The 57671-nt window shown below is 64.5% G+C and carries 52 protein-coding genes, 1 tRNA gene and 3 riboswitches (1 of these 56 cut by a window edge); of the genes, 29 read left to right on the top strand and 24 right to left on the bottom strand.

All coding sequences use genetic code 11. From position 1 onward, the window contains the following. The first annotated feature begins 83 nt into the window (after positions 1–83). On the top strand, positions 84–602 hold the full coding sequence (locus tag V9L17_RS03055) for an SRPBCC domain-containing protein (RefSeq protein WP_337350412.1): 519 nt from the start codon (positions 84–86) through the stop codon (positions 600–602). Here the strand turns inward: V9L17_RS03055 and V9L17_RS03050 are convergent. After that, entirely contained in the window at positions 594–1649 is a 1056-nt protein-coding gene (locus tag V9L17_RS03050) for a LacI family DNA-binding transcriptional regulator (RefSeq protein WP_337350411.1), read from the bottom strand. The two genes, V9L17_RS03055 and V9L17_RS03050, sit on opposite strands and share 9 nt — an antisense overlap. 5 nt (positions 1650–1654) lie before the next feature. After that, a complete protein-coding gene (locus V9L17_RS03045) occupies positions 1655–3382 on the bottom strand; it encodes a glycoside hydrolase family 13 protein (RefSeq protein WP_337350410.1) in 1728 nt (575 codons plus the stop codon). 201 nt (positions 3383–3583) lie between these two features. On the opposite strand from V9L17_RS03045, the gene V9L17_RS03040 reads away from it, so the two are divergent. Next, complete coding sequence (locus V9L17_RS03040; protein ID WP_337350409.1) at positions 3584–4954, top strand: FAD-binding oxidoreductase; 1371 nt, start codon at positions 3584–3586, stop codon at positions 4952–4954. A 120-nt stretch (positions 4955–5074) separates the two neighbouring features. Here the strand turns inward: V9L17_RS03040 and V9L17_RS03035 are convergent, their stop codons facing one another. From V9L17_RS03035 to otsA, 4 genes are all read right to left on the bottom strand, one after another. Beyond that, entirely contained in the window at positions 5075–6493 is a 1419-nt protein-coding gene (locus V9L17_RS03035) for a DUF4032 domain-containing protein (RefSeq protein ID WP_337346298.1), read from the bottom strand. A 172-nt stretch (positions 6494–6665) separates the two neighbouring features. Next, on the bottom strand, positions 6666–7748 hold the full coding sequence (locus tag V9L17_RS03030; protein ID WP_337346299.1) for an ABC transporter ATP-binding protein: 1083 nt from the start codon (positions 7746–7748) through the stop codon (positions 6666–6668). 219 nt (positions 7749–7967) lie between these two features. After that, positions 7968–8813: a trehalose-phosphatase gene (gene otsB, locus V9L17_RS03025; protein WP_337346300.1), complete on the bottom strand. Its 846-nt coding sequence runs from the start codon at positions 8811–8813 to the stop codon at positions 7968–7970. Then, on the bottom strand, positions 8803–10305 hold the full coding sequence (gene otsA, locus V9L17_RS03020; RefSeq protein WP_337350408.1) for an alpha,alpha-trehalose-phosphate synthase (UDP-forming): 1503 nt from the start codon (positions 10303–10305) through the stop codon (positions 8803–8805). Before otsA ends, otsB begins: the two co-directional genes overlap by 11 nt. Positions 10306–10484: 179 nt before the next feature. Here otsA and V9L17_RS03015 point away from each other — a divergent pair, with 179 nt between their 5' ends. Together V9L17_RS03015 and V9L17_RS03010 are read left to right on the top strand one after the other, a co-directional pair. Next, a complete protein-coding gene (locus V9L17_RS03015; RefSeq protein WP_337350407.1) occupies positions 10485–11372 on the top strand; it encodes a DsbA family protein in 888 nt (295 codons plus the stop codon). 152 nt (positions 11373–11524) lie between these two features. Further along, a tRNA-Thr gene (locus tag V9L17_RS03010) sits at positions 11525–11601 on the top strand. Between the two features lie 178 nt (positions 11602–11779). Here the strand turns inward: V9L17_RS03010 and V9L17_RS03005 are convergent. The 3 genes from V9L17_RS03005 to V9L17_RS02995 all read right to left on the bottom strand — a co-directional run bounded on the left by V9L17_RS03005 (position 11780) and on the right by V9L17_RS02995 (position 14424). Continuing rightward, complete coding sequence (locus tag V9L17_RS03005) at positions 11780–12739, bottom strand: 2-hydroxyacid dehydrogenase (RefSeq protein ID WP_337350406.1); 960 nt, start codon at positions 12737–12739, stop codon at positions 11780–11782. Then, positions 12736–13935 (bottom strand): pyridoxal phosphate-dependent aminotransferase, encoded by a 1200-nt coding sequence (locus tag V9L17_RS03000; RefSeq protein ID WP_337350405.1) that lies wholly within the window; start codon positions 13933–13935, stop codon positions 12736–12738. The genes V9L17_RS03005 and V9L17_RS03000 overlap by 4 nt, the downstream gene beginning before the upstream one ends. Positions 13936–14076: 141 nt before the next feature. After that, a complete protein-coding gene (locus V9L17_RS02995; protein ID WP_337346305.1) occupies positions 14077–14424 on the bottom strand; it encodes a hypothetical protein in 348 nt (115 codons plus the stop codon). 165 nt (positions 14425–14589) lie between these two features. Here V9L17_RS02995 and V9L17_RS02990 point away from each other — a divergent pair, with 165 nt between their 5' ends. The 3 genes from V9L17_RS02990 (at position 14590) to V9L17_RS02980 (ending at position 16042) form a co-directional block, all read left to right on the top strand. Continuing rightward, on the top strand, positions 14590–14787 hold the full coding sequence (locus tag V9L17_RS02990; RefSeq protein ID WP_337350404.1) for a hypothetical protein: 198 nt from the start codon (positions 14590–14592) through the stop codon (positions 14785–14787). A gap of 108 nt (positions 14788–14895) precedes the next feature. Further along, on the top strand, positions 14896–15198 hold the full coding sequence (locus tag V9L17_RS02985; protein WP_337346533.1) for a DUF4193 domain-containing protein: 303 nt from the start codon (positions 14896–14898) through the stop codon (positions 15196–15198). Positions 15199–15490: 292 nt separating this feature from the next. After that, positions 15491–16042 carry an AMIN-like domain-containing (lipo)protein gene (locus V9L17_RS02980; protein WP_337346307.1) on the top strand — a complete coding sequence of 184 codons (552 nt, stop codon included), beginning with the start codon at positions 15491–15493 and terminating at the stop codon, positions 16040–16042. 139 nt (positions 16043–16181) lie between these two features. Here the strand turns inward: V9L17_RS02980 and V9L17_RS02975 are convergent, their stop codons facing one another. From V9L17_RS02975 to V9L17_RS02965, 3 genes are read right to left on the bottom strand one after another with little or no spacing between them, the layout of a single operon-like run. Then, a complete protein-coding gene (locus V9L17_RS02975; RefSeq protein WP_337350403.1) occupies positions 16182–17744 on the bottom strand; it encodes an APC family permease in 1563 nt (520 codons plus the stop codon). Between the two features lie 13 nt (positions 17745–17757). Next, positions 17758–18783 carry an agmatine deiminase family protein gene (locus V9L17_RS02970; RefSeq protein WP_337350402.1) on the bottom strand — a complete coding sequence of 342 codons (1026 nt, stop codon included), beginning with the start codon at positions 18781–18783 and terminating at the stop codon, positions 17758–17760. After that, positions 18780–19829, bottom strand: a complete 1050-nt coding sequence (locus tag V9L17_RS02965) for a nitrilase-related carbon-nitrogen hydrolase (RefSeq protein WP_337346310.1) — start codon at positions 19827–19829, stop codon at positions 18780–18782. The genes V9L17_RS02970 and V9L17_RS02965 overlap by 4 nt, the downstream gene beginning before the upstream one ends. Positions 19830–20034: 205 nt before the next feature. Between V9L17_RS02965 and V9L17_RS02960 the strand changes: the two genes are divergently transcribed. Then, a complete protein-coding gene (locus tag V9L17_RS02960; RefSeq protein WP_337346311.1) occupies positions 20035–20514 on the top strand; it encodes a Dps family protein in 480 nt (159 codons plus the stop codon). Positions 20515–20620: 106 nt separating this feature from the next. Here V9L17_RS02960 and V9L17_RS02955 read toward each other — a convergent pair whose 3' ends face one another. Further along, positions 20621–22201 carry an MFS transporter gene (locus tag V9L17_RS02955; protein ID WP_337350401.1) on the bottom strand — a complete coding sequence of 527 codons (1581 nt, stop codon included), beginning with the start codon at positions 22199–22201 and terminating at the stop codon, positions 20621–20623. Between the two features lie 69 nt (positions 22202–22270). Here V9L17_RS02955 and V9L17_RS02950 point away from each other — a divergent pair, with 69 nt between their 5' ends. From V9L17_RS02950 to V9L17_RS02925, 6 genes are all read left to right on the top strand, one after another. Beyond that, positions 22271–22810 (top strand): TetR/AcrR family transcriptional regulator, encoded by a 540-nt coding sequence (locus V9L17_RS02950; RefSeq protein WP_337346313.1) that lies wholly within the window; start codon positions 22271–22273, stop codon positions 22808–22810. Between the two features lie 118 nt (positions 22811–22928). Then, a riboswitch (glycine riboswitch) is annotated at positions 22929–23027 on the top strand. A 186-nt stretch (positions 23028–23213) separates the two neighbouring features. Beyond that, positions 23214–26114, top strand: a complete 2901-nt coding sequence (gene gcvP, locus V9L17_RS02945; protein ID WP_337350400.1) for an aminomethyl-transferring glycine dehydrogenase — start codon at positions 23214–23216, stop codon at positions 26112–26114. Between the two features lie 10 nt (positions 26115–26124). After that, on the top strand, positions 26125–27273 hold the full coding sequence (gene gcvT / locus V9L17_RS02940) for a glycine cleavage system aminomethyltransferase GcvT (RefSeq protein WP_337350399.1): 1149 nt from the start codon (positions 26125–26127) through the stop codon (positions 27271–27273). Positions 27274–27329: 56 nt separating this feature from the next. Continuing rightward, entirely contained in the window at positions 27330–27713 is a 384-nt protein-coding gene (gcvH, locus tag V9L17_RS02935; RefSeq protein WP_337346316.1) for a glycine cleavage system protein GcvH, read from the top strand. Then, a complete protein-coding gene (gene glyA / locus V9L17_RS02930) occupies positions 27710–29035 on the top strand; it encodes a serine hydroxymethyltransferase (RefSeq protein WP_337350398.1) in 1326 nt (441 codons plus the stop codon). Before gcvH ends, glyA begins: the two co-directional genes overlap by 4 nt. A gap of 174 nt (positions 29036–29209) precedes the next feature. After that, positions 29210–30637: an L-serine ammonia-lyase gene (locus tag V9L17_RS02925; protein ID WP_337350397.1), complete on the top strand. Its 1428-nt coding sequence runs from the start codon at positions 29210–29212 to the stop codon at positions 30635–30637. On the opposite strand, the gene V9L17_RS02920 is transcribed toward V9L17_RS02925, so the two are convergent. Further along, positions 30634–31179: a TspO/MBR family protein gene (locus tag V9L17_RS02920; RefSeq protein ID WP_337350396.1), complete on the bottom strand. Its 546-nt coding sequence runs from the start codon at positions 31177–31179 to the stop codon at positions 30634–30636. The two genes, V9L17_RS02925 and V9L17_RS02920, sit on opposite strands and share 4 nt — an antisense overlap. A gap of 155 nt (positions 31180–31334) precedes the next feature. Between V9L17_RS02920 and V9L17_RS02915 the strand changes: the two genes are divergently transcribed. From V9L17_RS02915 to V9L17_RS02905, 3 genes are all read left to right on the top strand, one after another. Continuing rightward, the gene (locus V9L17_RS02915; protein ID WP_337350395.1) at positions 31335–32408 is read left to right on the top strand and encodes a lipid II:glycine glycyltransferase FemX; all 1074 of its coding nucleotides are present in this window, start codon (positions 31335–31337) and stop codon (positions 32406–32408) included. Positions 32409–32488: 80 nt separating this feature from the next. Then, positions 32489–33841, top strand: a complete 1353-nt coding sequence (locus V9L17_RS02910) for a peptidoglycan bridge formation glycyltransferase FemA/FemB family protein (protein ID WP_337350394.1) — start codon at positions 32489–32491, stop codon at positions 33839–33841. A 34-nt stretch (positions 33842–33875) separates the two neighbouring features. Further along, positions 33876–35363, top strand: a complete 1488-nt coding sequence (locus V9L17_RS02905; protein WP_337346322.1) for a threonine/serine ThrE exporter family protein — start codon at positions 33876–33878, stop codon at positions 35361–35363. A 5-nt stretch (positions 35364–35368) separates the two neighbouring features. On the opposite strand, the gene V9L17_RS02900 is transcribed toward V9L17_RS02905, so the two are convergent. Together V9L17_RS02900 and V9L17_RS02895 are read right to left on the bottom strand one after the other, a co-directional pair. Further along, on the bottom strand, positions 35369–36211 hold the full coding sequence (locus tag V9L17_RS02900; protein ID WP_337350393.1) for a siderophore-interacting protein: 843 nt from the start codon (positions 36209–36211) through the stop codon (positions 35369–35371). Between the two features lie 14 nt (positions 36212–36225). Beyond that, positions 36226–36996: a uracil-DNA glycosylase gene (locus V9L17_RS02895; protein WP_337350392.1), complete on the bottom strand. Its 771-nt coding sequence runs from the start codon at positions 36994–36996 to the stop codon at positions 36226–36228. Between the two features lie 124 nt (positions 36997–37120). On the opposite strand from V9L17_RS02895, the gene V9L17_RS02890 reads away from it, so the two are divergent. The 5 genes from V9L17_RS02890 (at position 37121) to groL (ending at position 41677) form a co-directional block, all read left to right on the top strand. Beyond that, the gene (locus V9L17_RS02890; RefSeq protein ID WP_337346325.1) at positions 37121–37450 is read left to right on the top strand and encodes a DUF3263 domain-containing protein; all 330 of its coding nucleotides are present in this window, start codon (positions 37121–37123) and stop codon (positions 37448–37450) included. Between the two features lie 51 nt (positions 37451–37501). Beyond that, positions 37502–38134, top strand: a complete 633-nt coding sequence (locus tag V9L17_RS02885) for a LytR C-terminal domain-containing protein (protein ID WP_337350391.1) — start codon at positions 37502–37504, stop codon at positions 38132–38134. Positions 38135–38287: 153 nt separating this feature from the next. Beyond that, on the top strand, positions 38288–38494 hold the full coding sequence (locus tag V9L17_RS02880) for a cold-shock protein (protein WP_337346327.1): 207 nt from the start codon (positions 38288–38290) through the stop codon (positions 38492–38494). A 23-nt stretch (positions 38495–38517) separates the two neighbouring features. Beyond that, a complete protein-coding gene (locus tag V9L17_RS02875) occupies positions 38518–39756 on the top strand; it encodes an ABC transporter substrate-binding protein (RefSeq protein ID WP_337350390.1) in 1239 nt (412 codons plus the stop codon). A 292-nt stretch (positions 39757–40048) separates the two neighbouring features. After that, the gene (gene groL / locus V9L17_RS02870; protein ID WP_337346328.1) at positions 40049–41677 is read left to right on the top strand and encodes a chaperonin GroEL; all 1629 of its coding nucleotides are present in this window, start codon (positions 40049–40051) and stop codon (positions 41675–41677) included. Between the two features lie 106 nt (positions 41678–41783). Here groL and V9L17_RS02865 read toward each other — a convergent pair whose 3' ends face one another. Then, a complete protein-coding gene (locus V9L17_RS02865; protein WP_337350389.1) occupies positions 41784–43094 on the bottom strand; it encodes an ABC transporter substrate-binding protein in 1311 nt (436 codons plus the stop codon). A gap of 207 nt (positions 43095–43301) precedes the next feature. Between V9L17_RS02865 and V9L17_RS02860 the strand changes: the two genes are divergently transcribed. After that, a complete protein-coding gene (locus V9L17_RS02860; RefSeq protein ID WP_337350388.1) occupies positions 43302–44282 on the top strand; it encodes a ribonuclease HI family protein in 981 nt (326 codons plus the stop codon). A gap of 70 nt (positions 44283–44352) precedes the next feature. Here the strand turns inward: V9L17_RS02860 and V9L17_RS02855 are convergent, their stop codons facing one another. From V9L17_RS02855 to V9L17_RS02830, 6 genes are all read right to left on the bottom strand, one after another. Further along, positions 44353–44640: a WXG100 family type VII secretion target gene (locus V9L17_RS02855; RefSeq protein ID WP_337350387.1), complete on the bottom strand. Its 288-nt coding sequence runs from the start codon at positions 44638–44640 to the stop codon at positions 44353–44355. A 106-nt stretch (positions 44641–44746) separates the two neighbouring features. Continuing rightward, positions 44747–46291: a sensor histidine kinase gene (locus V9L17_RS02850; protein WP_337350386.1), complete on the bottom strand. Its 1545-nt coding sequence runs from the start codon at positions 46289–46291 to the stop codon at positions 44747–44749. A 2-nt stretch (positions 46292–46293) separates the two neighbouring features. Further along, on the bottom strand, positions 46294–47004 hold the full coding sequence (locus V9L17_RS02845; protein WP_337350385.1) for a response regulator transcription factor: 711 nt from the start codon (positions 47002–47004) through the stop codon (positions 46294–46296). A gap of 131 nt (positions 47005–47135) precedes the next feature. Then, positions 47136–48782: a DNA repair helicase XPB gene (locus V9L17_RS02840; protein WP_337346334.1), complete on the bottom strand. Its 1647-nt coding sequence runs from the start codon at positions 48780–48782 to the stop codon at positions 47136–47138. 13 nt (positions 48783–48795) lie between these two features. Then, positions 48796–51342 (bottom strand): helicase-associated domain-containing protein, encoded by a 2547-nt coding sequence (locus V9L17_RS02835; RefSeq protein ID WP_337350384.1) that lies wholly within the window; start codon positions 51340–51342, stop codon positions 48796–48798. Positions 51343–51352: 10 nt separating this feature from the next. Then, positions 51353–51586, bottom strand: a complete 234-nt coding sequence (locus V9L17_RS02830) for a hypothetical protein (RefSeq protein WP_337346336.1) — start codon at positions 51584–51586, stop codon at positions 51353–51355. Between the two features lie 193 nt (positions 51587–51779). Here V9L17_RS02830 and V9L17_RS02825 point away from each other — a divergent pair, with 193 nt between their 5' ends. Together V9L17_RS02825 and V9L17_RS02820 are read left to right on the top strand one after the other, a co-directional pair. Beyond that, a complete protein-coding gene (locus V9L17_RS02825; protein WP_214962901.1) occupies positions 51780–52163 on the top strand; it encodes a cold-shock protein in 384 nt (127 codons plus the stop codon). A gap of 8 nt (positions 52164–52171) precedes the next feature. After that, the gene (locus tag V9L17_RS02820; protein ID WP_337350383.1) at positions 52172–52828 is read left to right on the top strand and encodes a DUF3027 domain-containing protein; all 657 of its coding nucleotides are present in this window, start codon (positions 52172–52174) and stop codon (positions 52826–52828) included. Between the two features lie 197 nt (positions 52829–53025). On the opposite strand, the gene serC is transcribed toward V9L17_RS02820, so the two are convergent. Next, complete coding sequence (gene serC, locus V9L17_RS02815) at positions 53026–54156, bottom strand: phosphoserine transaminase (RefSeq protein WP_337346338.1); 1131 nt, start codon at positions 54154–54156, stop codon at positions 53026–53028. A gap of 278 nt (positions 54157–54434) precedes the next feature. On the opposite strand from serC, the gene V9L17_RS02810 reads away from it, so the two are divergent. From V9L17_RS02810 to V9L17_RS02795, 4 genes are all read left to right on the top strand, one after another. Continuing rightward, entirely contained in the window at positions 54435–55130 is a 696-nt protein-coding gene (locus tag V9L17_RS02810) for a metal-dependent transcriptional regulator (protein ID WP_337346339.1), read from the top strand. A gap of 161 nt (positions 55131–55291) precedes the next feature. Then, positions 55292–55504: riboswitch (cyclic di-AMP (ydaO/yuaA leader) on the top strand. A 10-nt stretch (positions 55505–55514) separates the two neighbouring features. Next, positions 55515–56333, top strand: a complete 819-nt coding sequence (locus V9L17_RS02805) for a M23 family metallopeptidase (RefSeq protein WP_337350430.1) — start codon at positions 55515–55517, stop codon at positions 56331–56333. Between the two features lie 148 nt (positions 56334–56481). After that, a riboswitch (cyclic di-AMP (ydaO/yuaA leader) is annotated at positions 56482–56645 on the top strand. 70 nt (positions 56646–56715) lie between these two features. After that, positions 56716–57375: a C40 family peptidase gene (locus tag V9L17_RS02800; RefSeq protein WP_337346535.1), complete on the top strand. Its 660-nt coding sequence runs from the start codon at positions 56716–56718 to the stop codon at positions 57373–57375. Between the two features lie 132 nt (positions 57376–57507). Continuing rightward, positions 57508–57671, top strand: the 5' end (the start) of a protein-coding gene (locus V9L17_RS02795; protein ID WP_337350382.1) for an NlpC/P60 family protein. 592 nt of this gene lie beyond the right edge of the window; 164 of the gene's 756 nt are visible here — the first part of the coding sequence; it begins with the start codon at positions 57508–57510; its stop codon lies off the right edge, out of view.

Genomic DNA, 57671 nt, shown 5'->3' with positions numbered 1-57671 from the left:
CCGTTTGGGCCAGCCTCACCCGAAGATTCGCCACGACTGCGGTCCTCGGGGTGATTGATTGGGCGCGGGTAAAGTTGCTGTCCATGGATAACCTCTTCAGCCATGCCGGTGGCCCCTCCCCGGATCCTGCCGACGCTCCGGACGCTCTGGACCCCCTCATCCTTACTGTGACTGTCCCCTGCCACGTTGCCCAGGCCTTTGCCGGCTTTACGGACCACACTCACCTCTGGTGGCCGCTGGAATCCCATGGCGTCTATGGGGCTGGGTCGTACGTGGAATTCGAAGAGAACCTGATCCTGGAAACGGCTGACGACGGCAGGACATCCATATGGGGGACGATCGACGACTGGCAGCCACCGCTGTCTTTCCATGCGACCTGGCACCCCGGGACCACGGCGTTGTGGTCCACGGAGCTGCGTGTCGCCTTCAGGGCCGTTCCTGAGGGGACCGAGGTCCGCCTGGTCCACGACGGCTGGGAGGGCGCTGAGGATCCGGCACGTGCGCGCGCTGAGTACGCCGCAGGTTGGCCCGTGGTGCTTGAGCGCTATGTGCGCTTTATGGGCGGCACTCCGGATGAAGGCGATGAAGGCGAACTAGGATAGCGCCGAGGGCGGTACGGCCGTACTCGTCCGGATGATCAGCTCCGTGGGGTACTCCCGGTCGGTTGCAGCGGGGGGAGCGGCCGTGCGGGCGGCGCGGCCATCACCGGGGATCCCGGCGTCGAGCGTTTCGAGCAGCAGCCGGGCTGCGAGGGCACCTTGGCCGCGGGCGTCCTGGTCGATGGTGGTTAGGCCAAAGACGTCGCCCAGTTCGTGGCCGTCCATGCCTATGACGGACAGGTCCTCCGGAACCCGCAGGCCGAAGTCCCGGGCAGCGAGGATAGTGCCTATGGCCATCTCGTCCGAGGCCGCGAAGACCGCCGTCGGCCGTTCCGTCCCCAGTCCCAGCAGCTTTCGTGCACTCGCGTAGGCGCCCTGGATAGTGAAGTCTGCTGAGATCTGCCACTCCGGCTGGACGGGCAAGCCGGCATCCTTCATGGCAGCCACAAATCCGGCCTGGCGGATTCCAGGCAGCTTGAACTCCTGATTCAATGCGGGATCACCGGTCATGTGGGCGATGCGTGTGTGGCCCAGCTGGATCAGGTGGTTGGTCGCCAGGCGGGAGAGGCCGGAATCATTGATTCGAAGTGTAGAGGCTCCCGCCAGCGCTCCGCCGATGCCCACAATGGGACGATGGACGGCCAGGAGTTGCTGGATCTCGTCGTCGGTGAGCACCAACGCCACGGCGATCACTGCGTCGAGCCGTTTTCGGAGCAAGAAGTCCTTCAGGACGCTCTGGCGCCGCGCCGGCTGGTCGCCCACGTTGTACAGCGTGAGGTCATAGCCGGCGTCCAGCAAAGTCTCGGAGACTCCCTCCAGCACGGATGAGAAGTACCAGCGGTGCACGGACGGCAGAACGAGGCCAACATTGTGGTTGCGTCCCGACGCCAGGCTCGACGCATGGTATGACGGGACAAAGCCAAGTTCCTCGGCAGCTGCCTTTGCTAGTTTGCGGCTCTTAGCCGAGACGTTCGCCTTCCCGCTCAGTGCCCGCGACACTGTAGCAATGGACAGGCCGGCGCGGTCGGCAACATCTTTGATGCCTGCCATAAGTACTACTCCGTGTCGCCGTGCACCAACTGCAGCCAGACGGTTTCACCGGAGGCCAAGAAGTGGCCGGAGTCCGGATCGGCACTGCGGAGAAGGACGTTGCCTGCAGGCATTTCCAGCGGCTCGTGGTTAAGGTTCATAAGCACCAGCGTAGTGCCGTTGACATAAGCGAGGGAGGAACCGGTGCACCATTCCTCAGCCCACGCCAAGGAACCACGGCCCAGGCCCAGCTCCCGCCGCAGCGCCAGGGTGCGGCGGTACAGGTTCAGGTGCGACGACGGCGATGCGGCCTGGACATCCCGCGCCAGCTCGTTAAACGCGGCCGGCAGCGGGAGCCACGGCTGCTCCCCGGAGCCAAAGCCCAGGTGGAGTTCAGCAGCCTTCCAAGGAAGGGGAACCCTGCACCCATCGCGCCCCAGCCGTTCCCCGCCGGTCCTCGCGAACGTGGGGTCCTGCCGCATGCCTTCAGGGATGTCGATCCCATCCGGCAATCCGAGCTCTTCACCCTGGTAGAGGTAAGCCGCGCCGGGAAGGCCAAGCATAAAGAGCGAAGCCGCGGCAGCACGCCTTCGGCCCAGTGCGGTGTCGGGCTGCGGGTCCGCAGGACCGATGCCGTCACCGTCGCGGGGGCCGAAGCCGTTGTAACCAAAGCGGCTGGCGTGCCGCACGACGTCGTGGTTGGAAAGCACCCAGGTGCTGGGGGCACCCACGGAGTCCAGGACTGTCAGCGAGTCCGTGATGACGCCCCGCAGCCGGTAAACGTCCAGGCCAGCGTGCAGGTACGGGAAGTTGAAGGCCTGGTGCATTTCATCGGGCCGGACCCAATCCGCGAGGCGGTGGAGATCAACGCTTGCTTCAGCGCAAAGAATCCTGTCCGGACCGTATTCGTCCAGGATCCGGCGCCAGGCGCGGTAGATGTCATGGATGGCCGGCTGACCAAACATGGGAGCCTCGTGGCCGGGGAAGCCATCCGAGCTGCCGCCGTCGGCCCGTCCACCCCAAGCCGGAAGGCCTGGAGCCTTGACCAGCGCGTGCGCCACGTCCACGCGGAAGCCGGACACACCGCGGTCCAGCCAGAAGCGGAGAACACGTTCAAACTCCGTATGGACGGCAGGGTTGTCCCAGTTGAAGTCAGGCTGTGATGAATCGAAGAGGTGCAGGTACCACTGCTCCGGTCGGCCATCGGGTCCAGTGACGCGCGTCCACGCCGGTCCACCGAAGTGGGACTGCCAGTTATTGGGAGGCTCTTGTCCTTCATGGCCGCTGCCGTCGCGGAAAATGAACATGTCGCGCTCGGGGCTTCCGGCCGGTGCGGCCAATGCGGCCTGGAAAGCCGTGTGCTGGTCCGAGCAGTGATTGGGGACCAGGTCAACGATGACGCGCAGGCCCAAGCGGTTGGCCTCGGACATCATGATGTCAAAATCGCCCAACGTGCCGAAGAGCGGGTCCACGTCGCAGTAGTCGCTGACGTCATACCCGGCGTCCCGCTGGGGAGAGCGGTAGAACGGGGACAGCCAGACAGCGTCCACATCAAGCTCAGCAAGTTGCGGCAGCTCCGCCGTGATACCGGCGATGTCGCCGATGCCGTCCCCGTTGAGGTCGCGGAAGGACCGGGGGTACACCTGGTAAATGACCGCTGAGCGCCACCAGCCCGGGGCTTTGTCGGCGTCGTGGATGAGGGTCAGCGGACCGGCCAGTGGTGCGGTGGCAGTGATCACGGAATCAACAGACATGCGGAAAAGCATATCCGGACAGCGCAACAAATGGAAACGCTTCCATCTATGTGAACACAAGCCTGCTTACGGTTTTAGTGCTTGTACTCGACCTTGGCTGGAAGCGTTTGCAGGTGGCTTGTTGAGCATCATTGCTGGTCAGGTCGCCAGCAGGCCCGCCCTAGACTGGAGGAAAACAGCGACGACGAAACTGGAGGCTGCGTGGGCAGCATCGTAACGGAACTCGAAAGTGTCCTTGGGCCGGGTCAGGTCGATGCCGACGAGGTCACACTCGCCCGGTACGCGGTGGATCAGGCTCCGGTGGTGGACTTCCACTTGCCGCTGGCGGTGGTGTTCGCCCAGTCAGTCGAGGATGTCCAGGCGGCCGTGCGGTGTTGCGCCAGCAGGGGGATCGCGCTGGTGGCCCGCGGCGCGGGGACCGGGGTTTCCGGAGGCGCCCACGCCAGCAGGAATTCGGTTGTTTTGTCCCTGGAACGGATGGACCGCATCCTGGACCTTAACCCCGACGACGAGACCGCCGTCGTCGAACCCGGCGTCATTAACGCTGTCTTGAACCAAGCTGCTGCCGTCCACGGCCTGATGTACGCGCCTGATCCGGCGAGCTTCCGCACCTCCACGATCGGTGGCAACGTTGCCACCAACGCCGGTGGCCTGCGGTGCGCGAAGTATGGGGTCACGCGGGACTCTGTGCTGGCACTGGACGTGGTACTCGCAGACGGATCCCTGATCCACACCGGGCACCAAACGTTCAAAGGTGTTGCCGGGTACGACCTCACCGGACTCTTCGTGGGCTCCGAGGGGACGCTGGGCATCGTGGTTGGCATTACCGTCCGGCTGAAGTATCTGCCGCGGGACGTGCAGACCATCGCGGCGTTCTATCCGGACTTCAGGCTGGCCGCCGCCGGTGTCCTGGCCGTGGGCAGGGCCCGTGTCCAGCCGGCCATCATGGAACTGCTCGACGGCGGTACGCTGGCCCAGCTGGACAGCATCCACGGCTCGGACCTCAGCGCGCGCGGACGCTCCTTGCTGCTCATCCAGACCGATGGTTTCGGTGCGGTGGCGGAGGCAGAAGTTGTCCGCAGGGTGCTGGCGGACGGCGGAGCCTTGGTCACCACCGAGTCCACCGCCGAGGCCGAGCAGTTGGTGGAGTTGCGGCGCAACAGCCGCGGTGTGGAGGTCGACGACGAATACCGGGTGGGGGAGGACGTTGCCGTTCCCCGCTCACGCCTGGTGGATTACGTGGCGGCGCTGGAGGGCATCGCTGTTGCCCACGAGGTCAGCCTCAAGGTGGTGGCACACGCCGGTGACGGCAACCTGCACCCGACGTTCTGGGTGGACCGCCTGGACAATGCGGTGGATGAGGGCGCCATGGAACGCCTGAACCTGGCCTTGGATGATTCCATCGACGCAGCACTGGAGATGGGCGGCACTATCACCGGCGAACACGGCATCGGACAATACAAGTTGCGCTGGCTGGGACTGGAGCAACCGGAACCGGTCCGGGAGCTGCAGCGCCGGATCAAGGAACTCTTTGACCCGGCAGGCATCCTGAATCCGGGCAAGGCCATCTAAGCCCGCTGCCCCCGGTCCCAACTAGGTAGCAGGTGATGTCGTTATGAGCGCTCAAAACGACATCTGCTGCTACCTAGTTGGGGTATTAACACAGCCGTGCTGCCACGCTATGGAAGATGGTCAGTCGTCGACGTCCGGGTATTCGTCGATGCTTTCATCGGCGCCGTACCTGGACTCCTCAGTTTCCACTTCGAGGATCTTCAGCATCTCGGTGTCCGGGTTCAGCATGATGGCTGCCTCATCCCGGCGGTGCCGAAGGATGGAGTCGATGTAGGACTGCACCGCTTCCGCCAGGGGAATGTGCCGTTCCTGCTTCTCTGACATATACCAGCGGTGCTCCAGTACTTCGTGGACCGCTTCGGCGGGCTCAAGCTTGCGGGAAAGGTCCCGCGGGATGGACCGGACGATGGGCTCAAAGACCTGGCTGACCCAGAGGTGGGCACTGTATTCCTCGTCCATCTCCGGGTTGTTGTCCGCCCGGAACGAGTCCATGTCGTTGAGCAGTCGCCGTGCCTGGTTCTCCTGCGCATCCAATCCCGTCAGGCGCAGCAGCCGGCGCATATGGTGCCCGGCGTCCACCACCTTGGGCTGCAACTGGATCGTGGAACCGTTCTGCGTGGTTTTGATGGCATATTCTTCGACGTCGAAACCCAGCTCGTTGAGTCGGCGGATGCGGGCGCCCACGCGCCAGCGTTCGCCGAGTTCGAAGGATTCCTTTTCTGTCAGCTCGGTCCAGAGGCGCCGGTAGCTGTCCATAATGAGTTCGCTGGTGGCAACGGGATCCACCTTCTCCTCAATCAGGCCGCCGTCCAGGAGGTCCATCAGCTCACCTGCGATGTTGACCCGGGCGATTTCGAGGTCGTACTCTCGCTGCCCGGTGGACAGGTCCGGATACAGCTCGCCGGTCTCCGCGTCCACGAGGTAGGCCGCGAAGGCGCCGGCGTCACGGCGGAACAGGGTGTTGGAGAGCGAGACGTCGCCCCAGTAGAAGCCGATGAGGTGAAGACGGACCATCAGGAGGGCCTGGGCGTCAATGAGGCGGGTGAGGGTGTCCTTGCGCAGCATCTGGGAGAACAACGCGCGGTACGGCATCGAGAACTTCAGGTGGCGGGTGACGAGCACCGGATTCAGGGGCCGGCCGTCCAGCGTGGTCCGGCCCGTGATCACGGCTACGGGTTCAACGCAGGGCACGTCCAGCCGGGCGAGTTTCCGCAGCATGTGGTACTCGTGGCGGGCCACATGTTCGGATGTTTCCTTGATGGCGATGACAGAGCCGCCCAGATGGGCGAAGCGCACGATGTGCCGGGAGATGCCGCGGGGGAGAGCGGCCAGGTTTTCGGCGGGCCAGTCCTCAAGGGCGATGTGCCACGGGAGGTCCAGGAGCTCCGGATCCGCGGCGGCCGCCGTGATGTTCAACGAGCTGGAGACCGCGGAGAGTTTGTCGTCATTGGCGCTTGCCGCCTCAAACCGTGGCAGTTTACCGATCTGCGCGTAGTCGGTGGGTTCGTCGTGCCACTGGGCGCTGTTTTCCTCGGTCATGGGGTCAATTCTTCCGTACATAGGGCGGCGGGGCCTAAACATTGGACTTAACGCCGACGGCGGCCCGTCCAGAAAGGAGGGCCGCCGTCGGTTGGTTAGCGCGCTGGTGGATGTGCCCACGCAGGCAGGGTTCCCTGGCCGAAGCGAAGCGAGGCTAGGGTGCCGGTGGGGATTAGTCGCCCAGGCGCAGGCCGGTCTTGGTGTCGAACAGGTGCACGTGGCCGGACTGCGGACGAACGTAGATGGCCTCGCCCTTCATCGGAGGACGGCGACCGTCGACGCGTGCCACGATGTCGTGGTCCTTGCCGTCGAGCGTGGTGTGGCCATAGACGTAAGCGTCGGCACCGAGCTCTTCAACAACGTCAACCTCGACCTTGAGGCCTTCACCCTGCGGTGCGGTCTCAAGGTCTTCCGGGCGGGAGCCCAGCGTGACGGTGCTGCCGTGGGCTTCTTCGAGGACATCGCGCGGCACGGGGTAAACCGTTCCGCCGAACTGGACGCCGCCGTCGACGACGGGCAGTTCCAGCAGGTTCATCGCGGGGGAGCCGATGAAGCCGGCAACGAAGACGTTCTTGGGCTTGTCGTAAAGGTTGCGCGGGGTGTCAACCTGCATGAGCAGGCCGTCCTTCAGCACAGCCACGCGGTCACCCATGGTCATGGCTTCGACCTGGTCGTGGGTCACGTAGACGGTGGTGACGCCCAGGCGGCGGGTCAGGGACGCGATCTGCGTACGGGTCTGGACACGGAGCTTGGCGTCCAGGTTGGAAAGCGGCTCATCCATGAGGAAGACCTGCGGGTTACGCACAATGGCGCGGCCCATGGCAACACGCTGGCGCTGACCGCCGGAGAGTGCCTTCGGCTTGCGGTCCAGGTACGGCTCGAGGTCAAGAAGCTTTGCTGCTTCGCGGACACGCTCGGCGCGCTCTTCCTTGCTGACGCCGGCAATCTTCAGCGCGAAGCCCATGTTGTCTGCAACCGTCATGTGCGGGTACAGCGCGTAGTTCTGGAAAACCATGGCGATGTCGCGGTCCTTCGGCGGAACGTCGGTGACATCGCGGTCGCCAATGAGGATACGGCCGGCGTTGACGTCCTCAAGGCCTGCGAGCATGCGCAGGGAGGTGGACTTACCGCAACCGGAGGGTCCAACGAGGACCAGGAATTCGCCATCGGCGATGTCGATGTTGAGCTTATCGACGGCGGGCTTTTCTGTGCCCGGGTACAGACGCGTAGCGTTATCAAAAGTAACTGTAGCCACAGTTATCAATCCCTTCACCGGCAGGTACGTGCCGGACGATCCGTTGTGAATGGTTCATGTTTGTTCAGTTGTTCACGGTTTTCAGCCGCGTACTCCCCGGCCGAGGCCGAGGAGTATCGAGTGACGCCGCACGGTTCTTGTGCGCCACATCACAAGCAAGAGTATGTCAGATCAAACCCGAATTGGACTAAATGTTACGGACGTCACACGTGAGGTTCGCTACTGGCCGCGTCCACTGAAGTTCTCGGGTTCCTCTTCAGCCACCGCCAGGCTGCGCTCCTGCAACAGGGTTTCCAGCAGTTCCGCGACGTGCACGGGGGCTTCCACCCTGAACTGTGCCTGCGTGAAGTCCAGCCCGACTTTCACGCCAACGTCGCCTGATTCCAGCCGGGCCAGGGCGTCCTCGTCCGTGGTGTCATCTCCCGCGAACAGGACGGCAGTAGCCCCGGTGATCTGACGCAGGAAGGTCACGCCCTCACCCTTGGAGGCATTAACGACGGAGGTTTCCAGCACCTGCTTCCCGGTCTTGAGGAACACGCCGTGGCGGTCCTGCAGTACGGCACGCGCGGCCGACACTGCGTCCTCCGCAACATCCGGGGTGGCCAGCCGGGTGTGGAGGACAACGCCGGCAGGTTTGTCCTCAAGGAGGGTGCCGGGTGCCTGTTCCACGATCTCCTCCAGGATGCCACGCACTTCCGCGAGCAGCGCGCGCTGGTCCTCGTCCAGGGTCAGCTCCGTGGAACCGGGGCCAAGCCAGGCTTCGGCGCCGTGGCTGCCGATCAGGAGGGTGTCCACCGGGGGAGAAGCAACCGCGCGCAGGCTGGCGAGGGCGCGCCCGGAGATGAGTGCCGTCGTCGTACGCGGCAGGGCGGCGAGCCCGGCAAACGCCGCGGCGGAGCGCGGAAGCGGGCGGGCGTCGCCGGCGTGGTCCACAATCGGCGAGATGGTGCCGTCAAAGTCCATGGCCACCAGCAAGTGTTCGGTCTGCGCGATGCGCCGGAGGGCGTCGCGAAGTTCCGGGGAGAGCGTCAGTGGGCCCTTGGCGGGGCGGGCATCACGAGTCATCTCGGACCACCTTTTCGTTGAGCGCCTGGAGGAAGTCCGCGGACCAGTGGTCCACATCGTGTTCCAGGATCTGCTTGCGCATGGACCGCATCCGGCGGGCGGAGTCCTTGGGTGACATGTTAACGGCCCGCATGATGGTGTCCTTCAGGCCGTCGATGTCGTGCGGATTCATCAGGAGCGCCTGCTTCAGCTGGTCCGCCGCGCCGGCGAACTCGCTGAGGACCAGGGCGCCGTCGTTCTGCGTGCGGGCAGTCACGTATTCCTTGGCCACGAGGTTCATGCCGTCCCGCAGGGCAGTGACCAGCATGACGTCGGCGGCAAGGTAGAGCGCCACCATTTCCTCCACCGGGTAGCTGTGGTGCAGGTAGCGCACGGCTGTGTTCTGGATGGTGTCGTAGGTTCCGTTGATGTGGCCCACGGTGCCCTCGATCTCCTCGCGCAGGAGCCGGTACTGCTCCACCCGCTCCCGGCTGGGGCTGGCCACCTGGATAAGGGTGGCGTCTCCGACGGTCAGCTTTCCTTCGTTCAGGAGCTCTTCGAAGGCCTTGAGCCGGTGGCGGATGCCCTTGGTGTAGTCCAGCCGGTCCACGCCCAGGAGGATGGTTTTGGGGTTGCCCAGGTCCTGGCGAATCTGGCGGGCGCGCTCGATGATCTCCGGTTTGTTGGCCAGTTCGGTGATCTGCGCAACGTCGATGGAGATGGGGAAGGCCTGGGCCCGGGCGATGTGCGTGATTTCGCCGTCGTGGCCCTTCACGTGCACCTGCTGCTGCTTGACGCTGGCGCCCAGGAACCGCCGCGCGGAGCGCATGAAGTTGCCGGCATCACTGGGGCGCTGGAATCCGACCAGGTCCGCACCCATGAGGCCGTCGATGATGGCCTGCCGCCACGGCAGCTGGGCGAAGATCTCCGGGGGCGGGAACGGGATGTGGTTGAAGAACCCGATCCGAAGGTCGGGCCGCGCTTCGCGCAGCATCCGGGGAACCAGCTGCAGCTGGTAGTCCTGGATCCACACGGTGGCGCCGTGGTCGGCATGGCGTACGACGGCGTCCGCGAACCTTCTGTTGACCCTGCGGTAGGCGTCCCACCAGGTCCGGTGGAACTCCGGGGGTGCGATCACGTCGTGGTACAGGGGCCACAGGGTGGCATTGGAGAAGCCTTCGTAATACAGCTCGACGTCGTCGGTGCTGAGCTGGACCGGGACGAGATCCATCCCGCCGTGGCTGAACGGTTTGACCGTTTCATCCGGGGCGCCATGCCAACCCACCCACGCGCCGTCGGTCTTTGTCATCATCGGGGCCAGGGCAGTTACCAGACCGCCGGGCGAGCGCCTCCATCCGGAGCCGTCGTCGCCGCTCTCGCCGGCATTGCAACGGTCTACTGGCAGCCTGTTGGACACCACCATGAAATCGTATTTTGTGCTCTCGCCATGGACGTCTCCGGCGGGGCCGGAGTCAGTCGCGGCGATAGGTTTTTCCTGGACAGGTGTTTGCATTGCGGCCCCCTGGGGTTGCTTGTGCCTCTAAACCCACCCTAACGGGGCGGAATCTTCCGTGCTATTCGTCCGTTGGTCAAGGGGAGGAATAGTTGAAAGCGCAAGCTCTCAGGTTTCTCCCCTAAAATGATGGAGTTGCCACTGAGTGGTCCCCCCACGTCGATCGACCCAAGGAACACATGAGCCCCGCAAATGAAGTACGTAAGTCCAAGGCTGAGCGAACCGCGGAGGCGCGCGAGAAGGCGCGCCTGATCCGTGAGGCGCAGCTTAAGAAGGACAAGCGAAACAAGCTGCTGATCGGCTGGGGCATTGTGGTGGCAGTGGTTGCCATCCTGGCGGTAGTGGCACTGGTGGTAACCACCACCATGCGGCAAAACGCCCCGATCGCCGACCAAGGACCGACGCCGGCAAATGGCAACGTGCACGGCGGCATCACGTTGCTGGCCAACACCGAAGTGGCCAAGCTGGATGCGTCCACTGTGGATGCTGCATCTGTAGGGAGCCCTCCGGAAACGGCTCCGGCGGAAGTGATCGCCCCCGGTGCCGAGGCTGAGGCCGGCAAGCCGGTGAAGGTTGTCCTCTATGTCGACTTCATCTGCCCCGTCTGCAAGAACTTCGAAGCCCAGTACAACGAGCAGCTGACTGCCCTGCGCAACGAAGGCAAGATTACGGTGGAATACCGCGCGCTCGGCTTCCTGGACAACCGGTCCACCACGAACTACTCCTCGCGGGCAGCCAACGCCGCTGCGTGCGTAGTCAACCAGTCTCCCGAGAAGTACGCGGAGTTTGTGGACGCCCTGTTCGCTAACCAGCCTGCCGAAGGCGGCGCTGGACTCTCCGATGACAAGCTCAAGTCCATGGCCTCTGATATGGGTGTCAACATCGACAGTTGCGTCAATGACAAGACCTACCGGCCGTACGTTAAGTTCACCACCAAGGAAGCTGCGGCCATCGGCGTTACCGGTACGCCCACGGTATTCGTAGACGGCAAGCAGTGGGGCAAGGGAGAAAGCGCCCAGACCCAGTTCCCCGACTTCCTGCAGGCTGCCATCGACGCGAAGGCATAACCCACCCAAGGCTGTATGACCGAGGCCCGGTCCCGGGATGCTTCCGGGGCCGGGCTTTTCCATTGACCCTTGTCCGGTTCCAGCGTTTTTACCAGCGGGCGGACTTGGGCTAACCTTATCTAGCGCCGTTCAGGCGCAGCCCGCGAGGGCAGGCCTCCTTAGCTCAGTTGGCCAGAGCACCGCTCTTGTAAAGCGGGGGTCGTCGGTTCGAATCCGACAGGAGGCTCCAGTAACGCCTCCGTTCCGGCGATTTCGTCCCGAACAGAGGGGTTTTTATGTCGCGAAATTGGGCACCACACATTGGAGAGGGACTGGCGAGTCCCGACCAGGAACGAGTACGAGCCCCGTCCTTCCGGACGGGGCTCGTACTTTATTCACTCGGCTGGCACGCGAGCGCCCGACTTCCGCTAATTTAGCGGTGCGGGCGGTCGTTCGTCGTTGAGCACGGCGAGCACGTTCTCTGCTGCGAGCATCGCCATGGCGGTGCGCGTCTCGACAGTGGCGGAGCCGAGGTGCGGCACGAGCACCACGTTCTCGAGCTCCAGCAATCCGGGGTGCACGCTGGGCTCCTTCTCAAAAACGTCGAGCCCCGCGCCCGCAATCTGCCCCTCGCGAAGCGCCGATGCGAGCGCCGCTTCGTCAACGATCGGTCCGCGCGCGGTGTTGACGAGGTACGCCGAGGCCTTCATCGCGGCGAGTTGTTCCGCGCCGATCAGATGGTGCGTGGCAGGCCCGTAGGGGCAGTGCAGCGAGACGACGTCGGAGATGGCCAGCAGCTCGTCGAGCTCGACCCTCCGGGCGTCCAGTTCGGTTGCGACCGTGGGGTCGATTTCACTGCGTGACTGGTAGACGATGTCCATGCCGAAGGCCCTTGCCCGGCGTGCGGTCGCCTGGCCGATGCCGCCCATGCCGACGATGCCAAGGGTCTTGCCCTGCAGGCTGCTGCCGAGCAGGAAGAACATGCCCCACTTCCACTCCTGGCCGGAGCGGATGAGCCGTTCCCCCTCGCCGAGACGGCGGGTCGCAGAGAGGATGAGGCCGAGCGCGATGTCGGCGGTGGCCTCCGTGAGCACGCCGGGTGTGTTGGTGGCGACGATGCCCCGTTCGGTGCAGGCCGGCACGTCGATGTTGTCATAGCCGACGGCGACGTTCGCGACCACTTTGAGCTGCGGGCCGGCGGCGTCGAGCAGTTCGGCGTCGATGCGTTCGGTGAGCAGGCTTACCACGGCGTCGGCCCCGGCTACCCGGCGCAGCAGCTCCTCGCGGCCAATCGACTCCGGACCCGGCCAGGCATCGACTTCATGCTCGGCGCGGAGCTTCTCGAGTGCGGTTTCGGGTACCCGTCCCGTGACGACGACCCGGCTCATGCCGTCTCGATCCACTTGCGCAGGCGGCCGAGGCCATCGCGGATATCAGCGACGTCGATGCCCGAGTAGGCGAGCCGGATGTACTGCCGGTCCTCGCCTGGTTGGCGGCGCCCGAAGTGCTCGCGGGTGCAGAATGAGACGCCGGTTTCCTGCAGGGCTGCCGAGGCGAAATCGCCGACTGCCGTGTAACCCATGCATTCCATAGCATCAGTGACGTCGGGGAAAAGGTAGAACGTCGACTGCGGCACGGCGACGTGAACGCCGGAGATGTCGTTCACGAGTTCGCATGCGGCATCCCGGCGCTCGCGCAGGATGTCGAGCATCTGCTGAACGGGTTCCTGGGTGCCACGGAGCGCTTCGATGCCTGCCCATTGCACGTAGTGCGTGGTGCACGACTCATCGTTGGTATTGAGTGTGCTGAGAATCCTGGCGATCTCGATCGGGGCGACGGCGCACCCCAGGCGGGACCCGGTCATGGCGAACTTCTTGCTGAACGTGTAGAGGATCACGGTGCGCTCCGCCATGCCGGGAAGCGATGCGATCGAGCTTGAGACACCCTCATAGCGCGTCTCGAAGTACGCCTCATCGGAGAGCACCCAGAGGTCGTGCTCCTGCGCGAGCTGTGCGATTGCCTCACGCTCAGCCGCCGTCGACTCGGCGGAGATTGGGTTCTGAAGGTCGTTGTAGATGATTGCGACAGTATTCGGGGTGATAGATGCCCGCACCTGGTCGAGGTCGATCGCGAAGCCCTGGCTCGTGGGCAAGTAGCGGTACGGTACGGCCGTGCCACCAAGGTACTCGATCTGGGACTCGTAGATCGGGAAGCCCGGGTTGGGATAGAGCACTTCCTGGCCGGGGTTCATCACAGCCTGCAGGAACTTGGTGATGACGGGCTTGCCGCCGGTCATCACGACGACGTTGTCGGGGGAGAATGTGATGCCTCGCCGGGCTCCGAGATCGTCGGCGAGGGCCTCGCGCAGCTGCGGGATGCCGGGGCCGGGACAATAGCCCGTGTAGCCGTCGGCAATGGCCCGATTCATCGCTTCGACGATGTGCGGGGCTGTCGGAATGTTGATATCGCCGAGATGGAAGGGGTACACGAGGTTCCCCTTCGCCTTCCAGGTTGCCGCGGCTTGGGCGACGCTGAAGGCGGTTTCGGTGCCCAGGCGTTCGAGCCGGTGCGCAAGTTGCTGCATACTGTTCCACTCCTCATCGAGTTGACGATCGATCCTCTGCGGATTCAAGTCATGACTAATATATCAGACCACGAGATGTGATATCCGGGATATATCCAAAGAACAGTCGAACAGCCCAAGGACGCCCCCGGGCTGAAACGGTTACTCCGAATCGATCAGCTCCAGAAGCTTCTTTGCGGCGTCCTTGATGTCGTCATGCCCGTATTGGGCGGCCCGGCTCTCCAGCGAGATCACGGCGCAGCGGTGCACCTTCTTGAAATCGCCGAACGGAAAGCTCAAGCTGCCTTTGGTTTCGTCCGACTTTTCGTCGTCGCGTCCCAGGTGCCATTGGGCGAAGTCGTCAAAGCCATGCTTGTCGATAAAGGCGTTTTCGTCGTCGGCCGACGGCGCGTGCTCACTCCAGTCATCGCGGACATCGCGTTCCACCTTCCCGTCCCTGACGAGTTCACGGGCATGCGTCAGGGCTTTGCGGTTGAGTTTGACTGCCATGGTGGTGCCTCCTGGGTTCGCAAGGGAGAATGCTTGCATTTTTCAGCGTAGGACTGACTAGCGCGGGCCGCCACAACCCAGGCCGCTACACAAAGGCGTCAGGGCTTAACAGACGCGAGACGGCTACGAAATGAGCCCACAACATTCAGCCCGTACGTTCGGTTCATGACTCCTCCGTTGCTTGCTTCCGCCAGTTCATGGCTCGCCGATGTGTTCCTCTGCGATTCGGTTGACCAAGCGGCAGATGCGATGGCTGACGCCACTCGCTGGGGCTGGCTCCCGGCACTTAGCGGCATCGCTGTTGCAAGCGACCACGCCAGGGCCGCGCACGCTGCTGAGGCTTCGAAATCCAACAAACGGTAGCAATATGTCTGGTTCGGCACACTATTCTCCAAGTCGCGGCATAATGACCTAAACTGCTTCACTGAGGTGCCTGAAATGGCGCTGCGCAGCAACGAAAGTGAACCCGCTATGGCTACCGATTACGACGCTCCACGTAAGCAAGAAGAAGAGTCTCCCGCCGAGTCGCTGGAAGCCCTCCAGGCCTCCCGTTCAGGTGCCGCCCAGACCGCGGTTATCGACGTCGACGAGAACGACACCGCCGAAGGCATCGACCTTCCGGGAGCCGATCTCTCCAACGAAGAGCTGACCGTCATTGTTGTTCCCGAACAGTCTGATGAATTCACCTGCTCGTCCTGCTTCCTGGTCCGCCACCGATCCCAGGTCGCCCGCGAAAAGAACGGTATGAAGTACTGCCGGGACTGCGAAGGCTAGCTGCCCCACGCCCATGTGAAAGGCGCCGTCCACGCTTGTGGACGGCGCCTTTCTGCCCTCCGGCTCGGAACCTCGCAAAGCCGCGTGCCGGCGTCGTTATGATGCATAACGCTAGTGTCCAGAAACGGTGTTAATAGGGTTTCTTTTGCCCCCGCAGAGCCCCCATGATTACGCCCGCGTGACCGGAATCCGGCGCTTTTAACGGTTCCGTGCCGAAGCGGATACAACCCTTCTTAAGGGCTTTTGAGGCTCCTACGCTTGAGCTATCCAATCACTCGAAAGGTGGCCCACAATGAAAAAGATTCATACGTGGCTCGCAGTCATTTTGATGGCTGTCGGATTGGGTTTCCTGGCTCCGGGGCCCGCCTCGGCAACCACGTCCTATTGCGGACTTGTTTGGGGATCGCTGGAAAAGAGCAATCCAGCGATGAGTGCCGCATCAGTAACCAACGTGCGGACGGGGCAGCATTACTGCTTCGACCGGATGGTGGTTGATCTCAACGGCCCTGTGGCCGGCTACAACGTCCGCTACGTAGACTACGTGGCACAGGACGGCTCCGGACACCTGGTTCCCCTGCGGGGGCAGGCGTTCCTCAGCGTCACCGTGACCGCGCCGTCCTACGACGTCGAAACCGGCACCGCTACGTACAGCCCGGCCAACCAGGCCGAACTGACCAACGTGGCGGGCTACCAGACCTTCCGGCAGGTAGCTTGGGCAGGCAGCTTTGAAGGCTACACAACCATGGGCCTTGGCGTCCGCGCACGGCTCCCATTCCGGGTATTTACCCTGGACGGACCGGGCTCCGGATCACGGCTTGTGGTGGACGTAGCGCACTTCTGGTGACCATCGGTTCAATGGCGAACCGGCGTTGAGATAAGCACAGTAAACCCAAGAACGGCACCCTGTTCCGGAAATCCGGGCCAGGGTGCCGTTCTGTGCGCTCGCGGTCGGGCAACCGCGGAGGCCAGCCAGTGCGTGGCGCCTACTCGGGCACCACCAGTGCGGGGGTGTCGCGTCGGATGGTCTCACCGCGGAAGAACCCGGGGCGAAGGCGGGCCATGATCACCATGAACACTGCACCGAGCGCCAGGATCCCGATACCCAGGACAAACACCAGCCCCACGCCGAAGACCTCTGACCCGCTGCCGAATTCCGGAGCCCAACTGTCCACGGCCGTTTGCAGGAAGACCACAAACAAGCCGACGCCGCCCAGTACCGGGCACAGGAGCCGCAGTACGAAGTTGCGGACGCTGCTGAAAACGCTGTTCCGGAAGTACCAGGCGCAAGCGATCGCGGTGAGGCCGTAGTAGAAGCAGATCATCAGGCCGAGCGCCAGGATGGTGTCGTTCAGGACGTTCTCGCTGATCACATGCATCACCGCGTAGAAGCCGGCAGACAGGACGCCGGCGGCAATGATGGCGGTGCGCGGCGTCGAGAAGCGTTTGCTCAGGCGACTGAGCGGCTTGGGAAGCGCGCCGTAGTGGGCCATGGCGAGCAGGCTGCGTGAAGGTGACATGAACGTGGACTGCAGCGACGCCGCGGAACTGGAGAGCACGGCGAGGGACATCAGGATGGCGAATGGTCCCATGATGGGGGAAGCCAGGGCGATAAAGATATTCTCCTGGTTATCGGGGTTGCTGAGCCCGTTGCCGGTATCGCCGATCCCGGCGAACATCATTGTGGAGATGCTGATCATCAGGTAGATGCCCAGGACGATGACGGCGGTGAGGGTCCCTGCCAGTCCAGCCGTCTTCTTGCCGTTGGTGGTTTCCTCGTTCACGGTCAGGCATACATCCCAGCCCCAGTACACAAAGATGGACAGCGAGATGCCGGCCGCGATTTGGCCGAACGTCTCGATCCTGGTGACGTCAAACCATTCCCAGCTAAACGGGATGGCTGTTTCAGAGGTGGACCAGTTAGCGAAGGCCATGGCCACGAACAACCCCAGGACCAGCAGTTGGAACCCCACCAGGCCGTACTGCACCAGCTTGGTGGTGTGCATGCCGCGGTAGCTGATCCACACCGCCAAGGCCACGAAGACGAAGCAGGTCAGCACGTTCAGCGGCTTGTTGGCGGCGAGGTCCGCCAGCTCGGGTGAGCCCGTCAGCTGTGACAGGAAGAGGTAGAAGAAGTCCACTGCCACGGCGGCCAGGTTGGACAGCACGATGATGTTTGCCGCCAGCAGTCCCCAGCCGCCCATCCAGCCAACCCACGGACCGAAGGCTTTAGTGACCCAGGTGAACGTGGTGCCGCTGTCCGGGGAGTCGGCGTTGAGCTCCCGGTAGGCCAGTGACACCAGGATCATGGGGATAAACCCGATGAGGAAGATCACGGGCAGCTGGAGCCCTGCCTCGTTGATCGTCGGGCCCAGGGCACTGGTCAGCGTGTACGCCGGGGCGATGGTGGAGATGCCCAGGACCACAACGGCCAGCAGGCCCAGCTGGCCGCCCTTGAGGCCCTTGGCCGTAATGCCGTGTGCAGTGCCCGGCGCGTCAGCCCCAACGGGCTGGCCGGCGGGGGTGCTCTTGCGGATAGTTTGCGTCATTGTCCAGCGCTTTCTACGAGGCAGCAGGCTGCTGTTGGGTGATGCAATGAATGCCGCCGCCACGGGCGAAGAGCTCCCGGGCGTCGATGCCGACCACACGCCGGCCGGGGTAGGCCTCGGCCAGGATCTGCAGCGCCTTGTCATCGTTCGGGTCCGCGAACGTACACGCGATGACACCGCCGTTGACCACGACGTGGTTGATATAGCTGTAGTCCACAAAGCCCTCGTCATCCCACAGAGTTTCCGGGGCGGGGACTTCGATGATGTTCCATTCCCGTCCGGCCGCATCCCGGGTGGTGCGGAGGTGCTCGATGATGTCCCGGCTTACCTGGAAGTCCGGATGGCGGGGGTCCCGCTGGGAATGGACCAGGAGCGTGCCGGGGGAGGGGATGGCTGCCACGATGTCCACATGGCCGCGGGTGCCGAATCTCTCCGAGTCCCGAGCCAGTCCGCGGGGGAGCCAGATGGCGTGGGTTGCACCGATGGTCCGGGCGAGCTCCGCCTCGACGTCCGCACGGCTGAGTCCCGGGTTACGGCCCGGATCGAGCTGCACTGTTTCGGTAACCAGCACGGTTCCCTCGCCGTCCACCTGGATGCCACCGCCCTCATTGACCAGGGCGGAGAGAATGTGGCGGGCGCCTGAGCGGCCGGAGATTTCGCCGGCGACTAGTGCGTCCTTGTCCCAACGGGCCCAGTCCTGGGCGCCCCAACCATTAAAGACCCAGTCGACGGCGCCAAGGTGCCCGTCCTGGTCCAGCACAAAGGTGGGGCCGATGTCCCGCATCCACGCATCGTTGAGCGGGGCCGCGAGTACCTCGACGGCAGGGTGGAGATAGCGGGCGGCGATGCCGACGTCGTCGGGGTCCACCACCATGGTGACCGGTTCAAACTCGACGGCGGCATTGGCCACCGCCGCCCACGTCGACCGGGCAGTGTGGGCAGCTTCCTCCGTGTCGCCCAGCGTGTACCCTCCGGTGGGGAAGGCCATCCAGAGCCGCTCCTGGGGAGCGGTCTCGGCGGGCATGCGCCAGTAACTCATGCGCTCACCCCTTCGACTACGGCTGCTTCGCCGCCGAGCGGCAGGTCACGCCGCACGGGGTCTGTGAGGCGGCCGTAGGTGTCGGGGCGGCGGGTGGCCAGGAAGGGGAAAAGGGTGAGCCAGTCGCGCCTCTGGTCCAGGTCGAGGTCTGCCACCAGAACGGCGGAGGCGTCCCGCGGGGCCTGGGCCAGAATCCGGCCATAGGGATCGGAGATGAACGAGGAGCCGTAGAAGTTCAGGGTCCCCTCGCTGCCCCAGCGGTTGGGGGCGATCATAAAGAGCCCGTTGGCGATGCCGTTGCCCACGATGACCTGCTGCCACAGCGGCTGGGTGTCGAAGTCGGGGTGGTCCGGTTCCGAGCCGATCGCGGTGGGGTAGACCACGATTTCGGCGCCGCCGAGGGAGTACAGCCGGGCTACCTCGGGGAACCATTCGTCCCAGCAGGTGGGCATGCCCAGCCGGGCGCCGCCCAGTTCTGCCGGCGCGTGGACCTCGTAGGCATCGGCCGCTGCGGGCCCTTGGCGGAAGAACTTGTCTTCGTAGTAGCCGGCGGTGACCGGGATATGCAGCTTGTGCGTGCGGGCCAGCAGTTCACCTTCCGGGGAAACCAGGATGGCGGTGTTCAGGCCCAGCCCGTCATCGCTGCCGTCCGGGTTGTCTGCCTTCTGGTACAACGAGGCGTGGACGGAGACCCCGTGGCGGCGGGCTGAGTCCGCGGCGAAGCGGAATGTGGGTCCGGTGAGCAGGTCTTCCGCGGTGTCGGAGGGCCGGGGCCGGTCCGCCGGTGGCTGTACGGCTCCGGGCCGGGGAACGTCGTTCTCCGGGCGGGTGTCCGCGGGGTAGCGGGAAAGGGTGAGTTCGGGCAGGAATACTACAGTGGCACCGAGCCTGGCGGCACGGCCGATGCCCTCGTCGAGTTCGGCCTGCAGGACGGCAGTGTCCGCATGCCAGCGGTGCTGCACGACGCCGACCCGGAGGGCAGGGCGTTCGGACGGCGCTGTCCGGGCCAAGGAATCGGGCGAGTCGAGGCAGGAAATTTCAATCATGTGCTTACTTCCAGTGAGACGACCGTCACTAAATGAATGACGTTCATTTAGTATGGACGGCATCCTGCTTTCGCGCAAGGGGTTTATATGAATCCCGTTCTTTTATGTCGCCTCGTTCGGAATAGTAAGCTCACTGAGAAATTTTGCTCCGTAGGCTCAGTGCGGCTGATACGGTCAGGATCACTGGACCAATCGAGGAGGATTCATGAAAGCTTCACCGACCCTGACCAACAACCTCCAGGCCGTTCTCGCGGACCTGATCGAACTGCACATCCAGGGCAAGCAGGCCCACTGGAACATCGTTGGCACCAACTTCCGGGACCTCCACCTGCAGCTGGACGAAATCGTCGATGCCGCGCGCCAGTTCGCCGATGACATGGCCGAAAGGATGCGGGCCCTGCATGCCCTCCCGGACGGCCGCAGCGCCACGGTGGCCAAGAGCACCAGCCTGGCCACTTTCCCGGCGGGCCTCATCAACACCAAGGATGCCATTGAGCGGATCGTCGCCGCCCTTGAGGCCGCCGTTGGGACCATGCGCAAGGTTCACGACGAAGTGGATGAGGAAGACCCCACCACCGCAGACCTGCTGCATGAATTCATCGCCAAGCTGGAACAGTATGCGTGGATGGTGAATGCCGAGACCATGAAGGCCTCCGCCAGCGTCACCGCACCGGACGCAAAATAGCGAATAACGCGCAGTAAAGCGCCCGGCTCCGGAGCCATCTCCGGAGCCGGGCGCTTTCTTGTTGCGAATGACGCTGTGCCCTGCCGGCTTCGTGGAATGCGCTCGCCTAGTGCGCCTTGGGAACGCGGTGAAGCACGACGGCGGCAAGCACCGCAGCTCCTGCCAATAGGACCAGCGCGATCCCCGCGGTGATATGCACCCCGGAATCGAAAGCCGCACGCGCTGAGGCGCGGAGGGCTTCCGCGAGCGGTGCGGGCAATGTGCCCGCGAGCTCCATGGCGCCGGCCAGGGTCTCGCCCGCCTGGTGAGCGCCGGATCCCGATGTGGCCGCTGCGAGACCGGCGGGTACCAGCAGGTTGTGCTGGTACGAAGCAGTCAGGATTGAGCCCAGGACGGCCGTTCCCAGCAGCGATCCCACTTCGTAGCCCGTCTCGGAAATGGCGGCTGCGGCGCCTGACTTCTCGGCGGGAACAGCGCCCAGGATGAGGTCGTTCGAGATGGTCTCGGCCGTTCCCACCCCCAGTGCCAGGATGAGGAGTGCTCCCAGCAGGAGGGCCGGGCCGGCGCTGTGGTTGCCGAAGGCCACGAGCCCGTGGCCGGTTGCGCTCAGGGCCAGCCCACCGGCCACGACAAAGCCCGGACGGACCTTCCGCACCAGGGGTACTGCCACCAGTCCGGCCACCACCGTTGCCACGAGGGCCGGGATCATGGCCACGCCGGAGGCGGACGGCGTCATGCCCTCCAGTAACTGCAGATGCTGGGCGAGGAACAGGATAAAGCCGTTGAAAGAAAACAGCGCCAGGACGTTTGCCGTGATGGCCGTACTGAAAACCCTGTTGCGGAACAGGGACATGTCCAGGAGGGGGCTCGCCAGCCGCAGTTGCCGGCGGACAAAGGCGAATCCCATGGCAAGGCCAAACCCTATGACGAGCAGCGGAAGCGTCCCTATGCCTTCAGTGGCAAGTTCTTTGATGCCATAAACGACCGGCACCATGACCAACAGGGAAAGCAGGATGCTTGGCACGTCAACCCGCCCGGGGTGTGGGTCCTTGGACTCCGGGATGAAGGCGGGACCGAAGGCCAGGAGGGGCAGCATGATGGGTACGGCGACCAAAAGGATGGCGCCCCACCAGAACTGCTCCACCAGCCAGCCACCGAAGATCGGCCCCAGCGCGGCGCCGCCGGAAAAGCCGGCCGCCCAGATGGCCACGGCGAGCCGGCGCCGGTTGGGGTCCGGGAAGATATTGCGGATGAGGGACAGGGTGGACGGCATCAGCATGGCCCCGAAGAATCCCAACGCCGCCCTGCCGGCTATGAGCCACTCGGGGCTCGGGGCGAATGCTGTGGCCGCCGAGACTGCCGCGAAACCGACACTGCCGACCAGCAGCAGCCGCCGGCGTCCAATCCGGTCACCCAGGCTGCCCATGGCAACCAGCAGCCCGGCAAGCACGAGGGGATAGGCGTCCACAATCCACAGCAGCTGGATGCCTGAGGTCTTCAGGCTTCTCGCGATGGCAGGCAGCGCAAACGTCAGCGCCGTGTTGTCCACAGCGACCAGGAGTACCGGAAACATGAGCAGCCCCAGAGCGAGCCAGTCCCGCCACTGCCCGGAAGTGCCGACGGGTATTGATGCGGTGGTGGGTGGCGTGCTGCGGGTGTTCTGGCGGGAGGTTGCGGACGTGGTCATGTTAATAACTGTACCGTCTGGACGGTATAGTTAAGAAATGAGGGACCCTTAGGATGCATGATTGGACCCATGGCCAGAAAACCCGTCGCGCGAGATGCCGTCCTCGACGCCTTTGAAGAACTCCTCATCGACGTCGGGGAGCGTGCTGCCACCCTCGATGCAGTTGCCAAAAAGGCCGGGGTGTCCAAGGGCGGCCTGCTGTATCACTTTCCGAACAAGGAAACGCTGATCACCGCAACCCTTGAGCGCCTGGACCGCCTGGCCGGTGAGGACCTTACGGCCATGGCGGCAGCGCCTGAGGGTGCCGCGGCGTACTTCATCCGGTCCTCACTCTGGTCGGACACCCCCATGGACCGTTCGTTTGTTGCCGCCACCCGCCTGGCCGAGGTAGCCCACGAGGAGGCCCGCCGTCGTTTCGCCGCCATCCAGCAGCAGTGGCTGGAGTTGATCGGGGCGGACGTTGGCAAGGCGATGGCCAAGGCCGTGCTGTACATGGGGGACGGGTTGTACTTCAACGCCATGTGGGAGAGCGGGCCGTCCGGCAATGCAGACGGCAGGCAGGGTGACGTTGCCGAACTCCTCGCAGCGGTAGAGCGGCTGAGGGGCTGAGTGGCGCCAGGCCGGTCCAAGGTGGTGATGCGGTCACCATTTGCCCGAAAGCCTGCGGCATAGGACAATTGGTGATGGCTGTCACCGGCCAAATCTCAATCCCAAATGAATAAGCCTTTGATCTGCGGCGGGAGAGTTCTGCTAGTAGGTACAAGCAGGCGCCGTAGGAGCAAATCCTCCCCAGGAATCTCTCAGGCCCATGTACCGCCGCGGCGAGGCAACTCTGGAAAGTAGCAGGCTGTCCGCCTGAGGTGTCCCGGTTCGTTCCGGAACACCCGGACCGGTCTGCTCACCGACGGTGCAAGTGTTGTTCCGCAGCAGCGGAACCGCACGGAAACTCTCAGGTCCAATACAGAGCGGGGAGGAACCCGAATCGATGTGGCGTACCCTCGCCGCCTGAATTATGGAGTTCCTTGTGACCGTCTATCCGGCCTCCGCCGCCCCAGCTACCGCTACTTCAGCCTCTGCGCCCTTTGTTGACCGGCACATCGGTGCCCGCCGTGAGGCTGACGTCGACGCCATGCTTAAGGCCGTCGGCTACGACACCGTCGATGCGCTGGTAGACACCGCGGTTCCGAAGGACATCCGCCAGGACTCCGCGCTGGAACTCTCAGCAGCGTTGAGCGAGGTTGAGACGCTCGCCGAGCTGCGCAGGATCGCCGCCAAGAACAAGACCGCCGTGCAGATGATCGGCCAGGGCTACTACGACACCGTGACGCCTCCGGTGATCCGCCGCAATATCCTCGAGGGCCCGGCCTGGTACACCGCGTACACGCCCTACCAGCCGGAGATCTCCCAGGGCCGTCTTGAGGCGCTGCTGAACTTCCAGACCATGGTCCAGGACCTCGTGGGCCTTCCCATCGCCAACGCGTCCCTGCTGGATGAAGCCACCGCCGTGGCTGAAGCCGTGCTGATGATGCGCCGGGCCAACAAGAACAAGGACGCCCGCGATGGCAAGACCGTCCTGGACGCCGACTGCCTGCCGCAGACCATCGCCATCGTGAAGGGGCGTGCTGAGGCACTGGGCTTCGAGGTGGAGGTCGCTGACCTTTCCAAGGGCCTGCCCGACGGCGTCATCAACGGTGTGGTGCTGCAGCAGCCAGGTGTTTCCGGCCGTGTCTTCGACCACTCCGCCGTGATCGCCGACGCCAAGTCCCGCGGTGCCCTGGTGACCGTGGCCGCGGACCTGCTGGCACTGACCCTCATCACGCCTCCCGGCGAGCAGGGTGCCGACATCGCCGTCGGCTCTGCCCAGCGCTTCGGTGTCCCGCTGTTCTACGGCGGCCCGCACGCCGCCTACATGGCAGTGCAGAAGGGCCTCGAGCGCTCCATGCCGGGCCGCCTCGTTGGGGTCTCCAAGGACAACGCCGACGTGCCGGCCTACCGCCTGGCGCTGCAGACCCGTGAGCAGCACATCCGCCGCGAGAAGGCCACGTCCAACATCTGCACCGCGCAGGCACTGCTGGCCATCGTGGCCTCCATGTACGCCGTGTACCACGGTCCGGACGGCCTGAAGGCGATCGCGCAGGCCGCCCACCACCACGCGAAGACCCTCGCAGCGTCCCTGAAAGCCGCCGGCCTGGACGTGCTCCACACCAGCTTCTTCGACACTGTCACCGTTTCGGTACCGGGCAAGGCCGCCGCGATCGTCGCCGCCGCCGAAGCCAAGGGCATCAACCTGCGCAGCATCGATGCCAACACTGTTGGCTTCTCCACCGATGAAACCACGACGCCGGCAATCGTCGATGACGTACTGGCCGCCTTTGGTGCCGAGGCTGTTGACGCGGCTGCTGGCATCGACCCTGCGTTCGAGCTGGATGCCGCCGTCGAGCGTTCCTCCGACTACCTCCAGCACCCCGTGTTCAGCACCCACCGTTCCGAGACCCAGCTGCTGCGCTACATCCGCAAGCTTTCGGACCGGGACCTCGCGCTGGACCGCACCATGATCCCGCTGGGCTCCTGCACCATGAAGCTGAACGCCACCGCCGAGATGGAAGCGATCTCCTGGCCGGAATTCGCCTCCATCCACCCGTTCGCGCCCGACTCCCAGACCGAAGGCTGGCGGGAACTGATCGCGGACCTCGAGTCCCAGCTGACCGAGATCACCGGCTACGACCAAGTATCCATCCAGCCCAATGCCGGTTCCCAGGGCGAGCTCGCCGGCCTGCTGGCTATCCGCGGCTACCACCGCTCCCGCGGGGACGAACAGCGCAACATCTGCCTGATCCCAGCTTCGGCGCACGGCACCAACGCGGCCTCGGCCGTCCTGGCCGGCATGAAGGTGGTTGTGGTGGCCACCGCCGCCGACGGCACCATCGACCACACCGACCTCTACGCCAAGATCGAGGCCCACAAGGACGCACTGTCCTGCATCATGATCACCTACCCGTCGACGCACGGTGTCTACGACGCCGACGTCCGCGAAGTCTGCGATGCCATCCACGCCGCAGGCGGCCAGGTGTACATCGACGGTGCCAACCTGAACGCCCTGGTGGGCCTGGCCCAGCCCGGCAAATTCGGCGGCGACGTCTCGCACCTGAACCTCCACAAAACCTTCTGCATCCCGCACGGCGGCGGCGGACCCGGTGTGGGCCCGGTCGCCGCAAAAGCACACCTGGCACCGTTCATGCCGGGCAACGCTGCCACCTGGACCGAAGGCGACGACGTCCCGATCTCAGCCTCCCGCTTCGGCTCCGCAGGTGTCCTGCCGATTTCCTGGGCCTACGTGAAGCTCATGGGCGGTGCTGGCCTGACCGAGGCCACCAAGTCGGCACTGCTCGCGGCCAACTACATCGCGGCCCGCCTGAACGACTTCTTCCCGGTGCTGTACACGGGCGAAGGCGGACTCGTGGCGCATGAGTGCATCCTTGACCTGCGTGAGCTGACCGCCAAGACCGGCGTCACGGCCGAGGACGTGGCCAAGCGCCTGATCGACTACGGGTTCCACGCCCCCACCCTGGCATTCCCCGTGGCCGGGACACTCATGGTGGAGCCCACCGAGTCCGAGGACCTGCACGAGATCGACCGCTTCATCACGGCGATGATCGCCATCCGGGCCGAAATCGACCAGGTGGCCCACGGCGACTTCACCGTCAACGACAGCCCGCTGCGCAACTCCCCGCACACGGCTGCTGCCGTCATCAGCACCGACTGGGACCGTGCCTACCCGCGCGAACAGGCCGTGTTCCCGGTGGCCTCGCTCAAGCAGGACAAGTACTTCCCGCCCGTGGGCCGCATCGACGGAGCCGCCGGCGACCGGAACCTGATCTGCTCCTGCCCGCCGCTTTCCGAGTTTGAAAACTAAGGACTCCACGATGACTGAGAAATACACCGCGCTCTACGAAGAGCACAAGAAACTCGGCGCCTCCTTCACCGACTTCGGTGGCTGGCAGATGCCGCTCAAGTACAGCTCCGAACTGGCCGAGCACCACGCCGTCCGCAAGGCGGCAGGTATCTTCGACCTCTCCCACATGGGCGAAGTCTGGGTCACCGGCCCCGATGCCGCAGCGTTCCTGGACTACGCGCTGGTGGGCAAGATCTCCGCCATGGCCGTGGGTAAGGCCAAGTACTCGCTGATCTGCAACGAGGACGGCGGAATCATCGATGACCTCATCACGTACCGCCGTCCTGCCGCAGAAGACGGCACAGACCGCTTCCTGGTGGTCCCCAACGCCGGCAACGCCAAGACCGTGGCAGCTGCGCTGGCCGAGCGCGCTGCCGGCTTCGACGTTGTGGTGGACGACGTCTCCGACGAGACGTCCCTGATCGCCGTCCAGGGACCTAAAGCGGAGGAACTCCTGCTACGTCTGGTCCCTGCCGCCCAGCACAACCTGGTCACGGAGCTCAAGTACTACGCCGCCGTCGAGGTCCCGTTCCTGGTGGCAGGTGCCGGCCAGGAGTTGCTGCTGGCCCGCACCGGCTACACCGGCGAGGACGGCTTCGAGATCTTCGTGGCCAACGAGGACGCCGCCGCGCTTTGGCAGGCCATCGTCGCCATCGCGGACGAAGGGGAACTCGTGCCTGCAGGCCTCGCCTCCCGCGACTCGCTCCGCCTCGAAGCCGGCATGCCGCTCTACGGCAACGAACTCTCCCTTGAGGGCGACCCGTTCGCCGCCGGCCTGGGACCCGTCGTCGCGCTTTCCAAGGAAGGCGACTTCGTGGGCAAGGCGGCGCTCGCCGCCAAGAAGGAAGCCGGTGCCGGAGCCACCACCGGCCGCAGGTTGGTTGGCCTTAAGGGACTCGGGCGCCGGGCCGGCCGCGGACATTACCCAGTCCTCAAGGACGGCGCCGTGGTTGGCGAAGTCACCTCCGGCCAGCCCTCGCCCAGCCTGGGCTACCCGGTGGCCCTGGCCTACGTCGACGTCGCTTTCATGGAGCCCGGCACTGCCCTGGACATCGACCTCCGAGGCAAGACCGAGCCCTTCGAAGTCGTGGCATTGCCGTTCTACAAGCGCCAAAAGTAATCCCGCGCCACCCGACGCTCTCTCAGTTTTCAAATACCAAACTAAGGAAATAACACATGGCTAAAGTTGCCGCAGAACTGCAGTACTCCGACGAGCACGAGTGGGTTGCCCGCGAGAACGGGAACCTCGTGTCCATCGGCATCTCCGCCGTGGCCACGGACGCCCTCGGTGACATTGTGTACGTGGACCTGCCCGAGGTCGGCTCGACCGTGACCGCGGGAGAGACCTGCGGCGAGGTGGAATCCACCAAGTCCGTCTCCGACCTCTACTCCCCGGTGACGGGCGAGGTCACGGAAACCAACCCGGCCGTCGTCGAAGATCCCGCACTGATCAACAGCGACCCGTACGGCGCCGGCTGGTTGTTCAAGGTGGCTGCCGAGTCTGACGGCCCGCTGCTCTCCGCGCAGGACTACGCGTCCAAGAACGGCGGCGAGCTGTGAGCCCGGCAACGTCAGAAACCGCGGAGTTTACGCAGGTCGTTTCCCCGTCACTGGACGCGGACCTGTCCGTCCTGGACCCGGAGATCGCGGCCAAGATCGACGACGAACTGGGCCGCCAGCGCGACGGCCTGGAAATGATCGCCTCGGAGAACCACACCGCGGTGGCTGTCATGCAGGCGCAGGGATCGGTCCTGACCAACAAGTACGCCGAGGGCTACCCGGGCAAGCGCTACTACGGCGGCTGCGAGCACGTCGATGTGATCGAGCAGCTGGCTATCGACAGGGTTAAGGCCCTCTTTGGCGCGGAGTTCGCCAACGTGCAGCCGCACTCCGGTGCACAGGCGAATGCCTCGGTGATGCACGCGCTGATCAAGCCGGGCGACACCATCATGGGCCTGAACCTTGCTCACGGTGGCCACCTGACCCACGGCATGAAGATCAACTTCTCCGGCCGCCTGTACAACGTGATCCCGTACCAGGTCCGCGAGGAGGACCACCGGATCGACATGGCCGAGGTGGAGCGCCTGGCGCAGGAGCACAAGCCGCAGCTGATCGTCGCCGGCTGGTCCGCATACGCCCGGCAGCTGGACTTCGCAGAGTTCCGCCGGATCGCCGATTCCGTGGGCGCCTACCTGATGGTGGACATGGCGCATTTCGCCGGGCTCGTGGCCGCCGGGCTGCACCCCTCGCCGGTGCCGCACGCCCACGTCACCACCTCCACCACGCACAAGACCCTCGCCGGTCCGCGCGGCGGCATCATCCTGACCAACGACGCCGCGATCGCCAAGAAGATCAACTCGGCTGTGTTCCCGGGCCAGCAGGGCGGGCCGCTGGAGCATGTCATCGCAGGAAAAGCCGTGGCCTTCAAGATCGCCGCGTCCGCCGAATTCAAGGAACGGCAGGAACGCGTCCTGGCCGGTGCCCGGATCCTGGCCGACCGCCTGGTCCAGCCAGACGTCACCGCCAAGGGCATCAACGTGATCTCCGGCGGCACCGACGTGCACCTGGTCCTGGTGGACCTGCGCAACTGCGAACTGGACGGCCAGCAGGCCGAGGACCGGCTCGCGGAGATCGACATCACGGTCAACCGCAACGCCGTGCCGTTCGACCCCCGCCCGCCGATGGTCACCTCCGGGCTGCGCATCGGCACCCCGGCGCTGGCCACCCGCGGCTTTGGCGAAGCCGCCTTCCGTGAGGTCGCGGACATCATCGCCGAGGCTCTGAAGGCCGACGCCGGCACGGACCTTACGGGCCTGCGTCACCGCGTAGAGGCCCTCGCGGCAGCCCACCCGCTCTACCCCGCGGTCGCCAACCTCGCCTGACGATTCCGGAGTCAGCTCGGCTCCGGGACCGGCAGGCCCCAGTTTTCACGCGTGCTGCTCCTTCGTCGCTTTGACGCACGCTTTCGAAAAGCCCGGCTCCGCCGACGCTCGCGGTCCCGTCGCCCTGGCGACATGCTCACCCAACCCCACCACTTACCTAGTTAGGAACTGACCATGGCTGTTGGTGTCTTTGATCTTTTTTCGATCGGGATTGGACCTTCCAGTTCACACACTGTGGGCCCCATGCGGGCTGCTGCTGTGTTCGCAGAGGAGCTTCAGGCCTCAGGGAAGCTGGGGGACGTCGCGAGCCTGCGGGTTGACCTGTACGGCTCCCTCGCCGCGACGGGCCACGGGCACGGGACGATGACGGCGATCCTTCTCGGCTTGGAAGGCTTCCATCCCGAGAAGATCCTGCCTGACGAGGTGGAGGAGCGGCTGGCTGCGATCGCTGAGACGGGAACGCTTCAGTTGGCCGGTGCTGGCGGTGGGAACGGTGTTCCCCTGCCCTACGGCGTGAAGGACATGGTCCTGCGCCCGCTGACCATCCTGCCGCGGCACACCAACGGCATGACCTTCACCGTTTCGGACTCTGACGGCGAAATACTCCACAGCGCCACTTTTTTCTCAGTGGGCGGCGGCTTTATCGTCCGCGAGGGCGAGGAGGACGCCGCGCTGAAGGAACTGGACGAGTCCAAGAAGGAACTTCCGCTTCCGTTCCGGACAGCGGCCGAACTGCTGGGCCGCTGCCAGTCCAAGGGCCTGTCCATCGGTGAGGTCATGTTCGTCAACGAACGCGCCTCCCGGTCCGAGCAGGAGATCCGCGTGGGGCTCCTGCACATCTATTCGGTGATGGAAGGTTGCGTGGAAACCAGCCTCAAGCGCGAAGGGCTGCTGCCCGGCGGACTGAAGGTCCGCCGTCGGGCCCCCGACTGGCACGAACGTCTCCTGAAGGAAAGCCGGGACCACGATCCCGACTACCGGGACCCCAAGTACTGGCAGGAATGGGTAAACCTGATCGCCCTTGCCGTCAACGAGGAGAACGCCTCCGGCGGGCGGGTGGTCACCGCCCCGACCAATGGTGCCGCCGGCATCATCCCGGCTGTCCTGTACTACGCGCTGCACTTCGCCCCAGGGATGGAGAACGCCACTCAAGAAGACCGCGACGACGTCGTGGTGAAGTTCCTGCTCACGGCCGGCGCCATCGGGGTGCTGTACAAGGAACAGGCGTCCATTTCCGGCGCCGAGGTGGGTTGCCAGGGCGAGGTGGGGTCGGCGTCGTCCATGGCCGCCGCAGGCCTGGCCGAGGTGATGGGCGGGACACCGCAGCAGGTGGAGAACGCTGCGGAGATCGCCATGGAACACAACCTGGGCCTCACCTGCGACCCCATCGGAGGGCTCGTACAGGTGCCGTGCATCGAACGCAACGCCATCGCTGCTGCCAAGGCCATCAATGCGGCGAAGATGGCGCTCTGGGGTGACGGCTCGCACCGCGTGTCCCTCGACGAAGTCATCGTGACCATGCGCGAAACCGGCAAGGACATGAGCTCCAAGTACAAGGAGACCGCGATGGGCGGCCTGGCCGTCAACGTTGTTGAATGCTAGTTACGCAACGCCGCCCAGAGATTCAGGGATGACGCAAACACGATCCAGGTGATGTAAGGCAGCAGGAGTAGTCCTGCTGCCGTGCTGATGGGTCCGAACCGGAGCACCGTGAAAGCCACAGCAACGATCAAGGCAAGGATGATCGCGAACGCCAGCCACAGCGCAGTGGTGCCCAGCACAGGGTAGAGGCCAAAGAAAACCGGGGTCCACAGCAGGTTGAGGATCAGCTGGATACCGTAGGTGACCAGCGCCGGCCTCGACTCCGGCAAACGGCGGCGCCACACCAGCCAGGCGGCCACGGCCATGGCCGTGTACAGCAACGTCCAGACCGGACCGAAAACCCCATTGGCCGGCGTCCACGGAGCTTTGTCGGCGGTGACGTACCAGCCGTTGACGTTGTTTACGGTGGCAAAGGCCCCCAGCCATGCCACAAGTGCTGAGGCTCCCAGGAAGATGGCGAGTGCCACAATCTGTGTGCCCGGTCCGTAGTTTCCTGCGGGGTTGCCGGAGCGGGGCGTGGACTCTTCAGGTTGCGGCTCCATGCGTCAACCCTTACGAAGCGTGGAGCCCGAGTCAAGGCGGCCACGGGCCCGCGGAAAAGCCCGTACCGGTTCAGGCTTTAGACTTGTGGCTACATGTCTGCCCGCAGCCACACGTACAGAACCGCGCACAAGACCAACAGACAGGACACGCCCCCTTGCGAGAATTCACCGCCCGCTTTGCCACAGGCGAGGAAATTGAGAACTGGGACAAGCACGTCACTGCGAACCCGAACGGCGGCAATATGCTGCAGTCTGCGGCCTACGCTTCGGTGAAGAACGGCAACGGTTGGGCTGTCCGCTTCCTCGTCCTGGAGAACAGCGGAACCTCCAGCTACAACCTGGTCCTGGAGAAGAAATTCCCGGTGCTGGGCCGTCTCTGGTACCTCATCAAAGGGCCCGACGTCCGGGCCGCGGAGGACCTCAAACCGGCCTTGGCCGCCTGTGCCGAATTTGTGAAAGCACGGAAGCTGAACGTATTCGCCATCAAAGTGGAGCCGGACATCGTCGCCTCACCGGAAGCCCGGGCTGAGCTGGCTTCCGCCGGCCTGGTGAAGGCCCCCAACATCCAGTCGAACGACTCCACAGCCCTGCTGGACATCTCCGCGCCGGAAAACGAGGTGTTCCGGTCCATTTCCTCACGTGCCCGCAACGCCATCCGCCGGGCAGAGCGCGAGGGCTGTGAAGTGGTCCAGCGGGAGCAGGGCCCGGAGACCTACCGCGCCCTCTATGACCTGATGGCCAACACCGTCAAAGCCAAAGGGTCCATGCCCCTTCGCAGTTATGAGTACTACGCCCGGTTCTGGGACGAGTTCTGTGACCGTGGCCAAGGCAGCTTCTTCTTCGCCTACGAGGACGGGAAACCGAGCGTGGGGGCCTTTGTGATCAACTATGGGGCAAAGGCGACGTACAAAGACGGCGGGTCCACCCAGAACCGGAAGCAGTACGGCGATTCGCATCTGGTCCAGTGGGCCGCGATCCGCAGGATGAAGGAGCTCGGCTGCGCCGAGTACGACTTCTGCGGCACCCCGCCCGCGGACAGGATCAAGGACAAGTCCCACAACCTTCACGGCATGGGCATGTTCAAAACCAGCTTCAGCAAAACAGTCACGGACTTTGTGGGCTGCTACGACTTCGTCCTCGCACCCGTCCGGCACCGGCTCTGGGTCAAGGGCGCCGAGCGTGTTTTCCGGCGCCTCGAAACCATGCGTACCGGCAACCAGTTCTACTGAGCCGCCGCCACACACCACCGTCCACAACATCTCCGCGCTGCCACCATTCGGCAGCACATCCACAGGTGAGGAACTTTCCCGTGAATTCAACCAAGGCCGCGACCGAGCTCGAGTTCGCTATCCTCAGCGACGCCGACTTCGAGGCCTTCTCAGTCAGCCACCCGCAGAACAACTTCATCCAGTCCGCCGACTTCGCCCGGTTCCAGCGCGCCCGCGGGCAGGCAGTGGAGCTGTTCGGAGTCCGTCGTGATGGCGAACTGGTGGCCGCCGGCAAACTGAACTACACCACCAACCGCTTCGGGTACACAGTGTGCGAGTGCGCCAAAGGGCCGCTGATGGACTACACGGACTCCGCCCTGGTGCGTGACGTCGTCGAACTCCTGAAAACCAGGGCAGCGGAGCGCAAAGCCGCTGAGCTGCGGATCTCCCCGAACCTTCCCTTTATCGCACGCGACGAGGACGGGGCCGAACACCCAGAGATCACGGACAACCGCCCGCTGGTAGCAGAGCTTGCGCGGCTTGGATTTGCCCACCAGGGCTCGGACATGAACTTCGCCAACGTGAACTGGATGTTCATTAAGACCCTCGACGGCGTCACGGACGCCGAAGAGCTCATCATGGGCACCAGCTACCGCACGCGCAAAGCCATCCGGAAGGCCGAAAAGAACGGCGTCTTCCTGGAACAGGCCACCCTGGAAACCCTGGACGAGTTCTACGACGCCCTGAGCACGGCTGGCGACGAAAAGGGCTTCATCTACCGCGAACGCGAATACTACGAGCAGCTGCTGCGGACCACTTCGTCCGAGTTCACCAAGCTCATGATGGCCAAGATCGACATCCCCGCGTACCGCAAATCCATCACCGAACGCCTTGAAGCCGAGACCGCTGCGGCGGCCGAACTCCGCCGGGAGGTCGAAGAGACCGGCAGCAAGAAGAAGGCCAACCGCCTCAAGGTGGTACAGGACCTCGTCGACAGCTATGAGCGCAGCCTCAAGGACATTGAGCGGTTCCCGGATTCCGTTGGCGTGGCAACGGTGGCGGCCATCCACTTCGTCTGCTTCGGCGACGAGCTGGTGTGCGTCATCGGCGGCACCAAACAGGACTATATCTACTTCAACGGGGCCACCTCCCTCTACTGGGGCATGATGCTCCATGCGCTGGAAAAGGGCTACAGCCGCTACAACTTCTACGGCACCTTCGGCATCCAGGGACAGGACGAGGAAGGCCACGGCGGCTACGCCTTCAAGAAGGGTTTCGGCGGTGAGGTGGTCCAGCTGCTGGGCGATTTCGTGATGCCGGTGCGGCCCGTGGTTTTCCAAGCCAACAGGATCGCCCGGGCCGCGGTGGCAGCTGCCCGCACGCTGCTGGGCAGGCTCCCGCTGAAACGCCAGGCTTCCGGCGAAGAACCAGCCCCCGCCGAAAACACCGCATAAAGACCACGATAAGCACCCCCGGAAGAGGACCAGCGTGACAGATCGACCCGGGGATCCCCGGAACAGGCCTCACACTGACGGCCTGCCGAAGACTGAGCCACTTTCCCCCTCCCAGGTCCGGCAGAACGCCGCGGCAAAGCGGATGCTGCGGCGCCTGGTCCAAGGGGAGAACCCACCGACGGCGCCGCTGAGTATCGTGGACAGGCTCGCAGGCAGCCCGTACGCCAACCCCATGATCCAAGTGGGAGGCGTGGACACTTCCGCCCGCAAGACCCTGGACTTTGCCCTGCACCTGGCCGAAACCATGTTCCGTTATGGCGCCGGCGCATTGGAAGTCGAGACGAGCATCATCGCCGTGACGGCAGCCCTGGGGCTGAAGAACATCGAAGTGGACATCACCAACCAGTCGGTCGGGATCAACTACGCGCCCAAGGACCAGACGCCCATAGCCCTGTTGCGCGTTGTGCGGTCCTGGACCAACAACTACGCCGGGCTGGCCAAGGTCCATCAGCTCGTTACGGACATCGTGGCCGGGGGAGTGGGCCGGGACGAGGCAATCCGCCGGCTCGATGAGGCCATCACCAGCCCCAAGCCTTTCCCACGTTGGATGGTGACCGTGGCCTTCGGCGTCTTCGCGGCAGCATTCGTTGGCGTACTGGGTGGCGGTCCCGTGTCCTCAGCCATCGCCTTTGTGGTCAACATCGGCGTGAGCCTGCTGTCGCGCCAGCTGGGCCGTTGGCGAGTACCTGACTTCTTCACTACCGCGACGTGTTCGTTTGTGGTGACTTTCATGGCACTGCTGCTGTGGCAGTTCAACCTCACCACCGCGCCGGCCATCGTGGTGGTGGGCGGTATCCTGCTCCTGCTGCCCACGGGCCGCCTGGTGTCCTCGGTGCAGGACGCGATCAACGGCTTCCCGGTGACGGCCGCCGGAAGGTTCCTGTCCACAGTCCTGATCTTCGGCGCCCTCGTGGCAGGCATTGCCGTCGCGTTGGTGGTCGGTTCCATGACGGGGATGCAGGAAATCGACGTCACGGAAACATTCAGCCCCGCCTACGACCTGTGGGTGCTGGTGGTCCTCACGGCCTTGGCTGTCATGGCCATCGGGGTCACCGAACAGACGGCGTGGAAGCTGCTCCTGCCCACCGCTGCCGTGGGCGTCGCCGGGTACCTGGTGCTTCTCGGCGCCAGCTCGCTGGGCATCAGCGACCGGTTCTCGCCGGCGTTGTCCGCCGTGGTGATTGGTCTGCTGGCCCGGGTGGTGGCATTGAAGATGGGTGCGCCCCAGCTGGTGGTCGCCGTGCCGGCGGCGCTGATCCTGCTGCCGGGCCTGACGATCTTCCGGTCCATGTATGTCCTGTCCATCGAGGAATCCGAGATCCTCCTGGGCGCAGGGGGCATGCTGAACGCCGGCGCCATCGTGCTCGGCGCTGCGGGCGGGATCGTCCTGGGCGACACCCTGGCCAGGCCGTTGACGCGGAGCCTGGCCAGCAACGAGCGCAGGCGCGCCCGCCGCCGCTAACGGGGCTAAATCTGTCCGATGGGCAGTTTCTTCTCGGCCTGGAAGTCATCTTCGACCCGCCCCGCGGCCCAGTAACCGGACAGCGAAACCTGCTTGCGGTCCAGGCCCTGCTGGACAAAGAACACCTCGCGCAGGCCCTTCATGTAGCCGCGCTCGCCATGGGCAAAGACGTCGACCTTGCCGACGGCGGGCCAGTCGGCGTTCGCGACTGCCGACACCAGCAGGTCGCCGGTGCCGGCCGGTGCGCCGTTGCGCCGGAGCCACGTGAGCTTGACACCGGCAGGGGCTGTGACGGGCTGGATATCGGCGTCGGAGTCAACCTCGAGGAAAGCCACGCCCTGTGCCTCCGTTGGCAGGGCTTCCAAGGAGGCCGCGATGGCGGGCAGGGCGGCTTCATCGCCGGCGAAAAGGTACCAGTCGGCGTCGGGCGCTGGGTTGTAGGCGCCGCCGGGACCGGTAAAGGTCAGCGGGTCGCCGGGCCGGGCGGAGGCCGCCCACGGGCCGGCGAGTCCTTCGTCGCCGTGGATCACAAAGTCGATGGCCAACTCCTGTGCCACGGAGTCCACCCACCTGACGGTGTAGGTCCGGGTGAAGGGCCACTGCTCACGGGGCATGGTCTCGCGGATGGTCCACAGGTCCAGCGGCTGGGCGTAGTCAACGCCTGCCTGGGGGAACACGATCTTCACGTAGCGGTCTACAAAATCGTTGTTGACGTAGTCGGCGAAGCCGTCGCCGCCGGCAACGATCCTGACCATGTGCGGCGAAAGCTGCTCGCGGCGGACCACGGTGAGGTTGATTTGGGGACGCGACTTTTTGGTGGCGCTGGTGGCAGCGGGAACGGTGCTCATAAGGCAACCCTAAGCTAAGGGAGTGGTGGGAGTTCCCAGGTTACGCCAGGGCTTCCTTGCTCGTTCAGCAGCGCATTGGCTTGGCTGAACGGCCGGGAACCGAAGAAACCGCGCGACGCCGACAGCGGGCTCGGGTGCGCGCTGGACACTACCGCGGCGCTGGACAAAAGGGGCCGGACTGCCTCCGCATCCTTGCCCCACAGCACAGCCACCAGCGGAAATGCGCTGCCGTCAGCCTTCCGTCGCCCGGCCACCGCGGTGACTGCCGCCGTCGTGATTTTCTCCCAGCCCTTTCCGCGGTGGGAACCCGCGGCTCCGGCACGCACGCTCATGACCCGGTTCAGGAGCAGCACGCCCTGGTCCGCCCAAGCGCTGAGGTCGCCGTGCACGCGCGCCGGTACTCCCACATCGGCCTCGAGTTCCTTGTAGATGTTTGCCAGGCTGCGCGGAATGGGTCGGGTCTGCGGGGCCACAGCGAAGGACAGGCCGACGGCGTGCCCCGGGGTTGGGTACGGGTCCTGCCCCAGGATCAGTACCTTGACGTCCGCCAGCGGCTGCCGGAACGCGCGGAGGACATTCGACGGCGACGGCAGCACCTGGTGCCCGGCCGCGACGTCGTCAGCGAGGAACCTCAGTACGGCACGCAGGTCATCTTCCACCCCGGCCAGGGCGGCGGCCCAGTCGGCGGCCATCAGTTCGTCCAGTGGCAATACAGCCATCTCGGCATAACCGACGGGCTCTGCCGCTTCCGGCTCCAGCTCGAACAGGGGTTCCGAATCAAACACGCCCCCATTGTCTCAGTACTCCCGTTCATCCACTGCCAGCCCGTTGCGGCGTAAATGACAACGCTGTTATTCGTCCGTAACATGGGGGTGAGACTTTTAACCTTATCCAGCGAAGGAGTATGCCGTGGCGGAACCAGCCCGGGAACACCTGGCAGAGCCTGGCGAGCGTGGCTCCCTGCTGGCTGACTTTTCGCTCCGGGACTCGCCGCTCGGCGAGCGGGAGCAACAGATGCTCGCCCTTGAGCGGCAGTGGTGGAAGTACGCCGGTGCCAAGGAACAGGCCATCAGGGAACTCTTCGACCTGTCAGCTACGCACTACTACCAACTGCTCAACGCGCTGATCGACTCCGAGGATGCGCTCGCGCACGATCCCATGCTCGTCAAGCGATTGCGTAGACTACGTACGTCGCGACAACGGGCACGCACCGCACGTCGCCTGGGTTCGGACGCGTAACTTCGCTCGTGCTGAGCCATCAGCAACAATCAACAAGGATGTCTCTCCACTATGACCAGATACGCTCGGGATGAATTCGACAAAGTTCCGGAGGCTGCCTCCCGCCAGGGTGTCCACCGTTCAGCTTCGGCAGCGTCCAGGCCGCGGCTATGGCCCATGCTCGCCGTGGGCGTTGTGGCACTTGCCGTCGGCCTGGTCTCCTTCCTGATCCTGCCTCAGCTGGGATTCACCCAAGCCGGCAGCCAGGCGTCCACCAGCGTGGAGTCATCTGCCCCCTCTGAGGCTGCCTCTTCCTCTGCCAGCGCTGAACCTTCCGCAACTGCAGAGCCCACGGCCAGCGCCGAGCCCTCACCGAGTGGCGAACCTGAGCCGAGCCCCACACCCTCCGCCGCGGCCTCCCAGGCCGCCGTGAACAAGACCCAGGGCCTGGCGGTCTACAACGCCGCCGGAACAGCCGGCCTGGCGGGCAGGGTCAGCTCCACCGTCCAGGCGGACGGTTGGACCCTCGGCCAGGTAGGAAACTGGGGTGGCGCGCCCCAGCAGACGTCGGTAATTTTTTATGCTGGTCCGGCACAAAGGGCCAACGCGGAGGCCCTCTCCGAACTCCTGAACATTCCAACGATGGTCGACAGCGCCGACTTCCAGGTTCCGCTGGTGGTTGTGCTGGGGCCCGGCTTCCAGTAAACGGGTTACACCTGAATAACTATTGAACACCGACGCGGCACTGTGCCTCGGCTCGTCCGGGGACCATTGGCTAGAGTGATTTCAGGCTTCGGTCCGTAACGAGCGGCACACAGTGGCGTGGGCCTTACGGACGCTACTGAAAGAGTGGGCATCATGGCACTGGGAACCGTGAAGTGGTTCAACGCTGAAAAGGGCTACGGCTTTATTACGGTGGACGGCTCGGGTGACGACGTCTTTGTCCACTGGTCCGCCATTCAAGGCGAGGGATACCGCGCACTCGATGAGGGGCAGCGGGTGGAGCTTGAAGTCGGCGAAGGCGAGAAGGGCCCGCAGGCAGAAAGTGTCCGGCCGGCAGAGTGAAGTCCGTAAGTTTCCGATCTTCCTTGGTCCGTGTCCCAGCAGCGGCGGCCCTCCTTCTTGGGCTGGCCGGGTGTGGGGCTGCTGCTGGAAATGCCCGGCTTGACTCCGTTGAAGCCTCCGGCGATGGAACGCTGCGCGTTGGCGTGATCCTGGACAGCACCGGAACGCGGGACTTCCTCAGTGGCTCGCAGCTTGCCGCGGCAAAACTGGCCGTGCAGGAAATCAACGCCACCGGCGGGCACAAGGGCAAGCCCATTGAACTGTTGCCGCGGGCCGCCGGCGACTCCGGCGCGCAAGCCAAGGAGCTGGCCGCGGCCAAGGCCGACGTCGTGATTGGACCCACTGATTCCAGCAACGCGGCTGCTGCCATTGACGTTCTCTCCGCCGCGAAGATTCCGCTCATTTCACCGGCCAATTCGGCGGCAGGGCTGAGTAAGTACAAAAGCGGCGGCTACTACTTCCGGACTGCACCGGCCGACGTCGCCCAAGCTTCGGTGCTTGTGAAGCTCGCCAAAGACGGGGGCGCGAAGAGCCTGGCGATCGTCCACCAGGACAGCAGCTACGGCAAAGATGTTTCCGCAGCGGTGGCCAGTGCGGCCAAGGACGCAGGCGTGGAAACCTCCAGCACGTCAGTTTTCGAGCCCGGCGATGCCCAACGGGCTGCAGCTGCTGCCCGGAAAGCGGCCCCGGATGCAGTGGTGCTCATTGCGCGGGATGGCGCCCAGGGGGCCATCGCTGAGCTGAACAACGCCGGACTGTCCGGCAGTAAAGTCATCCTCAGCGACGGCGCTTTCGCCCAGTATGGTTCCGGGTTGGGGTCAAAAGCGCTCGACGGCGCACGGGCAGTGGTGCCCGGCGTATTCCCCTCCGCGGACTTCCAGGCCCGCCTGCTGGCGGTCGATCCTGGGTTGAAGGACACCTCTTTCGCCGCTGAGACGTACGACGCCGTGACGCTGGCTGTCCTGGCTGCCGCGGCAGCCGACGACGACGCCGGCCGATCAATAGCCGCACACCTCATAGCTGTCTCCGGAGGCACGGCTCCCGGCGCGGAACCGGCGGAGGCCGCACCCTGCCAGTCCTACAAGGACTGCGTGTCAGCGCTGAAGACCGCAGGTGCCGCGAACTACGACGGCCAATCCGGTCCAATCGGCTTCGACGCCAACGGCGACATCACCTCTGCGAACTTCATGGTGTTCACCTACGGAGCTGACAACAGGGCAAAGCTCAGCGGTCGTGAATCCGCGGGTCGGGCCGCAGGCTGATCGCCGGGAGCGAAACGAGGCCCCGCAGGCACTGGTTTCCGGGACTATTCGCTTGCACTCTCACCTATGGAGTGCTAATTATTGACTTAGCACTCTTACGTACCGACTGCTAAAGCGACGCCCGGCTCAGGCCGGTTACGAAGCCCAGGCGCCGGTCGGGGAGCGAAAGAAATACTTACTGGAGTGAGATCGGGAACCTGAGGCGTACAGAGGCCAAGGGTGAAGGATCGTCCGTCGCGGGCACTTCGGTGGGTTCATTCTTAACGTCTGTCCCGAAAGGACTACTGCCGTTATGGCCAAGATCATTGCATTTGATGAAGAGGCGCGCCGCGGCCTTGAGCGGGGCCTGAACATCCTCGCCGACGCCGTTAAGGTCACCCTCGGCCCGCGTGGACGCAACGTCGTCCTCGAAAAGAAGTGGGGCGCCCCCACGATCACCAACGATGGTGTTTCCATCGCCAAGGAGATCGAGCTGGACGATCCTTACGAGAAGATCGGCGCCGAGCTGGTCAAGGAAGTTGCCAAGAAGACTGATGACGTCGCTGGCGACGGCACCACCACGGCCACCGTGCTCGCCCAGGCACTGGTTAAGGAAGGCCTGCGCAACGTCGCGGCCGGCGCCGATCCGCTGTCCCTCAAGCGCGGCATCGAGAAGGCTGTAGAAGCCGTCACGGTGGAGCTGCTCGCTTCGGCCAAGGAAATCGAAACCAAGGAAGAGATCGCCGCCACGGCTTCCATCTCTGCCGGTGACGACGAAATTGGTGCCCTCATTGCCGAGGCCCTGGATAAGGTCGGCAAGGAAGGTGTTATCACCGTCGAGGAGTCCAACACCTTCGGCCTGGAGCTTGAACTCACCGAAGGCATGCGCTTCGACAAGGGTTACATCTCCGCGTACTTCGTCACCGACACCGATCGCCAGGAAACGGTCCTCGAGGACCCGTACATCCTGATCGTCAACTCCAAGATCTCCAACGTCAAGGAACTGGTTGCTGTCCTGGAAAAGGTCATGCAGTCCAACAAGCCGTTGCTGATCATTGCCGAGGACATCGAGGGCGAGGCCCTGGCCACCCTGATCGTCAACAAGATCCGTGGCACCTTCAAGTCCGTTGCCGTCAAGGCTCCGGGCTTCGGCGACCGCCGCAAGGCTCAGCTGGCCGACATCGCCGTTCTGACCGGCGGCCAGGTCATTGCCGAGGAAGTGGGCCTCAAGCTGGAGACCGCTGGCCTGGAACTCCTGGGACGCGCCCGCAAGGTTGTCGTCACCAAGGACGAAACCACCATCGTTGAAGGTGCCGGCGACGCCGACCAGATCGCTGGCCGCGTTTCCCAGATCCGCGCCGAGATCGAAAACTCCGATTCCGACTACGACCGCGAGAAGCTGCAGGAACGCCTGGCCAAGCTGGCCGGCGGCGTTGCAGTCATCAAGGCCGGTGCCGCAACCGAGGTTGAGCTCAAGGAACGCAAGCACCGCATTGAGGACGCTGTCCGCAATGCAAAGGCTGCCGTTGAAGAAGGCATCGTCGCCGGTGGTGGCGTTGCACTGATCCAGGCTGGCGCCAAGGCGTTCGCGAACCTGAACCTGACCGGTGACGAAGCAACGGGCGCGAACATCGTCCGCGTTGCCATCGATGCCCCGCTGAAGCAGATTGCCTTCAACGCCGGCCTTGAGCCGGGCGTTGTTGTGGACAAGGTCCGCGGCCTGCCCGCAGGCCATGGCCTGAACGCCGCAACCGGCGAATACGTCGACCTGCTTGCTGCCGGCATCAATGACCCCGTCAAGGTGACGCGCTCTGCCCTGCAGAACGCGGCCTCCATCGCCGGCCTGTTCCTCACCACTGAGGCTGTCGTGGCCGACAAGCCGGAGAAGAACGCTCCGGCCATGGGTGGCGGCGACGACATGGGCGGCATGGGCGGCTTCTAGTCTCCAAGCGCCCGGAATACGTTCCGCGCAAACAGTGCGGCCCCCTCCGTTTGGAGGGGGCCGCATTTTTGTGCGTCTTGGCAGGCTCTGCGGCCGCCGGGCTCAGCTACTTCCGTGCCGTTGCCAGCATCCCTTCGACTTCTTTCTTGAAGGCTTCGGCTGCTGCCTGCGGAGTCAGGCGGTCGTACAGGACCTCGTCGGTGAACCGCTTGATGACGTTCTGGACGCTGCCCGCGCCTACCGGCGGGACGGGTGGAGCGTCGGCGATGTCCGGCGCGATGTCCTTCAGGAAGGCCACAACGGTTGTGTCTGCGGGTTTGAGGGTGGACGTGATGCTCTCGACGATCTCAGAGTTGCTGGGGACGCCGCGGTCAGTCATGAGGATGGCACCGGCAGCCGGGCTGTTTGCCAGGTAATTAATGAAGGTTGCGGCCGCCTCAGGATGCTTGGAGCGAGAAGACGCAGACCAGAACATCGTGGGCTTGTAGTACATGCCGTTGTCTGCGGACTTACCGTCCAGGCTGGGGGCGCGGAGCATTTTGATGCTGCTGCCTGTAGTGGTTTCCAGCGAGCCGAGCTGGTTGGTCCACCACCACGCCATGCCGACCCGGTTGGTGCCGAACAGGCTCTCCTCCAAGCCTGCGCCGGAGTCCTCGGTGGCCACGGTGGCGGGCGGGCTTGCCTGGGAGTCACGCTGTTCCTTGAGCCGTTCCCAGAAGGAAGCAGCGGTGGCTGTGTCGAAGTCCAGCTTTCCGTCCTGGGAGTAGAGGTTCTCGCCGTGCTGCCGAAGCCAGATGATGAGGTCTGCTTCGTTGCTGCCATAGGCCGCACCGTAGCTCTTCCCGTTACCTGCCGCGCTGAGCTTCGCGGCAGTGTCCATGAAGTCACTCCATGTCCACGTGGTGTCGTCGGGTAAAGGGACGTTGGCTGCTTCGAAGACCTTGGTGTTGGCCATGATGACGTACGCATTCTTCCCGGTGCTCAGGCCATACTGTGCGTCGTCGTATTGGCCGGAGGCCAATGATTCCTTGTCCAGCTTGGAGGTGTCGACCCCGCTTTGCTTGGACAGGTCCAGCAGTGCTCCGCGGCCGCCGTACTCGGCAATGTACTTTTGGTCCATCTGGATGACATCCGGTGCATCGTTGGCGGCGGTCTTAGTGGCCAGTTTGTCCCAATAGCTGGCCCATTCGCCGGGCTCGGATTCGATCCGGATGTTGGGATGCTCAGCCTCGAACGCGTCGATGACCTTTTCGGTCTGGGCGTTGAGGTACTCGTTGCCCCACCAGGCGAAACGCAGGGTGACGTGGTCATTGCTGCTGGATCCTGCGGGTGCGCCGCAGCCGGTGGCGAGCAGCGACACCGCGACGGCGACTGCGCCGAGCTGGAATCTCCTGCGGCTGATGGCCTGAATCTTCATTGATGTGCCTTCCTCGAAGGGTGGGGTCCACCCCGCCTGTGTTCCCTTGCCGCGTCGATGCCGGTGGGAGAGCGTCGAATGAGAAAGCGTTTTCTCACTCAGGTTTCCGATTCTGCCCCGCATCGACTTCAGCGTCAAGGGTTGTCGGTAAGCGGTTTCCCTGCAGTCGCCGAATTCCATGTCGGCGTCGTCTGGCAGGATGGTTCCGTGACGATTACTGCAGCGGCCGACGGTTCGGCTCTAGGAAATCCAGGTCCGGCTGGCTGGGCATGGTACGTGAACGACGACTGCTGGCGGGCCGGAGGGTGGCCTCACGGCACCAATAACCAGGGCGAGCTGATGGCCGTGCTGGACCTGTTCCGTGCCACAGCCCACGTTCCCCACGAAGACCTGAGAGTTTTGTGCGACAGCCAGTACGTGATCAACTCGATTACCAAATGGATGCCTGGATGGAAGCGCAAGGGGTGGCGGAAAGCGGACGGAAAGCCAGTCCTGAACGTTGAATTGTTCAAGGAGTTGGACCGGGAACTTGCCGGGCGGAAGTACACGTTTGAATGGGTCAAGGGGCATGCGGGCCACGACCTCAATGAGGCCGCTGACGAACGGGCCAGGGCCGCGGCCACCGCATACCAGCAGGGCGTTGCGGCCCGCTCCGGTCCGGGATTCGCCGGCGCGCCGGGCCACGTGGGCGCCAAGGCTCCTGCCGCGGCCGGTGCGGCGGCGGGTATGGGCGGATCTGTTGGTTCCAATAATGCTGCCCTGTCCAATCACCAGGAGCTGCTGAGCGAGCCAGATCTGTTCAGCGAGCTGGAGGAAGATCCGTTGGCCACCCCTGGCGCCCCAGGGAAGTCGCCGGAGGAAATCGTTGAGGCCCTCGAACGGGAGCTGCTGGGCCCCGACGTTCGGGGCGACATCGGCCGCACGGGTGTCCTGCTGCATCCCGACTTCATGGAGATTGGAAGCTCGGGGAGGGCGTGGACCCGCGAGGCGATGATGCTCGCGCTGGAGGAAGATCCCGGTGAGCGGACGGAGCTGGAAATACTGGGCGCGGACCGCATCGGAACCGGCGCGGTCCTGCTGACCTACCGCAGCTACGCGCGTTCAGGGACAACGCTCCGCAGCTCCTTGTGGGTCCTCGACAACGGCCGCTGGCGGCTCCGCTTTCATCAGGGAACGCCCGAAGCCTGAAAGCAGGCATCGCCGTGGCGGCGGGGCCTCTACGGGCACCGCGCGTTGCCTCCACATCCGGCCGCCGTTCTCAGCTAAAACGCTGGGTGTTGCCCTGCTCGGCCTGGGCATAGGTGGCCGCGGCCGAGGCCAGTGCAAGGTTGATTGACGCAAGCGAGGCCTCCACCTTGCCCTGGGTCAGGGTCCACTCCGATACCAGCGCCTGGAAGTTGGTGGCGGCCGAGCCCCGCCAGGTGGACTGTAGCTCGTCCAGGCCGCGCTTCATGGCCTGGACGTCGGCGCTGATCCGGTCCACTGTCGCTCTGACGTTGGCGGACTTGAGCTGGAGGAGTTCGGTGTCAACGGAAATGATGCTCATGGCTGCTGCCTTTCAGGTGGTGGACAGTCAGGCTGTCCGGTCCGGCGGCTCCGGACCACTGCCATGAGCCTATGGAGCCGGACGCAGCCAGGGCCACGGGCAGTTGCTATATGTGGATAACGCGGCCGTCGTTGGCGCTTCCGCCGTCGCCATGATCCTGCCCACCGGTGTCCTGGACTTCGCGAATCCGTCCCTGGCCGGGTTCGCCTTGCGGGTCCTGTCCTTCGTCCTCGTCCCGTGTGGGAAGGCTGACCACCAGCGTGGCGCCGCCGCCGTCCGTGGCCTGGACCCTGACGCTGCCGCCATGTGAGCCGACGATTGCCGCGACGATGGCCAACCCCAGACCGCTGCCGCCCGTATCTCTGGTCCGCGACGTATCCGCGCGGTAGAAGCGCTCGAACACCCTGGAGGCGTCGTCGTCGGAAATTCCGGGGCCATGGTCCCTGACCTCGATCACGGAGGCCGGCTGGCCGCCGTCGGACGTCCTGACGCCCACCGCCAGCTCGATCGGGCTGCCATCCGGCGTGTAGCGCAGGGCGTTACCGACCAGGTTGCCTACCACCTGGCGCAGTTTTGCTTCGTCCCCGAGGACGGGGGCGGGCGCCGCACTGCCGCCGTCGAGCCCAACCAGTGAAATGGTGCGCGTACGGTCACTGGCCTGGGTGTCCACCACGGCGTCATGGGCGATCAGCTGGAGGTCAACCGGCTTCTGCTGAAGGGGCCGCTGTTCGTCCAGGCGGGCCAGGAGAAGGAGGTCTTCCACCATGGAACCCATCCGCTTGGCTTCACTTTCGATGCGGCCCATCGCGGTGGCGACGTCGGCATCCGTAGCTAGGGCGCCATGACGGTACAGCTCCGAGAAGCCCCGGATGGTCACCAGCGGTGTGCGGAGTTCGTGCGAGGCATCGGCTGCAAAGCGGCGCATCCGGCCCTCGGAGGCTGTCCTGGCGGCAAACGCCGTTTCGATGTGCGCCAACATGGCGTTCAGCGAACTGGCCAGCCTGCCCACCTCCGTACCGGGATTTTCGACTTCCACGCGCCGGGACAGGTCGCCGGCGGCGATGGCGGCAGCGGTCTTCTCCACCCGGGCCAGTGGACGGAAGGACCGCGACACGGTCCAGCTGGCAATCAGCGAGGCGAGCAGGAGCGTCAGCAGTCCCACGCCTGTGACCACCAGCGTGGCGTGCTTGAGGACGTCGTCCACGCTCTGCAGCGGCAGGCCGATGACAACCACAGCGCTGCGTCCGTTGTTCAGGACGGGCACGGCCACCACCCGCCAATTCTGGCCGTCGGTGCCGCGGACCTGGTAGGGGCGGGTTCCCAGATCCTGCGCTTGATCCGCGGTGATGTTGCTGATGTCCGGGCGGTTCACGGCATCACCGCCGAACGGGTAGGGATCCTCGCCCGGGGTGTAGAGAATCAGGGAGTAGTCGGTGGGTACCGGATTGGGTGCCTGCAATTGTGTGAAGGACCGCTGTCTGTGGGCCAGTTCGACGGCGGCATTGAGTTTGTCATCCACCTGGCCTTGGAGGTAGCTATGGAGCAGCGTCAGGGTGCCCGCGCCGGTCACCGTCAGCGCAACGATCAGCAACGCCATGATGATGGCGACGAGCTGGGACCTCAGGGAGGCCGATTTCCACCGCTCCAGCAAGGTCAGCGCTTCTCTGCCGTCCGGAGCACGTAGCCCACCCCGCGCTTGGTCTGGATCAGGGCCGGCGCCTCCGGGTCAATGTCCACCTTGCGGCGGAGATAGGAGATATAGGACTCCACGATGGAGGCGTCCCCGTTGAAGTCGTACTCCCAGACATGGTCCAGGATCTGGGACTTTGAGAGCACCCGGTTGGGGTTCAACATGAGGTAGCGGAGGAGCTTGAACTCTGTGGGGGAGAGCTCGATGACGGTGCCGCCACGCCGGACTTCGTGGGCGTCGTCGTCGAGCTCCAGGTCATCAACGCGAATGACGGCGTCGTCGTCGAGCAGCGGCTGGGTACGGCGGAGGACGGCGCGGATCCGCGCCACCACCTCGTCCAGGCTGAATGGCTTGGTGACGTAGTCGTCGCCGCCCACAGTGAGGCCGGTGACCTTGTCCTCGGTGTCATCCTTGGCAGTCAGGAACAGGACGGGAAAGTGCTTCCCGGAGGCACGGAGCCGGCGCGTGACCGTGAAGCCATCCATGTCCGGAAGCATCACGTCCAGGACAGCCAGGTCAGGGGTGTGGAGTTCAGCGGCGGCCAGGGCATCGCGCCCGTTGCCCGCGGAGACGACCTCGAAACCTGCGAACCGGAGGGAGGTGGACAGCAGTTCGCGGATGTTGGGTTCGTCATCAACAACAAGGAGCTTCGCCTCTGGGCCGTTCTTCTTCATACTCCCATGATGCTCCCAGAGTCTGGGAGTTTTCTGGATGGATGGTGGGTGTTCTTCGTGAAAGGCAAAACAGGGCCCCTGCCATCGCATGCAGGGACCCTGGTTAGGTGCCGACAGGCACCCCGTAAGACCTATCCGGCCTGCTCTACATCCTTGGCATCCATGATCCGGTAGGCGTAGCCCTGCTCGGCCAAAAACCGCTGGCGCTTGGCCGCGAAATCCTGGTCCAGGGTGTCCCTTGCAACCAGCGAGTAGAAGCGGGCTGCCCGACCGTCTTTCTTGGGACGCAACAGGCGGCCCAGCCGCTGCGCTTCCTCCTGGCGGGATCCGAAGGAGCCGGAAACCTGGATTGCTACCGAAGCCTCGGGCAGGTCGATGGAAAAGTTGGCCACTTTGGACACCACCAGTGTCTGCACGTCACCGGCTCGGAACGCGTCGAAGAGCTTCTGCCGTTCCTTGACGGACGTATCGCCCTTGATGACCGGAGCGTTGAGGCGCTCGCCGATCTCGTCCAGCTGGTCGATGTACTGCCCGATCACCAGCAGCGGCTCGCCCACATGCTTGGCTACGAGCTGTTCCACGATCTGCGTCTTGGTCTCGGATGTGGAGCACAGCCGGTACTTGTCGGCGTCCTCTGCCATCGCGTAGGCGACGCGCTCGTCGCGGGGGAGGTCCACCCGGACTTCGACACAGTCGGCCGGGGCGATGTACCCCTGCGATTCGATGTCCTTCCAAGGCGCGTCGTACCGCTTGGGCCCGATCAGGCTGAAGACTTCGCCTTCGCGCCCGTCCTCCCTGACGAGGGTAGCGGTGAGGCCCAGCCGGCGTCGTGCCTGCAGGTCTGCCGTCATGCGGAAGATCGGGGCGGGAAGCAGGTGCACTTCGTCGTAGATGATCAGGCCCCAGTCGTTGCCGTCCACGAGCTCCAAATGCGGATACAGTCCGCCGCGTTTGGTGGTGAGGACCTGGTACGTGGCGATGGTGACAGGCCGGACTTCCTTGACCGCCCCGGAGTACTCACCTATTTCGTCCTCGGTCAGCGAAGTGCGTTTGAGCAACTCGTCCTTCCACTGCCGGGCAGCCACCGTGTTGGTCACCAGGATGAGGGTGGTTGTGGAACTGACGGCCATGGCCGCTGCCCCCACCAGAGTCTTACCCGCACCGCACGGAAGGACCACCACCCCGCTGCCCCCGGCCCAAAAGTTTTCCGTGGCCAGCCGTTGGTAGGGGCGCAGCTTCCAGCCGTCCTCATTCAAAGCGATCAGGTGCGGCGTGCCGTCCACATAGCCGGCGAGGTCCTCCGCCGGCCAGCCGATTTTCAGCAGCAACTGCTTGAGCTGGCCCCGCTGCGAGGAATGGACCACGATGGTTTCGCCGTCGATCCGTGGCCCCAACAGGGGCTGGATTTTCTTGGCCCGGATGACCTCTTCCAGCACGGGGTAGTCGTCAGTGCGCATGACCAGGCCGTGCTGCGGATCCTTTTCCAGCCTCAGCCGCCCGTACCGGGACATGGTCTCTTCGACGTCGATCAGCAGCGAATGCGGCACCGGGAAGCGTGAGTACTTCAGCAGCGTGTCCAGGACCTTTTCCGCGTCCAGTCCCGCGGCCCGCGCGTTCCACAGGCCCAGCGGCGTCAGCCGGTAACTGTGCATGTGTTCCGGGGCGCGCTCGAGCTCGGCGAACGGGGCAATGGCGTGGCGGGCTTCGGTGGCCAATTCATGGTCCACCTCAAGCAGTATGGTCTTATCGCTCTGGACAATCAGCGGTCCGTCGTTCACGCGGTGGCGTCCTTTACTGGCGCAGTTCCCCTGCGGCCTCGATATCAATGATCCGGTGGATGGAAACCACCCGTTCGGTCTCCCGCGCCGGATCGAAGACCCTGACCCGTCCACCACTTACCGATAAGGGAACAACCGTCTCCAGACTCGCATTCCCCCCACCGTCCACGACATTCATGCTCACAGTCTGCTTGAGCCGGATGGCCCGCTGCAGGGTCTCCAGCCCAAGCTGGGTTGCGGTTTCCCCGGACCCGGACTGGGGTGGGGACACGGACGACGGCGGGACGCCGGCCCCCGGTCCTCCCACCGCTTCCTGGCCATCGTGGATGCCGGAGGGTGAGGTTTTGTGATGGCGCAGGACAGACAGCTGGGCATCCATCTCCGCTTCGGCCGGCGCGGTCCGCGGGGCGGTGTATACCGGACGGGTGCTCCCCGGTGCCTGCGTGGTGCGGCGCAGCCGGACCACCGACGGTTCGGATTCCTCCACTGACGGCGAGAGCCCCATGCTGCGCAGGACCTGTGCCGTTTCGCGTGGGGGCGCCTTGGATATGAGCACTGTGGGCGCGATTCTCACGAGGCCAAGGCCGGAGGCCTTTGATTCGGAGGCCAGCTCCAGCACGGCGGTCTCGTCGTCGCTCTGGACAAAGCTCGCGGCCATCCCCACTCGCAGCCGTCCGTGGCGCGAGGCCGTGTCCTCTACCAGGTATTCCAGGGGTTGCGGCACAGCGGTGGCGGAGTGCTCCCTCAGGAAGCCCAGCAGGCTCGCCGCATCCTGCCCTGCCTCCAAGGCGCGGCGCACGGACGCAGCAGAAAACCGGTAGATCGTTGCCGGACCCTGCCCTTCGGCGTCGGCCATCAAAAGCAGTTTTTCGCTGAGCTCGGGACTGAGGTACCCCGGGGCAACGGCCGTGAGATCGGCCTGGAGCAGCACGTGGTTCAGGGCAGCGGGAAGGTGCTCACCGAGGATCCCCAGCGCTTCATCGGGCTTGTCCTCGGCGATCGCGCTTCCCAGCTGGCTGAGCGCCCCCGAACCGGTCAGGCCAAGCATGTCGGCCTCCGCCAGCACGCCGCGGATCAGCGAACTGAAGCGCCGCGCCATCCGGGGCTGTTCCCATTCAGCCCGCTGCAGCACAGCCGCCGCGTCCAGGACGGGGGCGTGGGCGTCGGGAGCTGTGGCCTCATTGGTGAGTTGGTTCAGGATTTCCAGGATCCTTTTCCGGACAACGGGAGCATCAGGCCGTTGCGCTTCGGCCGAGAGCGCGTTGATGGTGGTGCCGGCTGCGCCGCGATGGGCAACTGCCGGTGCGTTCGGCTGCCCACTGACGGGCTGGCCCACCAGAGACGGGACGCGTTCACTTGCCAGCCACGCATTCACCAGCCACAGCCATTGCTCCTGCCGCGGCAGGAGCAGCCATTCCAGTTCCGGAGGCTGCACCCAGGCAGAGGAATCCACATCAAGGCGGATCAGGCCGGATAGGGCACAGAGCTCCACCAGCAAGCCCGCACGATGCTGCTCAACCCGCAGCGTTTCCGCGACCCGCCTCATCTCCCGTACCCCCACGCCGCCGGTGCGCAATGTTGCCAGTGGCTGTTCCCTGACTGCGTAAAGAAGCTCGCCCACCAGCCGAAGCGTTTCCGCAATGGCACCCAGCGCGGCGTTCCGGCGGAGTGCAGCTGTCGTGTGGCCAAGTTCAGGAACGGGCGGCGAAAGGGTGAAGTCGTTGATAATCGCACCGCCCCGGAGGGACACGCCCACGCTGTGCGGCAGTTCCACGTGGGCCGCGTCCAAGGGGACCAGCAGGCCGCGGGCCAGCAGCCAGTCAACGGGCCCGACGTCGGCGGTTTCGTTGGTCACGGATGCTTTACGTTGCGCTTGGGGGACAGCACCCATGGCCCAGTTTCCGAATCGGGCCAGTAACGCCGTGGTACGTTCCGGTGCATCCGCCAGGATCTGCTGCAGCGACTCCGGCGACGACGTCCAGTGCTGCAGGGCAAGCGCTGCTTCCATAGGCGTGGTGGCCTCCTGGACGGGCACGCCGCTGCGGTGCAACTCGGCAACCAGCTGTACCACGCGCTGGGCGAACGCCGGCTGCAGGCGGACCAGTTCCGTGTAGCTGCGGCCCAGCCCGGCCGGGTAGATGCCCACGACATCCCGAAGGGACCCCACCGGGAGGTAGAAGCGCTGACGGTGTCCGGTAGGGGTTGTTCCGTGCGGGGGATCCGCCCGGTGCACGAGCGCGAGGTCCTGAAGGGAGGCCAGGATCCGGTCAACGGCGGCCACGGAAGCACCGGGAATGAACTTCCGCAGCCCGGCGGCGCACGCGCTGTGGGCCGTGTCCGTATTGGTGCAGAGATGGAGGGTCTCCAGGACCTGCATCTGCGGTTTATTCAGGCGTTCCAGCGCCCGCTGGACACTTACCCTGGCGCTGGCACGCGCCGCGAGGGCGGAAAAGTCGGGAACGGCAGGCGAGATAAGGTCCGGCCGCGCGGCGAACAGTGCCCGCAACGACTCGTCGCTGCGTGCCTCCAGCTCTTTGCTCAACGCGCGGATAAGGGACATCAGTCCAACGTTACCGTCCGCCGGACTTTCCTGCCCGGCGCCGTCCCGCCACGCTGTCCAGGATCAGGAATAGCATCAGCAGGAAGGCCAGCGGCAGGCCGTAGAGGGCCGTGGAGGTGACCCACACGGGGGCTGCCGAGCCGGCAAAGGCCAGCGCCATCACCGCGCCCACTGCCATCAGTGAGAGCAAGGCGACCGCTGCCGCACAGATCATCAGGGGACGCCGGTAACGCGAGGGTGTCATGGACGTAACGCTAACAGTACTTCGGCAGGCGATGGTGTGAAGGAGGGAAAGCAGGATTCGGGCGTGCGGCAGGATAACCTTGAAGTAACAGACCAACTCGGCCCGGGCAGTCATACCCTGAACCCGCATATCAATGCGGATGCGGTGACTGCCGGTCGTGTCTCAAGACGTCAGAACGAAGAAGGTTGATTACGTGCCTACCGGCAAGGTCAAGTGGTATGACAAGGAAAAGGGTTTCGGATTCCTCGCGGGCGAGGACGGCCAGGAAGTGTTCCTGCCCAAATCATCGCTGCCTGAGGGCATTACTGAGCTGAAGGCTGGAACCCGGGTGGAGTTCGGCGTCGCCGACGGCCGCAAGGGTGCCCAGGCCCTGGGCCTGCGCGTCCTGGATAAGACGCCGTCCATCGCCAAAGCCAAGCGGCCCAGCGCCAAGGACCTGGCACCATTGGTGCAGGACCTCGTCAGCGTGCTGGACAACCTCTCCGGCACCCTGTCCGCCGGCAAGTACCCGGAAGGCAACAAGGGCAAGGCCATCGCCGCAGCCCTGCGTAAGGTTGCCGACGAGCTGGACGTTTAGGCCTGCTGATGAACCCGGAAGCTGAACAGCCGGACCCCGCGGCAGCGGATCAGGCAGGCGCCGCCGTCGAACCGTCAGCGGGAGCCGCGGCGAAGGCCGCCCCCGCCGCCACCGAAACCAAGCGCCGTGCGGGTGTCCCCGTCTGGCGTATCGGAAAACCGGACGCCTTCCTCGCAGCCGCAGTTGACGTAGCCCGGACCGCCGTTGAAGGCATCACTGCGGCCTCGACAATAGGCGCCCACCTCGGTGCCAAGAGTGAGGGCGACCGCCTGGTGACGCACCTTTTTGAGTCGCGCCTGCCCGGATACCAGGGGTGGCAGTGGTTTGCCGTCCTGACGCGTAACTCGCGGTCCAAGGTGGTCACGGTCAGTGAACTTGGACTTTTGCCATCAGAGGACTCCATCCTTGCCCCCGAGTGGGTGCCTTGGGCAGAACGCGTGCGCCCGGAGGACGCCCAGGACGCCGAAGCCCTGGAGGTGGTTGGGGCACCGGACATCGAGGAAGGTCCGGACACCAATGTGCCTGGCCCGGAAGCGCTGGATGGCGAAGGGACTCTCGCGGAGGACGCGGACGCTGAAGACGCCGAAGAGCCTGACTCTGATGAGCCTGACGCCGAAGAGCCTGACGCTGACGAGCGTGACGCCGATGAGCGTGACGCCGAATAACCGGCGAGCAGACACGCGACTCACACTAAACGCAGACGGCGCCGTCCGGGACCAAAGTCCGGACGGCGCCGTCGAGCGTTAAGAGCCCAATATTGCCCCAGGCATCCTGACGCCTCCTTACCCATCGATTGCTCCGTAGGCGCCCTTTAGGACCCCCAAAAGGGCGTTGCTGGAGCAATCGATGAGTGGGTGGGGGACTACTTGCGCAGTTCGCCCACCACAAAGTCGATGCAGGCCAGCAGCGCAGAGACATCTGCCGGTTCGATTGCCACGAAAGTGGCGATCCTGAGCTGGTTGCGGCCCAGCTTGCGGTAGGGCTCCGTGTCCACAATGCCGTTGGCCCGCAGCACCTTGGCAACTGCAGTGGCGTCAATGGAGTCGTCAAAGTCGATCGTCGCGATAACGTTTGAGCGCTCCTCTGCCTTGGCCACGAAAGGCGTGGCAAACTCGGAAGCCTCAGCCCAGCTGTAAATCCGGCCGGCAGAGTCCGCTGTACGGGCCGACGCGAAGTCCAGGCCGCCGTTGCTGTTCAGCCACTGCACCTGGGCATCCAGGGTCACCAGGGTGGAGAGCGACGGCGTGTTGTAGGTCTGGTTCAGGCGGGAGTTCTCGATGGCAGTCTGGAGGTCCAGGAAGTCGGGGATCCATCGGTCGCTGGCCTTGATCCTGGCGGCACGCTCCAGCGCTGCCGGGGAAAAGAGGCCCAGCCACAGGCCGCCGTCGGACGCGAAGTTCTTCTGCGGTGCGAAGTAGTACACGTCTGCCTCGGCAACATCAACGTCCAGGCCACCTGCGGCGGACGTGGCGTCCACCAGGACGAGCGCGCCCTCATCCACACCGGACACGCGCTTCACGGGCGCCGAAACACCGGTGGAGGTCTCGTTCTGCGGCCAGGCGTAGACGTCAACGCCGGCCTCGGCCTGGGCAACCGGCCGCGTACCGGGCTCGGACTTGATGATCGAGGAGGCGTCCAGGAACGGTGCCTTGTTGGTGGCTGAGGCAAACTTGGAGCCGAATTCGCCGAAGGACAGGTGCTGGGCCTTCTTCTCAACGAGGCCAAAGCTGGCAATATCCCAGAATGCTGTGGAACCGCCCACGCCCAGTACTACCTCGTACCCGTCAGGGGCACGGAAGAACTGGCTCAGGCCTTCGCGGACCGAACCGACAAGGTTCTTGACCGGAGCCTGGCGGTGGGAGGTGCCCAGAATGGTCGTGGACGCCGCCGAGAGCGCTTCAATCTGTTCCGGCCTGACCTTGGAAGGTCCTGCGCCGAACCGTCCGTCCTTTGGCAGGAGGTCGGCAGGAATAGTGATGCTGTTTTCGCTCACAAGGGCTCCAATTTCGGCGTGGACGTGACACATGTCCGGGACGGTGGGGTGGCCGGCAGTCGTCAGTGACCGCAACGAGGACCTCCTATATTCTGCCTGAACCGCTGATTCGGCGGGAACCGGCTACGTCATAGTCCAGCCATTGAGACAGGCCGGAGGGGCCGTAGGAATTATCCGGACAAATTCAAAATAGGCTAAGCTTTTCAACGGACTACGTCGCTGTCGGTACGCGATACGGTGGGACAACGCAAGGTAATGCGCTCGAGGAGCTGAGCTGGATGACGGATCTGATCGATACTACGGAGATGTATCTTCGGACCATTTTGGAGCTTGAGGAAGAGAACATCGTTGCTCTTCGCGCCCGCATTGCCGAACGGCTGCGGCACTCCGGACCCACGGTGTCCCAAACGATTGGCCGGATGGAACGCGACGGCCTGGTGGTGGTCTCCGGAGACCGTCATCTGGAACTGACGGAAACCGGGCGTAAACGGGCCACCGAGGTCATGCGCAAGCACCGGCTCGCGGAGCGCCTCCTGGCGGATGTGATCGGCCTGGACTGGGCGTACGTCCATGACGAAGCGTGCCGCTGGGAGCACGTGATGAGTGAGCGCGTCGAGCGGCGCATCTACGAAATGCTGAACCACCCCACTGAATCGCCCTATGGCAATCCCATCCCTGGCCTGGCGGCATTGGGAGGCCAGGCATCGTCGCCCTTCACGGACGGTGTGATTAATCTCCTGGAAGCCATGAAGGGCTATGGCCCCGGATCCACCGTGGTTGTCAGCAGGCTGGCAGAACCCATCCAAGTGGATCCTGAGCTGCTGACCCAGCTGGACGAGGGCGGGATCCGGCCGGGCGCCCCGATTTCGCTGGAGCGCGTGGGAGACTACATTTCGGTCCGGGTCCCCGGGATCGAAGGGGCACTGGAGCTTCCCCCCGAAGTGGCGGCGCACGTATTCGTATCCGTCCGCTGACCGCTGGCGGAGCGCCCGGGTCCGGCGGGCGGGTTACCCCAATGAATAGGCTTTAAGCAAAGATAACGGAATTGTTACTGTCCGGCTTAATCGCCTATAGTTAACGCCAAGCGTCGATACAAAAGCGTTACCTGATCTGGAGCCGAGCTCTGCCAGCAGATCAGTAGTACGAGTCACCAACTGGCAGAGGCGGGGGAACCACAACCGGCAGTCGCAAGGCTGCCTTGGGGTGAAGTCCGTCAGCAGCAAGCCTCTTCCAGCGAAGGATCCTCACGGGATATCTCTGCGCCGAAGCTTGCTTACGGCGGACCGGGTCTATGAACTCTCTGACCCGAATCCGACAGCTAACTTCGCAGGCTTTCCAGAGAGGAACCGTTCTTGACCATGCAGAATTCCAGGGGCCGCCGCCGCGCAGCGGGCCCCGCAGCAGCGCCCCGCGTTGCTGCAGCTGTGGCCGCGGACAGGCCCCGGGATCCACAGCGCGATGCGCGCCGCCGCCGGGGACCCTTCCGGCAAATCACTGACTTCGCAGCGGCCAGTGGGGTGGGCCAAAAGGCCGGCATCGCCCTCGCGGCCACCGGCCTGGTGCTCACAGTCACCGTCCCTGCCACCAGTCCCGTCCTGGCCACGCCGGACGCCGGTCAGCAGACATCGGCTGTTTCCGCAGCTCCGCAGCCTGAAATCTCCGCCGAAGCAGCCGCAAAAATCGACTTCAGCCGCTCATCCGTAGTCACCATGGGTGATCCGGACGGCAAGCTCAAGCAACTCTTGAGCGCCCAGTCGGCGGGGTCCATCACCCGGGCCGCCTCCGCCGGCAGCCTCGGTGCTCCGCTGGCGAGCCTGGTTACGGCCTCCCCATTCGGCTATCGCGTGAGCCCTATCACTGGCGGCTCCGGTGACTTCCACCGCGGCCAGGACTACGTGGCACAGTGCGGCACGTCTGTCCTGGCGGCCGCCAGCGGCACTGTGACCTTTGCGGGATGGCACCAGTTTGGCGGAGGTAACCGCGTGGTCGTGGACCACGGCAACGGCCTTGAAACGACGTACAACCACCTGTCTTCCTTCAACGTCAAGGTTGGCCAAACGGTCAGCCGAGGCGAGGTAGTGGCGCTCAGCGGCACCACCGGCGCCTCCACAGGCTGCCACCTCCATTTCGAGGTCCAGGTCAATGGCGAAGTCGTTGACCCCACCGGCTGGCTCTAGCCCAACTGATGGAAAGCTCTCACATTTGCGTGACATGCCGTGACCTGAATGTGACATTCGCTCTGAACTGCTGTACCGTCTAACTTGCGTCAACTTTTCCGAAGTTGACGTTCTTGAGTGGATTGCCTAGCTCTGCCACCGCTCAAGGTCCGTTCGCATGACATCGTCTGGCAGGGGCGGGGGAACCAATTTTGGTCTTTGAAGTTCGAAGGCCTTGGGGTTAAGTCGCAAAGCTTCCTGTGGAAGCGGCGTGGCCGGGTGAACTCCCATCCGAATCCGACAGCTCACCTCGTAGGCATTGGGAGAGGCTACCTTCGTGTCTTCACGCCATAATTCTGCGCGTCACCGCGCACAAACGGTTCGCACCAACCCGTTGGGCCCCGTGTCCAAGGCTGTCAGTGCAAATGCCGGGACCGTCGGTCGCCAAGCTGCTGTCATCGCAGCTGCATCAGGTCTGATCCTGAGCATGGGGCTTCCGGCCAACGCAGCGGACACCACCGCTGGCGTTTCCGCCTCCACCGAGTCCGGCTCGCAGACGGCGCTTGCCGTCACCGCTGCCCCCACCGCCACCGTCTCCTTCGAACGCCCCGTGGTCAAGACCACGCCGGCCCCGAAGGTCGAAACGGTCCGTGCACAGTCCACTGACACGGAACGGGCAGCAGGCGCAAAGGCCCCCGCAGCCAGCAAGCTGACGGACGCGGTATCTTCCGCGGCCGCCTCTGGCCTGGCCGCAATCGCCTACACCGGAATCGGCCACCCCTACGTCTGGGGCGGCACTTCACCCAACGGCTGGGACTGCTCCGGGTTCACCCAGTGGGTGTACGCCCAGGCAGGCATCAGCATTCCCCGTGTAAACGCGTGGACGGCAATGACCCCCACGTCAACACCGTCTCCCGGTGACCTTGTTATGCAGAATGGCGGCGCACACGTAGGCATCTACGTTGGCAACGGCATGATGATCAGCGCCCTGAACCCGTCACAGGGAACGCTGCTGCACTCCGTGGCCTCCACGGGCGGCGGATCCTTCTACACCCTGAAGTAGAAGAACCGCGCCCGCTAGAACACTTTTCGCTAAATCCCCGTTCGGGGTGTGCCGGCGTACCCCCAAGATGCCGGCGCACCCAAAGCCCTTGGCCTGCCTGTGCGGTCCTGAGGAAAACGAAAGAGAGAAATAATGACTACACGTGCAATTGCTGCACGGCACCGCGCGGAGGTCACCACGACCAACTCGCTGGCTGTCATTGCCAAGGCCCTCGGCGACAACGCCGGTGGCATGGGTCGCCAGGCCGCGGTTATCGCTGCTGCCTCCGGCCTGGTCCTGACCAGTGGTATCGCCGC

Source organism: Pseudarthrobacter sp. CCNWLW207, assembly GCF_037203945.1.
Classification (GTDB): Bacteria; Actinomycetota; Actinomycetes; order Actinomycetales; family Micrococcaceae; genus Arthrobacter.
This window is presented reverse-complemented; position numbering and strand designations above follow the sequence as displayed.

Bases quoted from the DNA above. Each gene is read 5' to 3' on its own strand.
- V9L17_RS03050 (WP_337350411.1), bottom strand. From the start codon at position 1,649: ATGGCAGGCATCAAAGATGTTGCCGACCGCGCCGGCCTGTCCATTGCT.
- V9L17_RS02835 (WP_337350384.1), bottom strand. From the start codon at position 51,342: ATGTCCCTTATCCGCGCGTTGAGCAAAGAGCTGGAGGCACGCAGCGAC.
- V9L17_RS02995 (WP_337346305.1), bottom strand. From the start codon at position 14,424: ATGGCAGTCAAACTCAACCGCAAAGCCCTGACGCATGCCCGTGAACTC.
- V9L17_RS02885 (WP_337350391.1), top strand. From the start codon at position 37,502: ATGACCAGATACGCTCGGGATGAATTCGACAAAGTTCCGGAGGCTGCC.
- V9L17_RS02985 (WP_337346533.1), top strand. From the start codon at position 14,896: ATGGCTACCGATTACGACGCTCCACGTAAGCAAGAAGAAGAGTCTCCC.
- V9L17_RS02900 (WP_337350393.1), bottom strand. From the start codon at position 36,211: ATGAGCACCGTTCCCGCTGCCACCAGCGCCACCAAAAAGTCGCGTCCC.
- V9L17_RS02810 (WP_337346339.1), top strand. From the start codon at position 54,435: ATGACGGATCTGATCGATACTACGGAGATGTATCTTCGGACCATTTTG.
- V9L17_RS02925 (WP_337350397.1), top strand. From the start codon at position 29,210: ATGGCTGTTGGTGTCTTTGATCTTTTTTCGATCGGGATTGGACCTTCC.
- gcvP (WP_337350400.1), top strand. From the start codon at position 23,214: ATGGAGTTCCTTGTGACCGTCTATCCGGCCTCCGCCGCCCCAGCTACC.
- V9L17_RS02865 (WP_337350389.1), bottom strand. From the start codon at position 43,094: ATGAAGATTCAGGCCATCAGCCGCAGGAGATTCCAGCTCGGCGCAGTC.
- V9L17_RS02820 (WP_337350383.1), top strand. From the start codon at position 52,172: ATGAACCCGGAAGCTGAACAGCCGGACCCCGCGGCAGCGGATCAGGCA.
- otsB (WP_337346300.1), bottom strand. From the start codon at position 8,813: ATGACTCGTGATGCCCGCCCCGCCAAGGGCCCACTGACGCTCTCCCCG.
- V9L17_RS02920 (WP_337350396.1), bottom strand. From the start codon at position 31,179: ATGGAGCCGCAACCTGAAGAGTCCACGCCCCGCTCCGGCAACCCCGCA.
- V9L17_RS02950 (WP_337346313.1), top strand. From the start codon at position 22,271: ATGGCCAGAAAACCCGTCGCGCGAGATGCCGTCCTCGACGCCTTTGAA.
- V9L17_RS03015 (WP_337350407.1), top strand. From the start codon at position 10,485: ATGAGCCCCGCAAATGAAGTACGTAAGTCCAAGGCTGAGCGAACCGCG.
- V9L17_RS02980 (WP_337346307.1), top strand. From the start codon at position 15,491: ATGAAAAAGATTCATACGTGGCTCGCAGTCATTTTGATGGCTGTCGGA.
- V9L17_RS02855 (WP_337350387.1), bottom strand. From the start codon at position 44,640: ATGAGCATCATTTCCGTTGACACCGAACTCCTCCAGCTCAAGTCCGCC.
- gcvT (WP_337350399.1), top strand. From the start codon at position 26,125: ATGACTGAGAAATACACCGCGCTCTACGAAGAGCACAAGAAACTCGGC.
- V9L17_RS02845 (WP_337350385.1), bottom strand. From the start codon at position 47,004: ATGAAGAAGAACGGCCCAGAGGCGAAGCTCCTTGTTGTTGATGACGAA.
- V9L17_RS03005 (WP_337350406.1), bottom strand. From the start codon at position 12,739: ATGAGCCGGGTCGTCGTCACGGGACGGGTACCCGAAACCGCACTCGAG.
- V9L17_RS03000 (WP_337350405.1), bottom strand. From the start codon at position 13,935: ATGCAGCAACTTGCGCACCGGCTCGAACGCCTGGGCACCGAAACCGCC.
- V9L17_RS02970 (WP_337350402.1), bottom strand. From the start codon at position 18,783: ATGAGTTACTGGCGCATGCCCGCCGAGACCGCTCCCCAGGAGCGGCTC.
- V9L17_RS02960 (WP_337346311.1), top strand. From the start codon at position 20,035: ATGAAAGCTTCACCGACCCTGACCAACAACCTCCAGGCCGTTCTCGCG.
- groL (WP_337346328.1), top strand. From the start codon at position 40,049: ATGGCCAAGATCATTGCATTTGATGAAGAGGCGCGCCGCGGCCTTGAG.
- V9L17_RS02955 (WP_337350401.1), bottom strand. From the start codon at position 22,201: ATGACCACGTCCGCAACCTCCCGCCAGAACACCCGCAGCACGCCACCC.
- V9L17_RS02805 (WP_337350430.1), top strand. From the start codon at position 55,515: ATGCAGAATTCCAGGGGCCGCCGCCGCGCAGCGGGCCCCGCAGCAGCG.
- V9L17_RS02965 (WP_337346310.1), bottom strand. From the start codon at position 19,829: ATGATTGAAATTTCCTGCCTCGACTCGCCCGATTCCTTGGCCCGGACA.
- V9L17_RS03055 (WP_337350412.1), top strand. From the start codon at position 84: ATGGATAACCTCTTCAGCCATGCCGGTGGCCCCTCCCCGGATCCTGCC.
- V9L17_RS03035 (WP_337346298.1), bottom strand. From the start codon at position 6,493: ATGACCGAGGAAAACAGCGCCCAGTGGCACGACGAACCCACCGACTAC.
- V9L17_RS02990 (WP_337350404.1), top strand. From the start codon at position 14,590: ATGACTCCTCCGTTGCTTGCTTCCGCCAGTTCATGGCTCGCCGATGTG.
- V9L17_RS02830 (WP_337346336.1), bottom strand. From the start codon at position 51,586: ATGACACCCTCGCGTTACCGGCGTCCCCTGATGATCTGTGCGGCAGCG.
- V9L17_RS03045 (WP_337350410.1), bottom strand. From the start codon at position 3,382: ATGTCTGTTGATTCCGTGATCACTGCCACCGCACCACTGGCCGGTCCG.
- V9L17_RS02880 (WP_337346327.1), top strand. From the start codon at position 38,288: ATGGCACTGGGAACCGTGAAGTGGTTCAACGCTGAAAAGGGCTACGGC.
- gcvH (WP_337346316.1), top strand. From the start codon at position 27,330: ATGGCTAAAGTTGCCGCAGAACTGCAGTACTCCGACGAGCACGAGTGG.
- V9L17_RS02975 (WP_337350403.1), bottom strand. From the start codon at position 17,744: ATGACGCAAACTATCCGCAAGAGCACCCCCGCCGGCCAGCCCGTTGGG.
- otsA (WP_337350408.1), bottom strand. From the start codon at position 10,305: ATGCAAACACCTGTCCAGGAAAAACCTATCGCCGCGACTGACTCCGGC.